Below are 56,598 nucleotides of genomic sequence, written 5' to 3'. Positions count from 1 at the left end.
AAAAAATGCGCTCTCAGCGGTCTCCCTGGGACAACTAGGCTCATAGTAAAGACGTGACGGATCCTTGCAATTGCGATCACAATGCCCGTCCAACAGGATGTTGAGGCCTTCCCACACAGTAGACCATTCCTCTCGCGTACATGGCCGTGAAAGCGGAAAGACGACCCGATATTTGATTACTCCTCCAAGCCTTTGAGGATCGTGCGAATGGGATGAATGTGCGGCCCACGTATAGCAGTCAATGGCTTGGCGCAGTTGATGCAACGTAGGAGCGCGCTTTTTCACGGACAAAAATTGCCCGGTGGCACTATCTTTGACGCCCTCGCTATCTATATCGGCAACAGCCATGGAAATGGTCTCGACGTTGTCATTCGTTCGTGACGTGCCAGGCTTCAGCCTCACAGGTGAGAACGCCTTGCCGGATTTCTGCTGGCGGATAGTTCTGTTTGCCAACATTGTGGAGATCTGAACCCATGTACCAGCGTTTTGCTTACCTACATTGTCTTTTTCACTGGCATAGCGCATCACGGCATACGTTCTAACTTTGGGTTCAGCAACTGAGTTTGTATTCATTGCGCCCCCCCTTCATTGGCGTGTGAACAGGAGCGAATCAACTCCAGCACGTACGAAACAGAGGGTAACCGTAGCCCGCGCTTCGCACGCTCGCCTAAGTACGCGAAATAGGCTCCTTCCAGGGTATGGGATTGCACTTGCCAGAGAATGTCTTTCCCAGCGATGGGAAGACCGCGAACACCCGGAAAGCCCGCTTTGATAATTGCTATTCCTATAGCATTCAAGCCACTCGCCGTACCATCAGTGCGCTCCACCACACTCATGCCATTCGGCTCAATTAGCATTACGAAATCGCGTTCTGCGTTGCGCTGATTGTGTTCTCTTTGCATTTAGGCCACCCCCAGAACTCTGCGCAACTCTGATACAGGCCATGCCAAGCGACCGTTGATGCGGAGTGGTCGAATGGGCCCATCTTGGTGGCAGGCATGACCGCGCAATGTCTGTGGGCGTCGGTTGAGATAGTAGGCAGCGGCAGCTGTGTCCACTGTAGGGCTGGTCACCAATTCCAGAGGAGGGAACTGTTGTTTACTCTTCGTTTCCATCGATTCGCACCTTGAGCTATTGAGGTGCATTGATGGTGCGCCTTCGCTGCTTTTCTTTCTATGCTGTTCGGCCAAGACGGCGCTTGCTCGGCCTGTTCGGCCGTAATTTGCTTATTCCGGCTGAATTGCCGGGTAACTGGCCCGCGCCAAGAACATTGGCTATGGGTCTTCGGTTGTGTGCTAGCTAGGAATCGCTAATCTGAATCCGATTCCTGGCTACTCGAGCGCCCAACGCCCCCCAGATCCAATCGGGTCCAATCGATCTGCCTGCTTTCACACAACCGCAACGGCATGGCCCGATGCAGTCCCTACCAAGCATTGCTGTCATTCCAATCACGCAGGTCTCGCCTACCGTAGCCTTAGACCCAAGGCCGTGTCAGACAGTCCTATGGAATGCTTGTGTGCTGTAGGATAGGACGCCGTTGAAGGCTGGCTATCACTCATAGTCAGCTTGTCTGCGCCGCCTTTGAGCGGGGGGATAGACCGTAGCTATCGCGACAGCTCTTTATTAGCGGGTTGTCATGCTATGAGAGCATGACGTTCCATGCGGGTCCTCGGGGGAAGTCTTGTTCACGGCCCGAACTATCCGCCTCAGGCCACCGATTGCTATCGCCCTTCGGCACTGACCGTACAAAGACGGCTACCGCCAGCGCCGGGCATAAAGCACGAGGTACATAGGGTTGGACTTCCCTTGACATTCAGCCCCTCAGCCTAGTCAGTGTGATCGGCAAGCTACACAGCCCTGCGCCGACTGCAACTACCGGCCAAAGTTGCAATTGGTCCCCCGCAATCATATGGGTGCTTCTCACATTTCTTCTTGAGCCTTGGTCTGAGCAGGCCTGAACCATGACAGTTCTGCACTAGGATATCCGGCAGTGCACATCGTGGGCGGCATGCTTGACCGTGCTCAAGCACGATCAAGTCGACGATGGGTAGCAACCCTCGGCCAAGCGTCGGAGACGCAGTCCTCTCGCCAGCAGCCGAAAGCACCAATAATTTCTGTGAATCGAATTTGCAATGAACAAGCAGCAACTTGCGACCAAGATCTGGGAGTCCGCCAATCAGATGCGCTCCAAGATCGAGGCCAATGAGTACAAAGACTACATTCTTGGTTTCATCTTCTACAAATACCTATCTGACAAACTGGAAAATTTTGCGACTGCGCAGGACTTCACTGAGGATGATCTCCAGGCGCTCAATGAGAGTGATGAGGAAACCGTCGAGTATTTCCAGCGCAATCTGGGCTACTTCATCAGCTACGACAACCTGTTTGCAACCTGGCTAGAGAAGGGATCAGATTTTCAAGTAGCAGATGTACGCGATGCACTCTCGGCCTTCAGTCGCCTGATCCACTCGGATCACAAACTGCTGTTTGACGGCATTTTCAAGACGCTGGAAACGGGACTGAGCAAACTGGGTGACACAGCTGATAAGCAAACCAAGGCGATCAGCAAGCTTTTGCAGCTAATCAAGGATATTCCGATGGACGGGCGCCAGGGTTATGACGTGCTGGGCTTCATCTACGAATACCTGATCAGCATGTTCGCAGCCAATGCGGGCAAGAAAGCGGGCGAGTTCTACACGCCACATGAGGTGTCGGTACTGATGTCCGAGATCATTGCTGATCATGTGAAGGATCGCGACCAAATCGACATCTACGACCCAACGAGCGGTTCAGGCTCGCTGCTGCTGAACATTGGGCAGTCCATCGCAAAACAGCTAGGCAATGCAGGCAACATCAAGTACTTTGCGCAGGAGCTCAAGGAGAACACCTACAACCTAACCCGCATGAACCTGATCATGCGCGACATCCTTCCCGCCAATATCGTCACCCGCAATGGCGATACGCTGGAAGACGACTGGCCGTTCTTTGAAGACAACGACCCCAGCAACACCTACCAGGCACTGTATCTGGATGCCGTGGTGTCCAACCCGCCTTATTCGCAGAAGTGGGACCCAGCGCATAAGGAAAATGACCCGCGCTATTCCCGCTTTGGATTGGCCCCAAAATCCAAGGCCGACTACGCCTTCTTGCTGCACGACCTGTATCACCTCAAGCCCGATGGCATCATGGCTATCGTACTGCCGCATGGCGTGCTGTTTCGCGGCGGGGAAGAAGGCCAGATTCGCAAGCAGCTGATCGAGAACGACCACATTGACGCCATCATTGGCTTGCCTACCAATATCTTCTTTGGCACCGGTATTCCCACCATCATTCTGGTTCTCAAGCAAAAGCGAACCCACAGTGATGTGTTGATCGTCGATGCATCCAAAGGCTTTGCCAAAGAGGGGAAGAGCAACAAGCTGCGCGCCTGTGATATCAAGAAGGCCAGTGACGCGGTAATTGGCCGCCTGAGCATGCCGCGCTACAGCCGCGTAGTGAGCAAGGAAGAGATCCGCGACAACGGCTACAACCTGAACATTCCTCGCTATGTGGATTCATCGGAGCCGGCAGAAAGCTGGGACTTGTATGCCTCCATGTTCGGTGGCATTCCGCGCAGTGAGTTGGAGACTTTGAACGCCTACTGGCACGCATTTGATGGGCTGCGCGAGGTGCTCTTCACCGATGACGGAACGCCCTACTCATCGCCCAAAGTGGAAGACTTTGCGCAAGCCATTGCTGACCATGTGCAAGTGCAAGCGTTCCAGCAGCATTTCAGTGCAGCGTTTGCAGATTTCCATCTATATCTGAAGAACGTCCTGATAGACAGCATGCTCACGTTGCAGGTGCCACGGCAGGAGGCGGTGATCGGTACGGAAATCTTCAAGCGTCTAGCAAGCATACCGTTGATCGATAGGTACCAAGCCTACCAACTACTGGATGAGCAGTGGCAGCAGATTGCGGTGGACTTGGAAATTTTGCAGACCGAAGGGTTCAATGCAGCGCGCGTGGTGGACCCCAATATGATCATCAAGAAAAAGGATGGCAAAGACACAGAGCTCCAGGATGGCTGGCTGGGCCGCATTCTTCCCTTTGAGTTGGTGCAGTCGGTACACCATACACAGGAACTTGAGTCTGTTCGAGTCAAAGGAATCCGTTTGAGTGAAATCAGTGCCTCAATTTCAGAAATCTTGGAAGGCTTGAGCGAAGAAGAGAAAAGCAGCAGTGATGCCGTACACGACTCAGGCGAGAAATTTATCAATGCCGCTTTGATAAAGGAAGCCAATCAATACAAGGCCGAGATGAAGCAATCTGAAAACTTCCCAAAGGAGTCTTTTGAGGCAAGGATCATTCAGGCGGCCAAGTTGGTTGCGGAGGAAAGCACACTCAAAGATGCAATCAAGAAGGAGTCCGTTACCTTGCACATGCAAACCAAGGCAACGATTGAAGGCCTGAGCGATGAGCAAGTGAATGAGCTGTTGGAGCTCAAATGGATTGCACCGCTGCAAAAATCGTTGCACCAACTGCCAGTGCAGCAATTGGATACGCTTGCCAGTGCGTTAGAGGCTTTGGCACAAAAGTACCGTATTACCTATGCGGACAACGCGCAGGAGATTCGTAAGACGCAGTCGGAATTGGTAGGAGTGCTGGGGGAACTGGTGGGGGATGAGTTTGATATGAGGGGAATTTCGGAGTTTAAGGCGCTGCTTGCAAGGGATTTAGATGATGAACCAAACTAAAGGCGCAACCCCAAGCATCCGATTCAGAGGATACGACGAAGAATGGACGGAAAAGAGCCTGTCCGATCTCTGTGCACCCTTGATGTATGGGCTGAATGCAGCGGCGACTAAATATGACGGAAAAAACAAGTATCTGCGGATCACTGACATTGATGATGAATACAGAACTTTCTTTCATCGAAATTTGACTTCGCCAAACACGGATTTAAGTGCCGCGCAGGGCTATAGGCTAGCGCAAGGAGATATCGTTCTTGCACGAACAGGTGCTAGTGTTGGTAAGACGTACCTCTACAAGGAGGAAGACGGTCGCGTTTTTTTTGCGGGCTTCTTAATTCGGGCAAGGGTCTACAACGGCAAAAGTGCGGAATTCATTTTTCAAAACACACTTACCAATCGCTACGAGCAGTTCGTCAAGGTCACATCACAAAGATCCGGGCAACCAGGAATCAATGCACAAGAGTACGGATCCTATACATTCTTCGTCCCCCCTCTCCTCTCCGAGACATCAAGGGTCGGCCGTTATCTAACAGCCTTGGACGATCTCGCTCTACAGCATCAGCGCAAGCATGACAAGCTGGTGACACTCAAGCAAGCGATGTTGAAGAAGATGTTTCCGCAAAAAGGGGCCACCACTCCTGAAATTCGATTTTCAGGGTTTACCGACGATTGGAAAAGTGAGTTAATTGGCAACGTTACACAGCCCATTTCGAATAACACTCTTTCTCGGGCACACTTGAACTACAAATCCGGCTTCGCGAAGAACGTTCACTATGGCGATATCTTGGTGAAATTCGGTGAGGTTCTAGACGCTGGAAACCCTGATCTTCCTTTTATTTCACACGTGCAGTCTGCCGGAAATTTTGCCTCATCTAAATTGCAGGATGGCGATGTCATCATTGCAGACGCGGCAGAGGACGCCACAGTGGGTAAGAGTTCGGAACTTGTGAACGTAGGCGATAGGGTCGTGCTTGCTGGATTACATACGATTGCCCTTCGTCCATCCATTCGTTTTGCCTCGGCATTTTTGGGTTATTTCATGAATTCAAACGTCTTTCATGACCAATTACTTCCTTTGATGCAGGGCACAAAGGTACTTTCCATCTCAAGATCGGCTTTGAAGGAAACGCTTCTTGTCTTCCCGATTGATCTTGCCGAACAACAAAAAATTGGCACCTACTTCCGCAATCTCGACAAGCTCATCACCCAACACTCCACCCAACTAGAAAAGCTCAAACAAATCAGATCTGCCTTCCTAGAAAAAATGTTTGTCTAAAGCCGCCCAATCAAGCAGAGACAAAGTTCAGCGGAGCCGCACAGCAATAGCTGTGCACTACAACCCCCCCCTCCCCCCTTTATGACCACCTTTTCCAACGAAGTCGATTTTGAACATGCCGTCATTCATGAACTGAGCCAGCGGGGCTGGGAAGAGAAGGTCATCAAGAACCCCACGGAGAAGGATCTACTGGTCAATTGGGCGCAAATTCTGTTTGAGAACAATCGTGGGATTGACCGCTTGAATGATGTACCACTGACCGATGGCGAGATGCAGCAGATTTTGGAGCAGATCACCGCGTTGCGCACACCGCTCAAGCTCAATGGGTTCATCAATGGCAAGACGGTGACCATCACGCGTGACAACGAGGCGGATGCGCTGCATTTTGGCAAGGAAGTCAGCCTAAAAATCTATGATCGGCACGAGATTGCCGCAGGCCAGAGCCGCTACCAGATTGCGCAGCAGCCGCGGTTTGAACGTGGCTCCAAGTTGTTCAATGACCGACGTGGTGACCTACTGCTACTCATCAATGGCATGCCGGTGATTCATCTGGAGCTCAAGAAGAGCGGTGTGCCGGTGAGCCAGGGCTACAACCAGGTGCAAAAGTATTCACGTGAAGGGATCTTTCGCGGTCTATTTTCGCTGGTGCAGATTTTTGTGACGATGGAGCCTGCCGAAGCGCTTTACTTTGCCAACCCGGGCCCAGATGGAAAGTTTGATAAGGACTACGCCTTTCGTTGGGCAGACTTCAACAACGAGCCCATCAATGACTGGAAGGCGTTCACATCGGCGCTGCTGTCGATTCCGATGGCGCACCAGCTGATTGGTTTCTATACCGTGGCCGATGAGTCGGATGGTGTGCTGAAGGCCATGCGCAGTTATCAGTATTACGCGGCGCATGCAATCTCTGACAAGGTTGCGAAGACAGATTGGAAAAACCCGAATCGATTGGGCGGGTTCATCTGGCACACGACAGGCGCTGGCAAGACCATGACCAGCTTCAAAACAGCACAGTTGATTGCCAACTCAAAGGATGCGGACAAGGTGATTTTTCTGCTCGACCGCATTGAGCTGGGTACGCAGACGCTACAGGCCTATCGCGACTTTGCGGGCGACGCCAATGCGGTGCAGGCGACGGAAGATACGGCGGTACTGATTAGCAAGCTCAAGAGCAAGGACCCAACCAACACGTTGATTGTGACGTCGATCCAAAAGATGAGCCGCCTTAAGGACGATGAGGCAGGACTCAAGGCGAATGACCTGGAGAAGATGCGGGCCAAGCGCATTGTGTTCATCATTGATGAGTGCCACCGCTCCACGTTTGGCGACATGCTCATTGATATCAAAGATAGTTTCGAGGGCGCGGTGTTCTTTGGCTTTAGTGGCACGCCGATTCACAGGGAGAATATTCGCAAGCAGAACACCACAAGTGATGTGTTTGGCGATGAGTTGCACCGCTACAGCATTGCCGATGGTATTCGGGACAAGAATGTGCTGGGTTTTGACCCGTACCAGGTGAAGACGTACAAGGATGCCCACTTGCGCGAGGCGGTGGCCCTGCAGCAAGCCAAGGCGGCAAACCCAGCGGAAGCATTTGCGAATGCCAAGAAAAAGAAGGTTTTCAACCGCTTCATGAATGAGGTGGATATGGCAGGGCACTTTGACCCGTCGGGGAAGTATCTCAAGGGGATTGAAGACTACCTTCCCGTGACGCAGTACAACCGCGATGAGCATCACAAGGCGGTGATCGATGATATTGCAAGCAACTGGGTGACCCGCAGCCAGAACGGCAAGTTCCATGCGATCTTTGCCACGCATAGTATTCGCGAGGCCATCACCTATTACCGGCTGATGAAGCAGCAGTGCCCGGAGTTGAAAATTACGGCGCTGTTTGATCCGACCGTAGGTAACGATAACGACGACGACAATGACGCGGGGAATATGGCGTTCAAGTCGGACGGGTTGGTGGAGATTCTGACAGACTACAACCGCACCTATGGGCACAGTTTTGACCTTGGCAGCCATGCGCAGTTCAAGAAGGACCTTGCGGCCCGGATGGCTCACAAGAAGCCTTATGCACGTGTTGAGGCGACACCTGAGAAGCAGCTGGACTTGTTGATCGTGGTGGACCAGATGCTGACGGGCTATGACTCCAAGTGGGTGAACACGCTGTACATGGACAAGGTTCTGCGCTACGAGAACATCATTCAGGCATTCTCACGCACGAATCGACTGTTCGGGCCGGACAAGCCGTTTGGCACCATCCGTTACTACCGCTTCCCCAACACGATGAAGCGCAATGTGGATGATGCAGTGAAGCTGTATTCGGGTGACAAACCCATTGGGCTGTTTGCGGATCACCTGGCCAGCAATGTGGAGCGGCTGAACGCCAGTTTTGTGGAGATTCGTGCCATTTTTGCGGGCGCGGGTATTTCCGATTTCATGAAGCTACCCAGCGATGTGCGGGAGCGCGCAGCGTTTGCCAAGCAGTTTCAGGTTCTCAATGGCATTCTGGAGGCTGCCAGAATTCAAGGCTTTACTTGGGCGCAGACCGTGTATCACTCAGAGAGCGATGCGAACATCACTATCACGCTTGCTTTGGCCGAGCCGCAGTACCTCACCTTGGTACAGCGATATAAGGAATTGGCCATCAGTGGCGGTGCCGGCACCGGGGACGAAGTACCGTTTGAAATCGACAGCCATATCTCGGAGATCGACACTGGCAAGATCGATGCGGATTACATGAATTCGCGCTTTCAAAAGTACCTCAAAGAACTGGCAGGGAGCAACGCCGACGCCCTGGCAGCGACACTCGGGGAGCTGCAGCGTTCGTTTGCTTCACTGGCGCAAGAAGAACAACGATATGCTGAGATCTTTTTGCGGGACATCCAACGCGGGGAGGTCATCATTGATTCCAAGCGCAGCTTCCGCGATTACCTGACAGACTACAAAGCCGAGGCCAAAAATGCAGAAGTGGGCGGTATCGTGAAATATCTGGGTGTTGATGCGGGCAAGCTGCTGGCAATGATGAATACCCAAACGACCGAGGCGAACCTGAATGAATATGGCCGCTTTGACGCATTAAAAGCCACAGTCGACAAACAAAAGGCCAAGGCTTATTTCGACGCACTAGAGGGTTCGTCGATTCCCGTATTCAAGGTGAACGTGAAGGCAGAGGGCTTGCTTCGCAAATTCATCCTTGATGGCGGCTTTGCGCTGAACGCAGGATTGAATGGCAAAGGAGAGCTTTGAAATCGTGCTCCGTCTCACTGTTACCGTTCGATTACGCCTTCTTCAATCGGAATGTGCCCGTGATCTCACACAGGCGATGATAAGCCAGTGCTTCGAATGTCGCCAATGCTGCGCCTGCACTCAATGAGTTCGTGTCTATTCCTAGATCAACTCTGTCAGCCCTTTAATGGCTTGTTGAATTGCCTTTAAGTCCGCTTCTTTGTGCTTCCCTTGCGCATCGTCATATTTCAAACCGTCAGACATGATTTCAAGGTCGAGCGGAGGATTGATTTTCCACTTGTCCAGCACATCGCGGGCCTTTGGGCACGGCTCTCCGGCGGCGTACGCTGCCTTCAGCAGGTCATATAAGGGCTTCCTGTAGCCAGGAAAGCGAACAGGGGATTTGAGCATCCAACCCGGGCCCTGAACAGCTTCTTTACTAGGCGACGCCACGGGTGTCGAGGTTGTCAGAGGCAAGTTCATAGCCTCGGTACGAAAATTTCCGTGGACAGGGAGCCCTTGTGAGTCCGCCCATTGAAGCCACTCACGAGGAGATGCATAGGCCATGCCCATTGCGCCGGCAAGCCATTGAAAACGTTCGACGGTTAAGCATGTCGTACTCGTGCCCAGTTGCTCGAACTTTTGTGGATCAAGGCCGCTTATCAGGCGAGCCGCCTGGGAAGACGTGAGAACGGGCATCTTCTGGACCCAGTACTGCCAATCTATCAGCGCATCATTCAGTACTGCTTCTGTAAAGGCCGACTCAAATTCTTCTTCACCGGTCAGGATTCCGTTAGCCATTTACACTCTTTCGGTGACCTTCAATAAAGCATCCCAGCAGACGGGTGAAGGTGTCCCCGCTTTTCGGTTCGCTGGCCTAGCTGGGGCGAAGCGGTCAGGCGTGCGCCAGGCTCACCACCGCGCGGCGGTCTACGGCCTGGGCATCGTAGACGACGCGAATGCCATGGCCTGCCAATAGTTCGGCCTTCAAGGCTTTGAGTATCTTCATGCTTGGGCCTCCAGTCAGTTCAGTACAGTTCTATGGTCTTACGGGGCGTGGTCTGGGTCTTTTCACAAACATTACAGCACCAGCAGGCAACGGCCTTGGACGGCGGCATAACGCGCGGGCGATGCCATCGCGGCCTTGTATCCCCATTTCCCACAGCTTACTCTTCAGTGAACGTATGTGCGGCAGGCCCACGCGTTGCGGCCCAAAGTCTTGCAACATCTACGCAATGTGCAGAAACTGGGCCTGCATGTCAGTAGGCAAGGCCTGCCATTCGAGTTCGGCCTGCGGATGACGTGATATCGCCCAGTTGTTTACACAATCTCTTATTTGCTAGAGCTTCGCCACAATGCGCAGCTTGCTCGGTTCTGTCTGGGTGTCTAACTGCACCCCTGCCAGCGCAAGGATATGTGCCTCAATCTGCGCGATGTACGGGCGCAAGGCATCGATACTGCGCGGGCGATAGCCTTCGGCAACGGCACTTGGACGATGCCCCATGATTTGCGCGATGGCGCCGGCTGGCGCTCCGGCAGCTTCTCCCAATAGTGAAAAGGAACGACGCAGACCATGAAAGGTCAGGTGTTCAATCCCTGCGCTTTGCAGAGCCTTGGCATGGCTTGCGCGGGCGTCGGTAATGCGCCCTGCCTTACCCATGCTGGCAAACACAAACGGACCTTGCCTAGCCAGCGTTGCCAGCAGTTGTGCCAGATAGGGTGATAGCGGGATGGTGCGAGTATCGCTGGCCTTGTCAGCAAGGGTCAGCTTGCGCCACTGAAAATCCACATTCGCCCACGTCAGGGCAGCGATTTCCTCCCGCCGTGCTCCGGTCAGCAGCAGAGCACGCAAATAGGCACTTGCGGTGCGGTTGCCCAGCTCCTCGACGCTTTGCCACCACGCCTTGACCTGCGCGGTCTCCAGGGCATCCGTGCGGCGCTTAGTGCTGGGTGCTAGGTTCTCCATAATGGCGGGAGCCTTGCCTGCATCGCGGTCGGCCAAGCTCCGATACTCAGGGCGGGCGGCGCACCAGCGAAGGAAACCTCGAAACATCATTAAGGCACGGGTGGCTTGGTGCCTGCCGGCCTGAGCTTCGCGCTCAAACCAGACTTGCAATGCATCCTCGGTCACGCCAGCCAAAGGCAATGCCAGCAGCGGGAACAATGGTCCCGGCCTTGTCACCCCCTGCCCCCGCTTCTTGGGTTCACCCCCTGGGGTTGCCATAGCCTCCAAGTCAGCACGGTAGCGCGGCTTCCATGCCTCTTTGCGCTTGGGTTTGCCGCTCTCCAAGTACAGCGGCCAGATCTCCCCCACGGTTACGGCTTGGGCGACAGCGACGGCCTGGGCCCGCTCTTCAGCGATGGCGGCAGCCAATGCCTCACGCTTAGGTGTGCGCGGGTCGGTGCCTTCATCAATCAACCGCTGCAGCTCTCGGGCTTTGGCTTGCGCCTGGGGAATGCTCCAGGCGTCAGGACTGCCAATGGTTATGCGTAGGTCTTTACCTTGATACACGCCTTGGAACACGTAGGCAGGTTTCCCGGCAGGCGTCCTACGCAAGCCAAGGCCGGGAGCTGTGCTATCCCACAAAAAAGCCTGTTTCTTATCGAGCGGGCACTTGAACCCTGACACCCGGCCAGCGGTGAATGCAATCTTTGCCATGTGCTGTCCTTACGGTCTTACATCGGTCAGGATGTAAGGGGAGATGTAAGACGATTTACGAAAAACTGCCGAATTCAATTCAACAGCTCCACGAAAATTTTACCGCACAACCTGTTGATTTATATAGATATCATCTACACCAATCAATACATCAAAATACAACCTTCCTATCATTCGTAATGAGAAGGTCGCGTGTTCGATTCATGTCTCCGGCACCAAAATACTACCAATTCATTGGGTTTCAGGAAAAAGTGGGCGCTAATTGGGCGCTGCGAAAAAGCAGCGTCAAACAGCTTCCACACAAAGCCGCCCTGAAGAGGAACACAAAAAAGCCTGCCATCGCAGGTTTTTTTCTTTGGTGGCCTCTGCTTTCAGCGTTGCCCAAGGCGACGTCACTCTGACGCCCCGATGCTGAACAACAAGCCTCAACATGCAAAGTTGGGCTTCGGCGCGATCCGCTGCCAATCGCACCAAGGAAATGACACAAAGCAGCCGGCACGATGCATCGACTACACGCGGTTATGGCAGACGGCTTCAATGTTGTAGCCATCAAGGTCAAGAACAAACGCCGCGTAATACTTGGAGTGATACCTTGGCCGGTATCCAGGCCCGCCATTACAGACCGCGCCTAAAGTTATAGCGGTGCGGTAGAACCTTTCCACAGATTCAATGCTCAATGCGGTGAATGCAATATGCACTCTCGGAACTGATGGTTCACCTTCTGAAATCCAGAAATCACCACAAGGGTCATCGTGATGGTCAATCGACGGTATTCCATAGCTTGCGGAAGTGCTGGAGGCCGTCTTGCTGATACAGCCTAGTTCAGCAAGAACTGCATCATAAAAGTGGCGACTCCGGCTCAGGTCTGAAACATTTATTCCTATGTGATTGAGCATTTAAGCATCCTCATAAAGCTACTAGCTTATTTGCTTTCTGTAGCCAAGCTATGTCCGCCGTCGGCCGATCCACGACTGTCACTGACCGCCCCTAAGCAGGCATACACACGAACATCAGTTTCGATGGATTTATTGAGACTGCTCGCCCTGCACAAGAATTTTCAGCCATGGCCAACGTGCTTGGTAAGACTCGGCCTTGTGCAGAAAGAGATCACGGTGCGGAGTCAATGGGTTGGGGGCCAGAATGCCGTCATAGATCAGGCCAAGATTATTCGGAGCATAAAGTTCATCTGGGCGAACGCCCACGCAAGTTGCTGGAATAAGAAATCGATCTATTCCGTCGGAAGAACTGCGTAATGCCTTGTATGGATGACCGAAATATGACTGGTACCACAGGTGAACCCGAGCTTGGTTAGTTACTTCAACCTTGATACCTAGATCACGTAAAACATGATCAGCATGCGCTTGTACTTTCTGCTCCTCAGTTTCAGAGGTACTTGATGGATCAAAGTAGAAAAGATCGTAGTCCTTGATGGAATCCTCAGGATTCCTTTGTGCTTGCAAATTCCAAACTGTCTGGAATAGGCAGCCTGCCACAAGCCAACCATCTGCGAGATTCAAATCCTTCCAACGTTCAAGAATCGTGCGGTTGTTAAGGTTTTGGAGGATATCCGCAACAAAGCGCTCAGGGGTAGGCATCTAGACAGGTAATCCATAAGTGAGAAGGAAGCTCTGATCGATTGTGCTCCATCTACCAAAGACCGCTTCTGCCGACTGACGACGGCCTGCACCCGTTGACTGCCTAGCCTGAACCGAACGCTCAAGGCGCAGCCCCGAAGGTCGGCTTTGTGGTACTGCGCTCACAAGTGGACAGGCCCGGCCTCGGCCAGGAGCAGGCGTTCGCGAAGGCTGCTTGGCCGACTGCTTCAAGCTGAGAGCTAACGTAGGGGCTTCAACCTCGAATGTCGGCGGCGATCAACAGCTGAACTTGATGGACTCTGGGCTGCAATCTCCAAGAATCGGCATTCAAGGATTTCCGCAGTCCTTGTCGGAGACCACCGCGACCCGGCCCCTCGGCGACGATTCACCGCGCCTTCAGGCAAAATCCAGATGATTGGGCAAGCTTGGCGTCAGGTCTGCCGGGAAACCCACCTTGAAGATTGGAACAGTATCAATGGCACTGACGAAGAAGGGCGAGTTCTGGTACGGGACGACGTCCGGCGACACCCAAGCCGAGCTGCGCAGCTACAGCGTTGCGAATCGCCATGAGGCCGTCCGGTTTGCCTCGTCCAAATGCAATTGCGGGTGCCGGACTTTTGCGCTGCAGACCGATGAAGAAGCCGGCGTGGCAATCCGCACCTGCACCGACTGCGGGCAAAAGCACCTGATGGGCGACAGCGCGGACTACATTGAAGAGGCCGCCCCCGAGGCGCACGAGTGCGTGTGCGAGAACGAGGTGTTCGAGCTGATGTCCGGCGTCTCCGTGTACGAGGGCACACATGATGTGCGCTGGTACTACATCGCTTGCCACTGCGTGGAATGCAATCTGGTTGGGGTCTTCGCAGACTGGAAGTGTGAAGCGGGTGATGCGGCGGCCTTCCTCGCCAGGGTGTGAGCGCGCCCCCCCACAGAGATCATGCTCGCAGGCTCGAGCGGCCGAGAGTGTCATGAGGTGGTTGGTGGACTTGGCTGTATCAATGACGGCAATCGCCTGAAGCAGCCACTGGCGAGAACACATCCGAGGACGGCTCCTGGCGTGGTAGCAGCCATCGGCCAAGGACTGTTCACGACCCGTTGCCGTCCCTGAGCAGTCAGTTCAAACGGCAGTTGCTGTTCATGTGTGCGTCGTGACCTACCGGTTCAGCTACATGGCGGTCATCCGAGCACACGGAGCGAATTAGGCAGTTCCAGCCGCAGAGGATCGAGCACGACGCACCGGATACTGCCAACTCATCATCAACCCTGTTGGACCGCCGCTGGATCAGGGAGGCTAGGTTTGAGTCTCAGCTCGTTGAAGGACGCTGGCACAGCCTCAGTGGCCGGAAAGATTGTGTGCGCACGTACGGCCTCGACCAGTAAAGTAGCCAAGCGCTCTGCGGATGGATCCAAAAGAGAGTGGGAACGCCCAAGCACCAGGTCCATGGTGGGCAGATGCGGCAAGCCGATTTCCTCTGGCGCGTAGCTGCGCACATGTGACGGCAGGCCGAAGGGCGTGCGCACCGACAGCCCCAGGCCCGCTGAGGTCGCAGCCCAGATCGGTCCAAGACTGGCACTGCTGAAGGCGTGCCGCCAGGCAATCCCGGCTCGCTCCAGCACGGCTGTGACCAGCTCGCGCAGCGGGCAAGGCTCCTCCAGCATCACCAGAGCCAGTGTTTTCGGCTTGCCCTCTTGATCCGGTTGCAAGCAGCCAAGGCTGTCCAGAACCTCGGGCGCGGCAGGCCCTATCCAATGCAGGGGCAGACGCATCACGGTTTCGGCATGGATGCCGGACAGATCCGCGCCGACATCCCAGAGCATTGCCAGGTCCAGCTGTCCCTGAGCAAAGCGTTCACGCAACTCGTCGCTGCGCCCCACGCAGGCCTCGATACGCACCTGAGGATGCGCCCTGGCAAAGCGGCCCAGCACGGCCGGCAACAGTGCTTCGCCAAGATCCTCCTGAAGTCCAAGCCGGACCAGTCCTCGCAGCTGGCTGCCGCTGACCGCCGCCACGGCCTCGTCATTGAGGTCCAGCAGGCGATGCGCATAGGCCAGCAGGGTCTCACCGGCCTCTGTGAGTTCGAGACCACGCCCAGCCTTGCGCAGCAGCGGCGTGCCGCATTGGGCCTCCAGCTTCTTCAACTGGGCACTGATCGCCGAAGTCGAGCGCCCCAGCTTGTCCGCGGCACGCGCGAAGCTGCCGAGCGCGACCCCTGTCGAAAAACTACGCAGCACATCCAGGTCGTAGAGCACACGAGACACACAAGCCCTTTCAATCATCCCAAAAATCAGGATGGTTGCTTCAATATTATTTGATTTTCAAAATGGTTGGACACCAGCACACTGCGCGGCATGAACTCTTCCGAATGTCTCTCGCTGCCTGCGCTGCCCGTCACCCTTCCAAGCCATCGCTGGAAGGTATTGGCCGCAGGCGTTCTCGCCAATGCCGCTTTTTCGACCGCCTTCAGCGGAATCCCGATGACAGCTGTGATGATGCGCTCTTCATACCAGCTCGATACCAGCACACTCGGCCTGATGCTGGGCCTCATGGGCCTGGGCATCGCATTGAGCGAGCTGCCCTGGGGTTTGCTTACCGATCGCTGGGGGGATCGCCCCGTGCTGCTCACCGGTCTTATCGGCACGGCGCTCGCGTTGGCTGCGATGGCCGTCTGGGCAACGCCTGAGGCTGGGCAGATGCCCGGTCTGCAATGGCTGGCAGGCGGCCTAGTGCTGGTTGGCCTGCTGGGTGGCAGCCTCAACGGCGCGAGTGGGCGGGCCGTGATGACCTGGTTTGCGGATGGCGAGCGAGGCCTGGCGATGAGCATACGCCAGACGGCAGTGCCGCTCGGCGGCGCCATCGGTGCGCTGCTGCTGCCTGCGCTGGCCTTGCATGGCGGCTTTGTTGCCGTGTTCGCCGTGCTGGCGAGCTTCTGCCTGCTCTCTGCGCTGCTCGTCGCCGCATGGGTGCACGAGCCGCCGCATGCTGCGCAGCATGCACCGCACCAGCTCGCCACCGGCGCCAGCCCATTGCGCGATGCTCGCGCCTGGCGCTCCGTGGCCGGCATCGGCATGCTATGTGCGCCGCAATTCGCAGTGCTATCGTTCGGCACGGTCTTCCTGCACGAATTCGCCCAGGCCGAGCTTGAACAGGTCTCCGCCGTCATGGCACTCGTCCAGTGCGCAGCCATGGCGATGCGCGTTTGGAGTGGTCGCTGGACGGACCGCCATCAAAACCGCCAGAGCTATTTGAGTGCCTGCAGCTGGCTGAGCATGCTGCTTTTTGCAGCGCTTGCGACAGCATGCTGGATTGCGCCGGGCCCGCTCTTGCTGCTGGTCTTGACAGCCGGTGCCGGTATCTGTGTTTCTGCCTGGCATGGTGTGGCCTATACCGAACTGGCGACCCTGGCCGGAGCCGGTCGCGCTGGCACGGCCTTGGGCATGGCCAACACCAGCGTGTTCATTGTGTGTTTTGCCGTACCGATGATGATTCCGCATCTGCTGTCGCTGCAGGGCTGGGTATTGGTCTGGTCGGCCTGCGCCCTGTGCGCGGTCTGCGCCCGCCCCTTGCTGGCTGCGTCGCAGCAGTCTGCGGCACGTGTCCGTGAGTAACGAAGGCCTTTTCAACATTGGTCTCCACGCCAGACCGCCCCACAGATCGGTCTGCGTGGACATCGGCCCAAAGCGATCCTTCGGAATTTGATGGGCCGCTCAGCGGATGCGAAGAGATGTTCGACGCGTATCCGCCCACTCACGCTACCGGCCATGAGGCGTCGGCCCCCTTGTGTAGCGGACTGCTGCAGGCTGATTGCTGTCGCAATGCGGCAATCCCCGCATGCAGGCGCTTTGGACGCAAGCTATGGAAAAGCTGGAGTGGCTATCACCGACGCAGCCTGGTGGAGACCAAGATGCATTGCGGCAAGCGACCGGGTGAGCGGGTAATGTCACGCACATTCGAGCGACAGGTCAGTGAGTTGCATATCCGGGCCGCCATTCTGAATCGGTTCACTGAACTGGGCTATCCGCAAACGGTGACTGCGGCATAGCCACATCTGGGGTCAGGGGTTGCTTGACCCAACACTGATTTATGCAACAGCGCCTCCGCTCTGGAGAAGGAACTGCGGCTGAGCAGCCGCACCAGCAGTGCACCTTCTGCAGACAGCCCCTCTGCCCTCCCCTGCCTGTACTCCTCCAGGAGCCAATTTTTGCGCTTGAGGGCCTGGTTAGGCTTCGCTCCACCCTGGCGCAGGTCGTTGCGATCAAGGCTGAAAACTCAGGGCTGGCATGCCTGGAGCGGGAAACCTGCTGCTAGAAGCCTGCAGCCAGCCCGTCGCGGCGTGGATCGCTGGCGAATTGGTAGCCCTCGACAGCGGGGTCGCCCATGCGCCAGATGAACTGGCCCGCGCCAAAGTCCTGGTAGGGATCATCAATGACCTCCAGCTGGTGCCCCAGGGCCTGCAGACCAGCCACAGTGGCCGGATCCATACCGGCTTCGACATTGAGCGCCAGGCCCGCGTTGTAGCGCCAGCGTGGTGCGTCGCAGGCGGCCTGGGGCGACTGGCGGTAGTCGATCATGCGTACCAGCGTCTGCATATGGCCCTGGGGCTGCATGTTGCCGCCCATGACACCAAAGCTCATCACCGGCTGGCCATCCTTGGTCAGGAAGGCGGGAATGATGGTGTGAAACGGTCGCTTGCCCGGGCCCACCAGGTTCGCGCGGTTGGGGCCGTCCGGGTCGGCGCTAAACCCATACCCGCGGTTTTGCAGGCTGATGCCGAAGCTGGGCTCGACCACTCCCGACCCAAAGCCCGCGAAGTTGCTCTGGATGAAGCTGACCATCATGCCGCTCTCATCGACCGCGGTCAGGTAGATCGTGCCGCCCTGCACCGGATTACCGGCCTTGAAATCTTGTGCGCGCAGGGGATCTATGAGCTTGGCACGCGACGCCAGGTAAGCGTCGTCAAGCATTTGCGCGGTAGTCACTTCCATACCGGCATCGGCCACATAGCGGTCGACATCGGCGAACGCCAGCTTCATGGCCTCGATCTGCAGATGCTGCGAAGCCACGCCATCAAGGGGCAGGCTGGCCAGATCGAAATTCGACAGGATGCCCAGCGCGATCTGCGCCGCAATGCCCTGGCCGCCAGGCGGAATCTCGTGCAGGGTGTAGCCACGGTAGTCCTTGGCCACCGGTGTGACCCATTCGGCTTTGTGCTGGGCCATGTCCGCCATGCTCAGGCAGCCGCCGTGCTGCTGGACAAAGGAGGTGACCGCCGAAGCGATCTCGCCTTCATAGAACGCCTTGCCCTGGCTCGCGCCGATAGCGCGCAGCGCGCGTGCGGCAGCAGGGAAGCGAAACAACTCGCCCACGGCAGGTGGCCGGCCGGAGGGCAGAAAGCTCAGGGAGAATCCCGGCTGAGCTTGCAGCTCGGGAGCGCCCGCAGCCCACTTCTGTTGCACCACGGGCGGCACCAGGTAGCCGCGTTCGGCGATTTCAGCCGCAGGCTCCATCAGGCTGGCGAACGGCAGTTTGCCAAAACGCTCGTGCAAGGCGACCCAGGCGCTGACGGCGCCGGGCACGGTGATCGAATCCACGCCGCGGCGCGGGGGCTTGGCCTGCTTGCCGTATCTCTTTTCGAAATATTCGGGCGTCCAGCCCTGGGGAGCACGGCCCGAGGCATTGAGGCCGTGCAGCTGCGCGCCGTCCCACAGAATGCAGAACGCGTCCGAGCCCAGTCCGTTGCTGACAGGTTCGACGATGGCCATCACGGCCGCTGCCGCGATGGCTGCGTCGACGGCATTGCCGCCGGCCCACAGCATGCGCAAGCCGGCTTGCGCGCCCAAGGGGTGAGAGGTTGACACGCCATTGCGTGCGAAAACGGGAACCCGCACCGAGCGGTAAGGGTTGCCGGGAGAAAAAGGGAGATTCATGGAAGTTCCTGACACGGGCGCTGACCCTTCGGGATTCAGTCGATGGTGATGCCCAGAACCTTGACGTCACGGGTCCAGCGTGTGAGCTCCCGGTCGATTTGTTCCTTGAACGCCTTGGGGTCGCTGGTTTCGGGGGTCAGCCCCTGGGCCTCGAACTGCGCGCGCACATCGGGACGGGCTATGATCTTGCGCACTTCCTTGGCGAGCTTCTCTACGATCGCAGGATCCGTGCCGCCAGTGGTAAACAGACCGTACCAGGAAGTGAAGGCATAGCCCGGCAGGCCCGCTTCGGCTACGGTGGGCACGTTGGGCAGGCTTTTTACGCGCTCCTTGGTGGTCACTGCCAGAATGCGGGTCTTGCCAGTCTTGGCGGAGGTAATGGCCGGTGGAATACCCGAGAAGATGACATGGACCTGGCCTGCGGCGACATCGGCAATCGCAGGGCCATTGCCGCGGTAAGGCACATGCACCAGGTTCACGCCCGCCTGCTGGGCTAACAGTGCGCCGGCCAGGTGCAGGGTCGAGCCGTTGCCGGAAGAGGCGTAGTTGATGGTTCCCGGTTCCTTGCGCGCCATGTCGATCATTTCCTTGACCGACGTGTAAGGCAGCTTGGCGTTCACCAGCAGCGCGTTCCCCGACTCGGCCACCAGGCTGATCGGCTCCAGGTCCTTGCGCGGGTCGTAGGAAAGCTTTTTGGCCAGCACCGGGGCGATGGTGTTGCTGCCGATGGAGCCCAGCAGCAGGGTGTAGCCATTCTTGGGCGACTTGGCCACGATTTCGTTGGCCAGCAGGCCGCCCGCGCCGCCCTTGTTTTCGACCACCACGGCCTGGCCCAGGCTCTGCTGCAGCTCCTTGGCCAGAATGCGCGCAACGATGTCGTTGCCACCGCCTGCGGCAAATCCCACCAGAATCTTGATCGGCTGTGAAGGCCAGACGTCGGCGGCCAGGGCCGGCGTCGCCAGACCCGTGGCGCCGCAGGTCAGCAAAGTGGCGCAGCAGGTGAAAAGCCGGCGGGACATGTGTGCACGCATAGGAAACTCCAGATTTAATGCAGCTTGCAGGTTTGAATACAAGAATTTTGATGATAGAAAGAACTTTGTGAAAGCTGGACTTTCTTCCGTCTCTTGAAAGAAAACCATTTATGCCAAGCCTGCGGATTCTTCGCACTTTTCTGGCCGTCTGCACCGAAGGCTCGTTCACGGCGGCTGGACATCGCGTGGGCCTGACCCAGGTTGCCGTGGGTCTGCAGATGCGCACCTTGGAAGCCGACCTCAAGCGCAAGCTCTTCACCCGCGCGGGCAAGCAGGTGGCACTCAACGAGCAGGGCCGGGCGCTGATGCCCATAGCCACGCAGCTGGTAGCGCTGTACGAGCAGGCCAAGCACGGCACTCAGGCAGACGCACCACTGGCCGGCACCGTGCAGTTCGGCTCCATCGTCTCGGCACTGAGCGAGCTGGTGCGTGCCACGCTGGAGCTCAAGCGCCACCACCCTGCTGTGGACCTGCATGTGGTATCGGGAAAGTCCAACCGGCTGATTGCCCAGGTGGAAAACCATGAACTCGATGCTGCCGTAGTGGTCCATGACCCGGCCCTCAAGCGCCCTTCCCTGGTCTGGACACCGCTGTACGCCGAGCCCATGGTGCTGCTGACCTCGCGTTCCTCCCGGTTGGCCGACCCTGAAACCATGGTGGAGCGCTATCCGTTCATCCGGTTTGACCGTACCGAACATACGGGCGAACTGGTCGAACGCACGCTGCGCCGGCTACGCGCCAAGCCCCAGGAGTTCATGGAGCTGAATTCGATCGAGACTATCGTGGAACTCGTGAGCGACGGCATGGGCGTGGCCATGCTGCCTCTTCTGGCCAGACATGCCTGGGACAGGAACCCGCAGCTGCGGGTAGTGCCCATCCCCCAGGCAGCCGAAAGCCGCCAGATCGCCCTGGTGCAGCTGCGCACGGCGGCCCGCGCCGAGGTGGTCACTGCTGTGGGACAGCAGTTTATGGCGGCGCGAGGTATGGCAGTGTGAGAGCGCCAGCCTGACCCTCTTGCACTTCTCGTTGGCGGCATGCTGGTCACCGCTTGCTCTATAGCTGTCGTCTGGAGATGCACAGCGGCTGCGAAAGGAGCCTGCCAGGGCTCAACCTCGTTAGCCAGAGATGGTCATCTTCTCCGTCAACCCTTGATCGAAACTGTCGGCGCACTGATAGTGAGCATTTGACACAGATGATCAATGTTGCCGGTACACCCATTTCAACCACACCTGCAAAAACGGGGGTGATCGACTGCTATGTCTTTGAATCGTTGCAGGAGGTGCACTCAATGACGATGGCTGACTGCGTCGCCACAGCCACCATCGCCCACATGAATCGCTAGGCCGCATTCCCCCTGTCGCGTGTCGTGTCAAACGTTTCCCCAACCTCTGTTTCAGGTGGCACAGGAAAGCGAGGAGGCTTCACCAACCTACCGGGGCTCCGCCTTGATCGCCGCATTCAGGGTAGTCCACAGCTCCTTGGTGACGGGCACCATGTCCTGCCTGAAGTACCACCAGAAGTGACCGCCCACGTAATTCGGGGTAGTGATCTTCATCGTGTAATAGCGGGTCAGGTACTCGGCCTTCTTGGTCTTGCGTGAGGTACCCACTTCCCCGAACCCGATCTTGGAATTGGGGAACATCACGTGCAGCTTGTCGAACACCTGCTGCCAGTTGGGCTTGAGCCCATTGCAGTCATCCTCATAGTAGGAAATCCAGACGTAATCCAGACCCTGCTTCATGTAGGCAGGGACATTGGCCTCAGCCCACTTGAACATTTCATTGGAGGGTTGAGACCAGCAGCCCTGGTTGTAGTAGAGCGTTACCGCGGCCGTCTTGTTCTGTGCCTTCACGATGTTGTAGGCGTTGGTCATCTTCGCCACCACATCGGCATTGGCCCCCAGCCACTCGCCGTTGACCTCGTTGGCTACTTCCCAAATATCCACTACATCCGACAACGCATTGAGGTATTGATTAGTCCGTTGAATGTATCCATCCACGCTGTACTGCTTGACGTAGTACGAGTCCAATATCTCACCCATCACATAGGAAACTTTGGAGATTTCCACTGCTGGCTTACGGTAATAGTCCGGGTTCACGAACTCATCGAAGACGATGCGCGTGGTAGGCCGGTAGGCCAGCGACGATAGGCTGCGCGTGATGTCGCCAAGCCTGCTCACATCGTCCACGGTGACGCCGTAGATGGGAGTCGGGATTATGCGGCCCGAGGGCACGCTGGTCTGAGCAGATACTACGGAGCACAGCGAGGCAATGCAGAATGGGATAAACGCTTTCATGCGGTATCCCTCAATGAAGGGTTCAATGATTTTTTCACTTGGATCAATACGAATCGAGGCATGGCAATGGTCGGAGGTGACTGCTTCTAGCTGGCAGCACCGGCTCAGGCCGACCCTCAGTTGACTCTCGATAATCAGCTAAAGGATTGAAGGATTGACTTTAGTCCATGAAGTCAGGCTAAAAGTAGCCAAAGGAAACGAACACGTTCCATGAGCCAGCCCACATATTGAGCTCACGGCTACTCGGCCCTTGTTGACGCGCGCAATGCTTTGCGGCAGCTACCAGTCAATGAGTTGACTGCTGGAGTTGACTTGATGTTTGGGCAACGTGGGTGAGCCCTAAACATAAATTGATACGTGTGTTGCCTGCGGTATGAGTCATTTTCAAAATGAGCGCATCGAGGAAAGTGTCACCTTGCGGTTGCCAGTCGGATGAAGTGAAAGGTGCTTCATGTGACTGCTTGCCCTTCACTTCGCAGTCCACTTTAGGCCGATCTGTGGCGGTCGCAATACGACCTAAGGTGGCTCGTCAAATTGCTACTTTTTTGCTTCGGTCAACATACGAACGGCCAGGCCAGCAAGGACCGTTCCCATCAACCATCGCTGGACCAAGATCCACGTCGGACGACCGGAGAGAAACACTGCTATCGATCCTGCAAGCATGGCGATGGTGGCGTTCACACTCACGCTGATCACAATCTGGGTGAAGCCCAGAACCAAGGACTGAAAGAGCACACTGCCATGTTCAGGGGTGATGAATTGTGGCAGCAGCGACAGATACATGACGGCGATCTTCGGGTTGAGAAGGTTGGTTAGGAACCCCATAAGGAACAGCTTCTTTGGGCCGTCCTGCGGAAGATTCTTGACTTCGAACGGAGAGCGGCCGCCTGGCTTTACGGCTTGCCAAGCCAGATAGATCAGGTACAGAGCCCCGCCAATGCGCAACGCGTCGTAGGCATACGGAACCGCCATGACGATTGCCGTAATGCCCAGTGCCGCGCACATCATGTAGAACAGGAAACCGAGAGCAACTCCGCCTAGGGAAATAAGCCCGGCGGTACGTCCCTGGCATATCGAGCGGGAAATCAAATAGACCATGTTTGGTCCTGGAGTGAGGACCATACCAAGGGAAATAAGGCCGAAGGCAATCCAGTTCTCAAAGCCGGGCATGATGGTTTCTTAAGTGTTGTTGCATTTCAATATATCAGTCTGAAGCCCTGATCTTGATCGTTGCCATCTGCCTGGGTCTGGCTTGGCTTGCCATTCCGGGTACCCAGGCCGATGAGCCCCAGACCATCGCCCAGAACCTGCGCGATGAGTTCGCCTGCCCGAGCAGGCATGCCGAGTGGCTGGATGACAAGACTGTGCAATGCCTGAAAGTGCTGCCGCGACTTCAGCACCCGTCTATCCCCATCCGCCACCAATTCGGTGGCTTTTTTCTGGAGCTATGCCACTTAAGGGCTACCGCACGACCGATAGCCGCCGACATCGCGTAAGTCACAGTCTGTCAGCGCGAGCACTGCGCAATCACAGCCAGGAAGCCAGCATTACTTCGAGATTCGACCGTATTTTCCCAAGCGCCTCTCTGAAGCGCGCCCCTTCCTCGGCCAGCTTCTCGTGGTCAGACTCTTGCTGGCTTCTTAAGGCCGTCAAATGTTGATCTAACTTTGCGCGCTGCTTGGCGGCCTGCTCCAAAAGCATCTCGGCTTCTGCTTGATCTGCGGCGTTTGCACTCATCTTCTGTGCACGCTTCATCAACACATCGATATGAATCAGATCAGCTTCGGACTCGCGTATGTGTCTTTCAGCCATTTGCTCAATCGTTTCCATGGCCAGCTCCTAGTTGGGAACCTGCGCGTTGAGATCCACGGCAGTCCGACCAAAATCTCGCTCCTGAAGGAGCAAAGCAGTCAGACCTACCATGCTGGCGCAATCGACCCAACCTGTAAGGTACCGCATCACCCCAGCCCACAACAAGCAGCGCGTTATCCATGACGGGAGCCGCAACGCTTGAGCCGCAATTTTCAGTGCTCCCAAGCGCCAACTTTTAAATCTGAACGGCACGCCATTGAGCAGTTTTTTCTTTGGGGACCTCCATGAGCCTGACTTTTGTGAACCACAACGGCGATCCTATTTCTGCCACTCGAATGCCAACCATGCGTGCCCAAGGAGCTGAGCTTGAGCGCCTGGCCGCCAAGCAGATGCTGCGTCTATGCACAAGGGCTGGCGCTTCTCAAGTATCGTGCCTGGTCTGCTGGACGAGGCAAAGCAGGCACATGAGAGGCTTCGGAAGGCAGGCGGCAAACTGCCGGAGGTTTGATGAGGCTGCATGGCTTCGCACTGCCAAGCGCACTGCAGTGCGCAGCAAGTCCTACATCCTTCAAGAGGCTGCCCAGCAATGCAAGAAGATGGCCATCAAGACGGGTCGGCTGGACGTCCACTTGCTGGAGATTAAAAAGATGGTGGCGTGAACACTGGATCAACCTCAGCAGTCTTTGCACACGTCATGGCAACTTTTGTGTCACCCAACAAAAGGAGAGTGTCAACTTCAAGACAGTTGCGCTCACCATAATTCCCGATCCTTGATGCAAGTCACGAATTAAGAAGGATCGAATGGAGTTCCTCGGAAATCAAAGTACTCAAATGAGAGCGATGAAAGGACAACTTTTGGCGCAGGAAGCGCTCCTCGTTGCACTGATCAAAACGCTAGATGACAAACAATTGAGCACTTTGCAAACCAACTTCCATCAGCGCGCCGAATCAGTGAAGGCAGATGTATTGAACTCAATGGCCACTGATGCGCTGTATGAGCACCTGCTCGACCAACTTGAAAAGTATTCACAAGCAGTCAGAGCGCGCAGTTAGCCTTTTCGTTGCTGGTATATGCCCGCCACTGAGCGGGCTTTGGCTTTCTGGAGCCGACCTGTACTCAACCGACCCGCTCAATGCGTGGATAGCTTGTACCAGACATACAGGACAACAAGCGCAATCAGCTGCACACCAAAGAAATTTGCGATGTAAGGCATTCGGGTCTCCTGTACTGCGCGGCTGATTCCGCAGAGTCCGTTTTATTGCCTCGGTGTAAAGCGCCCACTCCTGCTGCGTAAACCTTTGGCAAACAACACAAACCATCCATTACCTTAGCCCGCCACTGAGCGGGCTTTTTGCTTTCTGGAGACCTCTACCTACTCCTCAATTTCTACGGCCCGACAAAAATGGCTTTGCATGCTTGCCTGCACTTCGTTTCATCGCCGGTTGTGCACCGATCAAAGGACCCATCAATGAATGACACGCTCAATACCATCACCAGCACCATTGCCAGTGAGTTTTCAGATGTCCCAGACGCTGCCCAAGCGACAAGAATCGTGGTTCGCCTGTTTCTGGCGGCCGTCCTGGGTGGGCTCCTCGGCTGGCAACGTGAGGCCAACGGAAAAGCTGCTGGCTTACGCACCCATATGCTGGTGGCAATGGGATCATCTTTGGTCGTGCTGGTGTCGCTGCAGTCTGGTGTGGATACAGCGAATGCTGCACGAGTAGTGCAAGGGGTCATCACTGGCGTCGGCTTTCTCGGCGCCGGGGCGATCCTTAAATCTGATGGTGAGAATTCAGCTCCTCATGTAAAGGGCCTGACCACGGCAGCCGGACTTTGGCTCACGGCTGCCATCGGCGTATGCGCAGGACTCGGTGAAGAGGCAACAGCAGTCATCAGCACAATCTTTGCGCTTCTTATCCTGAGCGTGATTCCCATGCTGACAAAAAACAGCCAATCCAAACAGACAACGAAACCAGACTAGCCTCCAAAGGAGGCGCAGGTCGAACATCGGCCTCGCCCGCCACCAACACTCACAGCCCGCAATAGCGGGCTTTTCTCATTCTGGAGAAAGCATGCACGAACAGATTGATCGAAGGCTAGGCCGCATCGTTTGCTACCGCCCAGACAACTGCATGCGGCTTCAGCGAAGCGCAAACAGGGCCGCCGTCTCCCATCGTCCCCTGAACGCGTGCCTCAATGACTCCTCCAGAGGAGAGTGCGGCGTCAACGACTTCCTGGGGAATAGACGCCAGCTTCAGCTTGGCGCGACGAGTCCAGGGCGAGCCAGCCTGCCCCGCAAGAGTGCCGGAATTGATGTAAACGAAACGTTCGGAAGATGGGCCCTGCGCGAACTCACCCAGGAAATTGAATGCGCCCGTTGCGAGGGGCGATCCCAAGCGAAGCGAGAACTCGAATCGAAGAGGCTCTTGCTGACCGTCCAATGGATCGAGCAAGTCCGACTTGCCGCGCTGCACTGCGAACCAGACTTCAGGTGGGGTATCGACCACCAGTATTCGTATACGAACGGACTGTGCGGAGTTTGCTTTGCTCATGAGGACAAACTGCTTTCACTGCTGGATTTCAGCGGTCTCCAAAGGCATTTACTGTACATGCGTAAGGACGTAGTTGGAGCAGGCCGTCCGGATACCGCTTGCCGAACTGCAGCACGCCCAGTTGCATAACGGACACCCGTCATTCAATGCGGTACAGGCTGCCAACGCCGCCGCCCTCCGCTGATGTGCTATCTGCGCCATCCAGCATCGGTAGCCCCTGTCCCCATCCAACTGCCAGGATCTGCACGTCACGCACAGGATCGGACGCCTTGGCTCTTTCGTTGCGAATGCGACAGGTTTCAGGATCCATGGCGAACAAGCCGCGTGCGAAGACCCTGCCCTGTTCCGCCAGCCTGGTCGTTTTGGGAGCGCGAATGTTCGTAAACGCCTGGAAGGTCTCTTCCAGGTCTCCGCTCGCACTATCCAGGCATCGGGCCAGATGCCATGCGTCCTCGAGCGCCTGACAGGCGCCTTGCCCCGACGTCGGCAAGGGCGCGTGTGCGGCATCCCCGACCAGCAGCACATTCGATCGACTCCATGTATGCAGCGGCTCCAGGTCATGCACCGCAATCAGCCGGATGGCATTTTCGGGCGTGGCCCGGATGATTGCCGAGACCGGCTCAGGCCATTGCGCGAACAGCTTCTCGACCTCGTTGCGCATATCTGCAGTGGGCGTGGCCTCATAGAGGGGCCGCGCCTGCGCCGCAGCCCAATACACCAGCTCGGGTCGAATTGGCACGCAACCAAAGCGCTCGCCCGCCCCCCAGAAATCCTGAATCGAAATGTCGTCCACCAGCGCATGCGGCGCTTGCGCCACGCCGATCCAGTTCACGAAGCCCTGGTAGACAGGTGTGTTGTCACCCGCGACAAACTTGCGCGCCACCGACTCCATGCGGCCGTCGGCGCCAATGAGCAGATCCGGGCGGATGCTCGCGCCATTTTCGAAATGCGCCACGGCTTTGCCATGGGCATCCAGCTCAATGGCCACTGCCCGGCGCCCGAACTCCACCGGAATCCCCGCCCGTGCCGCATGGTCCAGCAACACCTCCTGCAAATGGCTGCGCAACACCGTGTAGGTTGGGTATCCCATCGCCCGGTCAAGCAAACCGATATCGAGCCCCCCCAATGCATTGCCCGCAGCATCCTGACGACGCATGGTCAGCGGTCGACCGCCGATGGCGTCGATGTCTTGCAGCAGTCCCAGTTCTTCCAGCACAAAGCTGGCATTGGGCCAGAGCGTCACGCCAGCCCCCATGGTTGCCGGCCCCGCACGGCGCTCATAGATCCTAGGGTTGTAACCCTGCTTGCGCAAAGCCAATGCCACGCTCAGGCCCGCAATGCCGCCGCCAAGTATTCCAATTTCCACGCTGAAGATCTCCTTATTCATACAGTGACCGGTGCACGCTCCACCCCTTCACATCGGGCAAAAGAGCATCTTAGATTTCGCCACCACAGAGAACTAGCATGCAAAATTGGGACGTTTTCATACCTCAATCGGGATAATCAATGCGCGATGCACTTGATCTGAATACTGTCCGCGTCTATGCGGCAGTTGTTGATGAGCAAAGCTTTGCTGGCGCATCGCGTCTATTGGCCATGCCTTCGTCCAACGTCAGCCGCCACGTTGCCGCACTGGAAAGCAAGCTCGGCACACGCCTGCTGGAGCGAAGCACCCGCCATCTGCGCATGACGGAAGCCGGTCGGCTGCTCTACGAACGCGCAAAGCCCTTGCTCGACACGCTGCTTGCCACGCAGGATGAGCTTGCTGCGGTACGGCGAGAACTGCGTGGCCCTCTGAAGATATGCATGCCCGGGGAGGCACCAAGACTGCTTGCTCCCATCCTCGCCGAATTCTGTAGCCTCCATCCAGGCATCGAGCTCGAATGCGATACCCGGATGACAGGACTGGAGGTGCTTCGAGAGGACGTTGATCTCTGCATCATCTTCCACCGGGGCCATCAGGAGGACAGCGCTTTCATCACCCGCGAACTGGCCACACTGCCCAGCATCGTGGTTGCCGCCCCCTCCTTGCTGGCCAGGACCGGCATGCCACGCCATGTGCGCGAACTGAAGTCTCTGCCCTGCATCACCACCCTCAGTGCACTGAAGGGCCAGCCCTGGCAGTTTCAGGATGCTGCGGGCGAAATCGTCAAGGTACCGGTCCGCAGCCGCTACCGCGTCAACAGCGGAGAACTGGCCGTGGCTGGCGCACGGCAAGGCATAGGATTCGCGATTGTGGCGGCCTATCCTTGCCAGGAAGACCTTGCTGCGGGCCGATTGCAGGAAGTACCACTGGACCTCCGTCCTGCACCTTTGCAATTGCTGGGGGCATACAGCCATCGCCATTCCGTGACGGGGCGTGTCAGGGCGCTGCTGGAACTGATACAAGTGCGCCTGGCTGTCTTGGCAAACCCTGCCCTTGACCTCAGACCTTGTGGAACGGTCTAGGGTCGCGGCCTCGAAGCGGAGTCCTTCGAAGTGCAGGCAGTCGCTCGTTATGTGTTTCTCAAGTCGGCTTTTGGCGGGCTTGGTGAGCTTGATCCGCTACACGACAACGGTCACTCGACCGGCATCAGCCAATTGCTCAAAGGCTGCTATTGGTGGCGGGCAAAAAGTGATACTGGCGGCCAACAGCAGACGTTCGCAATACAGCGCTCGAGAGCCTGGTTGGCCCGACTATCATGCTGGGCGCAGGAATGATGCAGTGCGGGTCAGCAAGCGCAGTTGCAAGTTCATGCACCAAGCAGATCACCCAAATCGCCTCATCGGCCCGTTCACCATGCAACTTCCCATCCACATCGTTGACGCATTCACATCCGTGCAGTTCAAAGGCAACCAGGCTGCAGTTGTCTTGCTCGAAGATTGGCTCGCGGCACCCACACTTCAGGCCATCGCGACGGAAAACAACCTCTCCGAAACTTCCTTCCTGGTTTGGAGCGCTGAGCGAAATGCCTATGAGATCCGGTGGTTCTCTCCGCTCAAGGAAATCGCATTCTGTGGCCATGCAACGCTAGCCAGCGCCTTTGTTCTCTTTGAAGCTGACCCAGAGCTACGCAACATCACATTCTGGGCCGCGGCAGTCGGCAACGTCACCGCTACACAAGAGAACACGGGACGCATCGTTATGACTTTCCCACGCCGAGATGCGCGCCACTTGAGCGAAGTTCCTGCTGCCCTGCTCAAAGGTCTAAGCCCCTCGCCCGACAATGTCTGGGTGAATCAACAGGCTTATATGGCTGTCTATACGTCCGAAGCCAGCGTCCGGTCGGTCAAACCCAACCTGGAACTGCTCCAATCTTTGGGCCCATTGGACGTGGTGGTTACGGCACCTGCGGATGTTGGTGCGCCCTACGATTTTGTCAGCCGCTATTTCTGGCCGGCAAACGGCGGTGATGAAGATCCGGTTACCGGCTCCATACACGCAGCACTTGCTCCATACTGGTCCGAGAAACTCCATAAGAAGGTCCTGATTGCGCACCAGGCATCACAGCGCACAGGCACCCTGTTTTGCGAGGTGACCGATTCAAACGTCAAAGTGGCCGGTCACTGTGCTCGTTATTTGACAGGCACGATCACTATCTAGGTGCGCCAGTTTGGAGTGGCGACTTGACAACTCGCCTGTAGTCATCGATTGAAGCAGTTGATCTCCCACTTCTGCTCGCGCTCAGAAGCCATCGCTGGGACTGAATTCCAAGCTCAAGCCCACTCAAATATTGGGAGGCATCGCCAGCGACAGCTTTCGTCTGCATTGAACTGTCCCTCAGAATATGCGCGTCTTCGTTTCCTCCATCATCGCAAAGCCAGCTGCAATGCTCTTCTGGCTTTCTCAGGACTACACACGCAGACTCGAATGGGATAGATATCTTTGCGAGGCATACCTCATTGGGGGCCATGAAACTGCGGCGGTTGGCATCATGTCTTATTGCAAGAATCGAAGTGGCTCAGTCATGGAATCGAAGTACATAGCGTTTTCTCCCCCTACGCACGCCGCGGTCCAAATGACCAAGGGGCCATGGATCCTCAGCAATTTCGGTGGAACGTGGCTCTTTAAACCGCTGCAGGACGGAAAGACGGAAGTTCGCTTTATCTACAACTTCAAGGCCCGTCCTGCTCTTCTAGGATGGATCGTTGAACCATTGATCGCTGTGTTCTACCGAAGAGATATGCAGCGTCGCTTGGATGCGTTCACGAAGTGGGCTCAAGCTTTATGAGTAGCCCCCATTTGACGTCCTCCACGTATCCCCACTTTTGAGAGTTTCTGGCAAATTGCAGGCCAGTGTGTTTGGGGCTGACGCATCTCTTCTAGGTGGAAATCAACAGCATGGAGATTCAGAGATCCACATGGGCAGCGAGCAAGCGAGTCTTCAGAGATTCAGCGGCAGGACTAAGCACACGCCCTCGCTTCTTTATCAAGCCTAAAGTGCGCCACAACTGAGGCTCGGTCAGCGGCACACCACGGATCTTCGAATGACTCTCTGGCAGTGCAAGCTGAGGAATGGCTGCCATGCCCAACCCGGCCTCTACAAGAGCGAGTGCGCCGGTGACGTGGTTGCATTCGTACCAGGCCATTGGCTGATCCGGCAAGCCCGCCATGACTTGGTCCAAAAGCAGGCGGTTACTGCTCTGATGCGATACCGATACGAGGCGCTCTCCGGCGAGTTCGGTCCATGCAATCTCTGCGCGACATGCCCATGCATGACTGTGCAGCATCGCCAACACATATCGCTCACGCGTCCAGGTCTCGAATTGGATTCCGGGCTCCTGGCTTCCAGTAAAGCTCACGCCGAAATCTGCTCGACCTCGTACTACGGCATCCAGGACATGGCTTGCATTCTCATCAATGACATGGACTTCCGGGTACTCGGCAGCAAAGGCACGCAGTGCATTAGGCAGGAGATGGTTTGCAACCGATGGGATGCAAGCCACTGTCACCGATCCCCGACGAGGTAGGGTCTGATCGTTAACCCGCTGCACTGCAGTCTCAAGCCCCTCTAGCGCAGCGCGCGCTTCAGTGAGGAACTCTTGGCCAATTGCGGTCAACTGAACGTGTCTGGTTGTGCGCTCAAGCAGCTTGGTTCCCAAAGCGTCTTCCAGGCGCTCAACTCTTCGACTCAACGCCGGCGCTGATAGGCAAAGGCGCTCTGCGGCGATACGAAAGCTTGAATTTTCAGCAGTGGCTACAAAGGCCTGCAACTCGGAGATATCGAATTTGATGCGCTGCATGCAATAGTCTACCTATATCTTGCAATTCACAGAATAGTCTCTGAAATTTACGATGGCTGCTTGCACAGAGTTGATTACGACTCGACCAGGAGACAACATGCAAAGACGCCCTCTCGTCCTGGCTGCCGCATTGGCAGCCTGCCTGCCGCTTGCCGGCGCCTACGCCCAGGAATTCCCGCCCAAACGGCCCGTCACCATGGTGGTCGGCTTTGCCGCCGGTGGCTCGGCGGACATCGCGGCCCGCATCATTGCCAAGAAACTCGGCGAAAACATCGGCCAAAGCGTGGTCGTAGATAACAAACCTGGCGCAGGCGGCAACCTGGCACATGCCCAGGTCGCTCATGGGGCCACAGATGGCTCCGTCTTGTTGTTTGGCTCCATCGGCCCCTTGAGCATCTCACCTCACTTCATGAAAGTGAGCTACGACCCTCTCAAAGATCTCGCCCCCATCACCATGGGCGTGACCTTTCCCAATGTTCTTGTCGTGCCTGCAAGCAAAGGCATCAAAACCTTGGGAGAGTTTGTCGCCGCGGCCAAACGCGAACCGGGCAAGTTGGACTTTGCCTCCACGGGCCCCGGCTCTGCAGCTCACCTGGCGGGAGAATTGCTGAACGACATTGCCAAGATCGATACGGTTCACATTCCCTACAAGGGCGGAGCACCGGCTTTGCAGGACGTATTGGGAGGACGCGTGAGCTCTTTCTATGCCGCGCCGCCTACGGCACTGCCGCATATCGAGTCCGGCAAGCTCATTCCGCTGGCGACCACCGGTCTGACACGCCCGGCCTACCTGCCCAATGTACCCACCGTTGCAGAGTCCTATCCCGGCTTCAATGCCACCAATTGGTATGCGTTCGTTGCGCCTGGAAAAGCACCCAAGCCATTGCTGGACAGATGGAACATTGAACTCGTAAAGGTACTGAATGCGCCTGACGTGCGGGCGAACCTGCTCAAGCACGGTCAAACTGCAGCCCCTACCTCACGTGAAGAACTAGCCAAATTCATTTCGACAGAGAATGAAAAGTGGAGTCGCATCATCCGTGAACGAAAAATCACGGCAGATTGACTGAGCTGCCAGCCGACCGGGATTGCCAAGGCCCATCGCAAACAATGAGTCTGCGGAGTCGGCCACTGAACTCAGAGGCTGCCGCTCAGTTCCGTCGCAAGGCGGCTTGCAGGACTGGATAGCTTTGATGCTGGTGCCACTGGCCCTTGATCCAGAACCAGTTGCCCACCTCTCCACGCCATATCCAATGACCACGAGCCCAATAATGGGTCGGGCTCGGTGCCTGCGGTCTGTTTTCGACAATGCTCTGCGGCATGGGAGGGATTGCGCTCGCCACCCAGTGGCCTTTATGCCAAACCCAGTGGTCTCGCTCTCAGCGCCAGCACCCGTTCACCCGGTGCCACCCAGGCGACGGCGGTGCGCCTCGCTCTTCAATGATGACTCAGGCATCACACGCTCTTGGACATGAAACAGCGCTGGCCGTGGATGTCGCTCAGGAGCCACAACGCATCCGTCAAACCGAATGCCGACAGCCGCACCTGCAAGCGCACCGAGCCAACAAAAAAGCCTCGGCACGATGACCGAGGCTTGGGAATTAGCGCCAGGGGTCAAGCCATTTTTCAGTGCTTCAACCTGAGCCCAGCGACACGCATCTTGCGCTCGAGATATGACAGCCAGATGGCAAAAGCCCCGACCGTTTCCGATCAGGGCTTTGAGTGGTTGCGAGGGCCGGATTTGAACCAACGACCTTCGGGTTATGAGCCCGACGAGCTACCAGACTGCTCCACCTCGCGATATTCCGCGTCGGGGGCCGACCACCATTCCTAGGCGCCAGCTTCTTTCCCCGACCAAGGTATTCTAGCACATATGTATAAATTTACAGCATGAATCTTTATTCAGTGGCCTACACCTTGACCAGAGAATGAATACAGCCCGCTGTCGTACCAAGCGGGCTGTGTTCATTGCAACCTGAGTTGCTTACTTTTTGGCCGCGTCGTGAATCGCCTCCTTCAAGTCACCAGCTTTCTTCTGGGCAGTGCCTTGAACCTGTTTTGCGATGCCCTTGGCTTCCTGTTCAGGGCTGTCAACGAGTTCACCAAACTTCTGCTGAACCTTACCTGCTGCGTCCTTCAACGTGCCCTTGACTTGATCAGTATTCATGATGTTCTCCTTATGAACAAGGCCACGAACTGCGGCCTTGGTTCAAAGGTAAACGCTGTTAAGGTTGACTGCCGTGGGACTAGTTTGGGCATCTATGTGGTAGATACCCTTACACGTTATCAATTGCTCACAACGGCAATTCCAAACAAAAAGTTCCTGCGGGTATATGCGGACCAGAGCACATCTGAATCGATGCCAGCAAGAGCATCGCGACCAGGCAGCCAGACGTTGCGAAAAAGATCGCGCACGAAATGGCGAGATGAACAGGCCGGATGACTAGGGGCGAACACAGCCCCCAACAAGCAAGCGCGAGAGTCGCTGGAAAGACGGTACGAAATCAAAACTGACCGATGATTTGAGGAGTCAGCCACGCACATATGACCGATATATCCGCGAAAGCAGCGCCAGCTCCTGGACGAAATCAGGGTTCAAACCAGAGCCTGGCGCGCAGAGCATTGGTTTGAGTAGAGTGGGCCAATGACACGTATCAACACCACCGAAATATGGGAGCGGCACGGCTACAAGATCGAACGCATTGAACGGGCCATGGGTGCGCCCCAGCGCAATGTTTATGAGCCTGACGGCGTGCTGCTAATTGAAGATGCTGAGTACACCCAGGAAACAGAAGCGCTGCGCGACCTCGGTTTCATTGATTAACCCATGCCCGCCCTGAGCGGGCTTTTTATAGCCACCTTCAAGGTGGTTTGATTGTGTCCGCAGATTCTGAAACGTGAGCACTTTGTCTGCCTGCGGCAGGCTTATACCCTACCCCGCCGTGCCAAACGAGCCATTCTGAATATCCTGGACTTCAAACGAGAGCCTTGCATACACAGCTGCAGTTTGTTTCAATCTCGGCTTTACAGCTGCGAAGGAGGCGGCTCGATTTGAATTTATTGAAGAAGCACAGAATCAGTTTGTCAGCGGTGACTGCCGCCTTTGTATTAGGAGCATGCGGTCAAAAAGTGGAAGTTCCACCTGCACATGTTGGCAAGATCATGACCAAAGATGGCTATCAGGAAAGCCTGATCCCCACGTCCAAATTTCGCTTGGGCCAGTGCTGGGCATACTGTGATCGCCTAGTCTTGCTGGATGTATCAGACAAGGCCTATCAGGAGAGCATGAACATCTTCATACCTGAAGATAAGCTGAACCTGGAAGTGACCATTCGCGCGACCTTGAGCATTAATCCCAAGAAAACGGCTGAGCTGTTCAATGCTGTCGCGCCCACAGAGGTGACGGGAGATATCTCCACTATTGCAAACGAGCAGGTGTATCGCACATATGCCAGCCAAATCATTCAAGCCGAGGTACGCGAATACCTGAGCAAGCTCTCTATCAGTGAAATCGCTTCGAGTAATGAAAAGATCAACTCTGACTTGCGGACACAGCTTGGCAAGGCCATCGAATCGTTGACCCCATTCTCTGTTCGCTTTGTGGGTATCACCAATCTGAAGTACCCCAAAATCATCACGGATGCGCAGGAGTCAGCTGCAGAGCGCCGCGAAGCGATCCAAAAAGAAGAAGCCCAGTTGGCGATCTCCAAAGCGCAGTTAGAGCGCGAATTGCAAGAAGCCCGTCTGCAGCGAGCGATTGACAAGGAAAAGGCGGAAACCGAAGCCATGTCTCAGACAGTGCTGGCTCAATCCGTAGACAGTCGGGTTCTTCAGTTGCGCAAGCTGGAAAATGACCGTGCCTGGATCGAAAAGTGGAATGGTCAATTACCCACCACAACGTTGGGTGATGCGGTTCCCATGGTGAGTATTGGCAAATGACGCTGCTCTTCAACCTTCTGCCTTTCGCGATCGCGGCAGCAGGTCTTGGCTTGAGCTGGTGGCTGAAGAAGGTTTGGATTCTGCCGGCAACGGTTGCGGTCCTGTTTGTGTATTTCCAGGCACAGCCCTCATACCTGCCCAAAGGCGCTGCCACTCGCTCAGAGCTTCCTGCATTCCCTGAGTCCGAAGCAAAAATTGAGGACCGCCTCAGCAAGCCTGTTTCTGGCGACGAGCGGGACCAGCGCATGCGAGATGCTGTACAGAAAGGCTTGGATTTCAAGCAGCAGCAGCGCTGACCCAGTCACTCGCTCGGCAAAAGCGCCTCAAATGAGGCGCTTTTTTTTATCAACCAAAGATGGCACTCACCTTGAAGATGAAAAACGTGAACAATTAACCAGCATGCGGCAACTGTGGCGCGCCTGCGCAAAGCTGAGTGGAGCCATCCTGCCTGACGACTGGAACAGGTAGGGCCGCTTAGGAGTAGGCCAAGGCGACAGTCGATTGAGAGCGCGGAGCAGATTCCGCGTCGTGAGCGACAGTGGCCATGCCAGACAGTACATCACCACTTTTAGGTAAGCCGAACTCGTCTTGTTTGCCCCGGAGGCCTCAAGCAGAATTCGACGCAATCCAACAGTTTTGCCGAGCCTGGGCCTTCCCTCCCTCAACCAATTTCCCCAGGCATGACCCGCAAGGTCGTCGGCGCTCTATTCAAGCCCGCAGCAGCCGCTCGCGGGCTTTTTCCTTGTCCAAATGAAATTCCACGCACGCCACTGGCAATCACCAACAATTCATGGCTCTTGCAACACAGCCTAGGTCAAGAAAAGGCAAGAAGGAGAAACGGGAGTTCAAGGACGCGGCCAAACCGGACCGCGCCGACTGGATCGGCACGGTGCCGAGAAGGCCCATCCATCTTTGCCGGGCTCTGCTGAAGCCGTCGGCGGGCTTCTGCTTCGAGCCAGGCCCTGAACCAGAACTGAAAACCAGGAACAAGGCGCCTTGCTGCACTCCTTGGCCTTCAGCCAGCCCAGGTCAGCCCGTGAGTCAGAATCTCTCCCAGTCGTCCAATGAACCGCTCAACGCTACGGGTTCCTTGGGCGCCCGTGCAGGTGCCGCGGCGGGCGCCAGCATCGTAGCCTTGGTGACAACGCGTGGCATGGCGGATGTATGAGCTGAAGTAGCAGGTGTCTTCGCCTGTTGCTGCGTCACCGTCACGGACGCGCTTGGGCGCACGGGAGCCGCAGTGTCAGTGACTGCCCCACCCAGACGAAAGACCCTGACCAACTCGACCAGACGTGCGGCCTGGCTGCTGAGACTGTCGGCAGCGGCAGAGGATTCCTCTACCAGGGCCGCATTCTGCTGCGTGACCTGGTCCAACTGGTTCACTGCAACATTGACCTGAGAGATGCCCTGTACCTGCTCTTGTGTGGCCGCACCCACCTCGTCCAGGAGTTCGGCAACGCGCCGAGCCTGCTCGACGACTTCCCGCATGGTTGTGCCAGCCTGATCCACCTGATGGGCGCCGGCGTCAACCTTGGACACGCTTTCACCGATCAGATCCTTGATTTCCTTGGCAGCCTGTGCCGAGCGATGGGCCAGGGTGCGAACCTCACTGGCGACCACGGCAAAACCACGCCCTTGCTCACCGGCACGGGCCGCTTCCACTGCGGCATTGAGAGCCAGAATATTGGTCTGAAAGGCAATGGAGTCGATGACACCGATGATGTCGCTAATGCGGCGCGAACTGGCAGTGATGTCTTCCATGGTGCGCACGACCTGACGCACCACCTCACCACCACGGCCTGCCGTCGAGCTGGCGGCATTTGCGAGCTGAGCGGCCGTGCGCACGGTGTCGGCATTCTGGCGCACCGTGGAATTCATTTCTTCCATGGACGCCGCAGTCTCCTCAAGGTTGGACGCTTGCTCTTCGGTACGCTGGCTCAGGTCTGTGTTGCCTGTCGCAATCTGGTTTGCACCTGTTGCAATGGATTCGCTGCTGGCCCGCACCTCGCCCACGATTTGAGCCAAACGGCCGCGCATCTGGTCCATGGCAGCCAGCACACTGGTTTCGTCGCCCGCGCGGCGCTCCACATTCACGGCCAAATTGCCCTGAGCCACTTGTTGCGCGATCTGCACGGCATAAGCCGGCTCGCCGCCAAGCTGCCCCTTGACACGACGCGTGATAGCCCAGGCCACCGTCACCCCCAATACAGCCGAAAGCAGGGACATAACAAGCAAGGCGGCACTGGCAGCCATCACATCCTTGGCTGAGGACTCGGCTGTTTCGGAGGTCATTCGCCGCTGGTAGGCGATCATTTCATCCAGGGCTTCGAGATACTGGCGCTGCAGCTGACGCTGCTCGCCCAGGATCAGGTCGCGTGCGCCCTCCTGATCATTGTCCAGGCCCATCTGTGCCGACTTGTCCAGGGCCGCAATGTAGGCGGGACGCAGTTGCTCCACTTTTTGCATGTGGACACGCAACTCCGCCGATTTCAGGTTGGTACGCAGTCGCTCAATCACTCCCGCAGCATGCTTGCGCACATTGGTGTAGCGGGCGTGTTCTTCGGCCACCTGAGCTGGGTCTGTCAGCAGGGCCAAGTTGCGCACCTGGCGCTCGATAAGGCCGATATCGTCTCGCAACTCCTGCAACAGCAGCATATTGGCCACACGCTCCTGCGAAAGCACCTGGACTTCCTCGCCGACCTGTACCAACTGAAGCCGGGCATAAGCAGCGACCAGGAAGCCAATCAAGATCACAGTTGCAAATCCAAAGGCAAGCATGCTGCTCAGTTTCATATCTTTCAAAAAGCCCATAGCTATCCTTTATTGACAAGAAAAAACAATCTGCGTTATTTAAAATAACGTGTCTTTATGTATCTTTTGTAACTAAATAGAGATAGTACATCTTGTCTCATAGGTGATACAGAAACCGTCCATGGTGACGGTGGGCTCTTTCCCGTTTCAGGCAATGTCAGGCGCAGGATGTGGCTTGCAACTCATCAACTCACGCCCAGGCGGCAGCCGGCCCTTGAGCACAAAGAGCTGTTGAACCCTTCGAACAGGGGGAGTCAGTTGAAGAAGGCGCAGCGCTCCAGCAGACCGAGGCAGGCCCAGCCGTCGCCTCGCTGCCGATACCGGCTGCCCCGTACGCAGAGCCATGTGATGACTGGATAAGCAAGCACCATGTCACCACACATCGAACTGGGAGCAGCTACACAGCCCCGCCAGAATCAAGATCGCTTTCTCGATAAGCGGCCGCAAGCCACTAGGCAGTACCTTAGAACCCGGCCCTGTGCGGGGTTCATCATTTCAGTAGCCCATAGAGGTTGGAACCCGCTCGAGACTCAAGACGCCCCGGGTGTCCACCATCCAGAGCGACCAGAAAGCAAGACGCGCCGATTGGCGAAGCCACAGCCGGCCCGGCACCAAGGAATGAGGAATGAGGAATGCCAGCGGCTCTGGCTTGAGCTAACCGGCGTGCATGGACAGCGCCTTCATTCCACCAATGAGAGAGATGCATCGCGCGAGATGCCTGGGTGCAGCACCGGAGCACAGGGCCACACCTAAGCTGACATACGAACGGTCTGGCCATGCCTGTGCTGGCCTGAAACTGCCCCCGCGCCTTGCTCCTCACCGACAGGACAAATGCGCTATCGGCTTTGGTTCATACGCTGCACCAGGGAGGTGATGTAGACCGTGAATATGGGAAAGATCGTCATTCCACATGTCGCCAGCAGCGCAGTGCAGACTTTGCCCAGAGTTGTCTCGGGGACGATGTTGGAGCCCACGGTGGTGACCGTCATGGAAGCCCACCACAGCGCGTCGTAGTAGGTCTTTACCAGGGGGTTCACTCCGTTCTCAAAAACAAAAAAGATCAGCGTCTGGAAGTAAACCACGGAGAAAAAACTCACCAGGTACGCTACAAAGAGCCCCGTGATCCTGTTGGCAACCACCATTTTGACCAGTACCACCAGGGCGGCCCCGCCACGCATGATGGGCAGGAACTTCAGCACATACAGAACTTCAGCCGAGAACGACAGTGAGAACAGTTGAATCAGGCTCAGATAAGGAATCGACAGCAGCACCAGCAAAAAGTGGCGCAAGAGAAAACGCATCTTTTTAGGCGCCAACAGCATCAGCAAAAAGAAGTCGAGCAGAAAGTACAGACAGACCCACAGCTGGATGCGTTCATACACTGTTCCCGCCACAAAGACCTGACCGGAAAAGGCCTCCAGTGAAATGCTGACGATCAGCAGCAAGGCTGCGCACATGCTCAGAATGTTCAACACATGAGCAAACGTGAAGCGCCAGCCGCTCTCAGGAGAAACAGGGAGTGCTGTCGACTCTGAAACTGAAGATGTCACCACATCAGACCTTGATAACGGAAAGCTCGATCATCGGTGCAAGCGAACGTCGGCCAGCCAAGGCCCGTTTCACAGCACCAGGATCTCCCACTGCTTTGAGATCTCTGGAGACGGATTGCGCCTGGCACACCCAAGCTCGCATATCTTTCACGCCCGACTCAAACAAGAGGATGGCCTGCAAATGTCCAGACTCACGAGGCTGCTCCATTGCGTGCCTTGCGTGGAATGCGCCATGACCGCTCAGAGATGGTAATGCGTTACGCACTGCGGATTCCTTCAGTGTTGCCACAGTTGCGGCCAGGGATACCAATCTTGCTGAACAGACGCCATGATGCACATGAAAAGCAGGATTGGCCGAGGCGGTGACTGAGGCGTGCTTTATCCAGAAATAAAGCCTTCCTGGCACCCTGAAGGTGGGCTCATGGCAAGCTGCCGGTGCAAGCGCTGAGGCCTATGCAACGGTAATCACCACCGTTTTTTCTACGCCATCCTCCGTCACCTCAACCGAAGATCGATAGGACGTGCCCTGTTGTTTGGCATTGAGAATGGCCTGAAGGTCTATGCCCCGACCTGCAAGCTCTTTGCTGGCGGAAGCAGGCAGAAGCTGAGCCAGAATATTCACGGCGAATAAAGGGACTCTAAAGCTGTTTTCCAAGGTTCCGGCCACGTATTTTTCCACAGTGATTTTTGACACAAGACGCTTCCTGAAGAGTGTGAGTGAACCAGCGTAATATTTTTAGCGGGAAGTCGTCGCCCCTGTTGAATGCTTGCTGACTTAAGTCAACGCAACCATGCATCTCTTCGAAATCAGCGCATTGAACTGTTCGGCGATATTTGTGCCGGCCCAGCTTCATGGTTCTTCCCACCTTGATCGAGAGTGTTCAGATACTGGCTTCTCATCTGGCGGTGAGACGAGGCATGCCATGCAAAAGTCAGTTTCAGTCTCAGGCCTTGCGCCTGGCTAATCTCATTAAAAAGTGAGCTTTTCACGTACTCTCTATATACATTTCACTATGAAAAGTATCTGAAGTCTTTTCTGGTCGAGCGCTACACGCTCACTTTTTGATATCCATGGCCTTGCGGCAAGTGTAGATTTCCTGTCTGCGTTACCAAAACGCTGTTGACGCTTGGCGGCTCCAGCGTGACCAATGCGGCGAAGATGGGTTTTGCGTGCGCCGAACAGCAAGGCTGAATCCTGCGATGCTCTTTCAAGTTCACCCGAAGACAGCCACTCTGACGAGTCTCCGACGCCTTGAAAAATGAGTCGTCGCACCCCCCTCTTTTCGGCAGAAATTTGCGCAGATGCATCCCCTCCCGATCATTCATGGTGCGGTGCAATAGCCCCGCTTAGGCGGCATGGTTAGACTGCGTGTCCAGTCACTTCACGGTTCTCGATTTCAAACCACATGTCTCACACACCCTCAAGCTCCAATCTTGCTGCACCAGTGGTGAAGCTTCGCATGCGTGTGATGGCAGATGACATCATTGCCATTGGCCCCGGAAAGATCGAGCTCCTGGAAGCCATCAACGACACAAAATCCATTGCTGCGGCGGCCAAATCCCTGGGCATGTCCTATCGGCGGGCCTGGCTGCTGGTCGATGGCATCAATCAGGCGCTGAAGACCCCTGCGGTGGTCACATCAACCGGTGGCTCTCATGGCGGCGGTACCGCGCTCACCGAAACAGGCCATCAGGTCGTCGCCTTGTATCGGCGCATCGAGCAGCATGCTCTCAAGGCCTGCGAGGCCGATCTGGACCAACTGGTCGCCATGGTCCGCAGCAGCTAGGCTGGCTGGCTGGCAACACCGTCGCCGGCATGCCGCGTTATCGTGCAGAGCCCAAATGGGCCGCATGCAAAGCAGCGCTCATTGCATTGGGCTCGATCACTTCAGCATGAACTTCACCGCACAGTGCCGCCCATGCAGCGCGGCAACAGGGCGCTGAACGCATCGAACCATGTTCGGCGGCCCAAGTAGCAAACCACGTCACAGGTCTTCATCCGGCATAGGGAGCAAAGCTCAACTCTTCGTAATATATACTGAGATATAACGAAAGCCGACCTGGCAGATTGCTTCTACCGGGCGTGCAGCGACTTGTTCTGCACTCCGTTGCTCCTGCCTTCCAAACCCTTGCGCTTACGTGAATTGAGATCCATATGGGCAGCGAAAAACTCAGCCTCGAAGAGCGACTGCAGGTGCTGGAAATACTGCTGGAGGAGTCCATATGGGGACTTCACCTCGACCGACCGGAGCAACGCAAGGCCATTGCATCGGCGCTCTACACGCGCCTGGAAGTGGCCGGCCGGCATCAGGCCTACCCTGCCGGCGTGGCCGCTGCCTTGTATGAGCATGCCGATGCGCTGTCCGAGCTGGACAATACGCCTGACCCGCTCAAGCCGCTGTTACGTCCTTTGATCCGATATTCAGGGGCTGATGACTGAATGCTGCCTTCTGAAAGATATGCGCCAGCCGGCATAGCCCTGCGAAGACAGACATCAGTTAGAAAAGATGCGCGCTCCATGCGCCAGGACATGGCGAACCCGCTGGCACCAATCACCGTTCATGGGCTGGTTCGACCACCCCATTCCTGTTCGTATTCCACAACGATCATGTCGAGTAGAGGGCTTTAGTGCAGCAAGATCACATTTCCTACCTGCTGGCCCTCCATCGGCAGCAGGACTGGGCGGCAGCAGCAGCCGCGTGTCAACTCTCTCCAGCCCAGCTGAAGAAAGCAGTGGCAGGCGTCGAACGCGAATACGGCTGTGCCCTGATCAAGACAGGGGCAGTTTTTCGCGGGTTCACGGTTGAAGGCGAGAAGGTTGTTGCCTGGGCACAAAACCTGTCCGAAGCGCTTTCCACGCTCAAGCATGTATTTGCCGCTTCAAATAGCAGGAAGGCGATTGCCCCTCTCCTGGAGCGACGCTCCGTCTCCCCGAAGCGGCTTGAGGCACCGGGACCAGATCGCCAAGAGATCGATCTGATGATCAAAGCTGCACTGAGCGCACCAGATCACGGCGGCTTGCATCCTTGGCGCGTGCTTGTGTTTCCCGCTGATTCCCGCGCGAAGCTGGCTGATTTGTTTGAACGGGAGAAGCTCAGGCGCGACCCTCTGGCTTCCGCTGAGGATGTCAAGCGTGCCCGCGAGCACGCCACGCGCAGCCCGGCCTTGCTGGCTTTCGTCATATCGCCCAAGCCGCGCATGCGAGTGCCGGAGCGTGAGCAATGCCTGGCAGCCGGCTGCGCACTGGGCAACCTCCTGAATGCAGCACATCAGCTCGGCTATGGCGCCATCATGCTCAGCGGCGAGCGCTGCTTCGACTCCTTGCTTTGCACGGAACTGGGAGTCGATTCCACGGAGTATCTGGCAGGATTCATCAGCCTGGGCAGTGTGGCGGTGGCCCCGCCGCCGCGAAAGCCTGCCATGCTCGATGCGGTAAGAGCCGTCTGGGGCCCGGGCGTGCCAGAGCCGGTCCAGCGCAACGACTGCCGCGATTCAGTACCCAGCACAGCAGCTGCCGGGCCGCAAAAGCCCCACTGAGCGTTGTGCAACTTCCCCGGAAGTACATGCCGCAGACAGGTTTCCAAGCGAAGTAAACGCGGCCATGCGAGTAACGCTGGCAGGAGGAATGAAAGCAGGCCTCAATCTGCTTTCGCCATTGGCCGCTCGAACTTCCGGAGCAAGAAGAACGCCAGCGCGGCCAGTCCGGCCAGCACCAGGGACAGCGCATTGGCACAGTCTGCTTCTGACCCCAGCACATGGTTGTAGACAGCCAGCGACAGGGTTTCGGTGCGCCCGCTGATATTGCCTCCCAGCATCAGCGAAATGCCGACCTCCCCCATCGACCGCCCGGCGGCCAGCACCAGGCCAGCCAGGATGCCAAGCCTGGCCAGCGGTAGCTCGACCTTGATGATCACTTGCCAAGGTCGTGCCCCCAGCGTCGCAGCCACCTCACGCAATGAGTCATCCATTTCGGCGAAGGCAGCTTGAGCAGGTTTGACCATCAGCGGCAGACCAGCGACCACCGCAGCGATGACCAGGCCTGTTTCACTGAAGACCCAATGCGGTCTCCAATCCGGCGGCAACCAGGCGAGCAGCCAGCCTTCTCTCCCAAGCAATAGCAGCAGTACATAGCCAATGACGATCGGCGGGAATACGAGGGGCAAGGTCACCAGTGCATCGAGCAAGGCCTTGCCGCGAAAGCGGCAGCGGGCCAGGACCCAGGCCAGCGGGACGCCAAGCGTCAGTTGCAGCAGCACGCTCCAGCCCATCACTTTCAGAGTGAGCGGAAAGGACGTCCAGGCACAGGTCTCGGGGAGCAAATCAGTCCGCCAAAAGCTCAGAGGCCATTGGCGGTCATGATGCGCCGGGCAGTGTCGCCTTGCATAAAGGCCTGAAACCGGCTCTGCGACTCGGTAAGTGCACGATCCCTGACGGTGCCGAGCGATATCTCTATGGGGTCGTAGCAACTCTGGGGCAGTTCGAGCATGGGGCCTGCGCGACCGGCAAGCGCCAACGCCTCGGTCTTGTTCACAAACCCTGCATCGACCTCGCCGGAGCTCAAGTAGCTCCCCACTTGAGGCACACCTTCAACCTCGAGCAGCTTGGACGACAGCGCATCGGCGAGGTGAAGTCGCTTCACGCAAGCATCGGCTGCGCCGCCAAATACGGTCCGGGTGCGATGAGGAAGTGCAACCCGGCCAAAGGCCGCGTCTTTCAGATCCTCAGGGCTGTTCAATGACTTGCCCTTGCGGGCCACCAGAACCAGCCGGCCTGTCCCGAGACGGTCGAAGCGGCTGAAAAGTCCGGTGGGCTCCAGCAGGCTCTTGTCACCAATCAGAAAGGCGACTTCCCGGTTCTGCCTGGCCTGGGTCTCGATCTGCTTGATATGTCCGAAGGCAGCCTGCGCTTCAACTCCCGTTTCCTTGCGAAACGCCTCGATCAGTTCGAGCACCGGCTTGCGATAGCCTCCCATCGCGGCAACCAGTACGGTCTCGGCGGCCCTTGCGGGCGTGCTGGCAAGCAGCGTGGCCACGCAGGCCAGCCCCAGCAGGTTGCGAGCGAAGACGCGTCGCGAAAAATGAGGCCCTCGATTTCGATCCAGATCAAGGGGGCCGGCGTTATCGGTAATAGCAATCGACATTCAGAACTTCAGCAGAAGATGGCATCTGTGTTGCAGCGCGCACGTTATATTCGATGGAATATAACACTAGGAAACAAGAGATCGCCGCCTATGACAGACACCATCACCCTACGCCCCATTGGCATCATCCATAGCCCTTTTCAAAGCACGCAGGGCATGCCGATACAGACCGTGGCGGCGGCCGATGCGGAAGGCGAGCTGGAGATCTTCGAAGAATTCACCGCAGGATTGCGTGATATCGAAGGCTTTGAATTTCTCATCCTGCTCACCCATCTGCATCAGGCCGTGGAGAAGCTGGAAGTCGTGCCGTTTATGGATACCGTGAGCCACGGGGTGTTTGCCACGCGCGCTCCGGCCAGGCCCAACCGGATTGGTCTGTCCATCGTGAAGCTGGTGCACCTGAATGAGCGCATATTGCGCTTTCGCGGCAACGACATGCTGGACGGCACCCCCGTGATAGACATCAAGCCTTACGTACCCCAGCTCGATGTGCGCCAGACGGAACACATAGGCTGGTTTGGTCATGGCCTGCAACGTCTACCTGCCACGGTCTCGGATGACCGCATGTCCTGATCCGGTTGGGAGCCTGCAATCCGGCGCTGACTCCCGTCGTGACGCTTGATCTGCCGCGTCGATGGTCAAGCGATTCCCCGAAGCCGGCGACATTCGGATTCACTTCTGCAATTCGCTGCGCCTGGCTGCGCGAAACGGACGAGAACAGCAAGGGCGCGCTGAGGTGGGGCCCTGGCGCCTCGGGTCACTCGCAGAGCAATGGGCTCGACCGCGAGAAAACATGAACAGCCCAACAATCATCAGGATATAAACCCCTGGCGGAGGTGCATTGGCGAATGCGCTGCATCAAGTGCCTGAATCCACGGCAAGTCAGACATTCGCCGCAGGGACTTCTCTCCCCATCCTCATACGCCCCGCATTCATCAACAACATACCCAGAATGGAAGCCGCACCGCCTTCCAGCAACGATCTTGTGACGGGCTCCTGCAGCCAGAGGCTGGACCACAGCATGCCAAACAATGGCACCAGGGCCATATATGCGGCAGCCACTCCGGCACCCAGCTGTTGCACGCCTTTCAGAAACCAGGCATATGCCAGTGCCGTGGCCCCCAGCGCCAATGCCACCAGGCTGTACCAGGCCGCAGCAGGCGCCTTCCACAAGCCGGCCCATGCAGAGCCCCCTTCAAGCACGAAACTCGCCACCAACAACAGCACCGCGCCCATGCAGGCAGTCACCGTTGTCGCGGTGAGCGCATCCACGCTGGTCAGCACGACGCGTCCAATCAAGGTGTACGCCACCCAGCAAGCAGCGCAGCCCAGCAGCAGCCACTCTCCGACACCAGAAGAAGACATCAGAGCGGCTGGAGCGCCATCACTGAGCGCATACAAAGTACCCATGACGGCCAAACCCAGGCCCAGGCACATGACGGTGTTCACGCGTTCACGAAACAGCAGCACTGCGAAAAGCATGGTCAACACCGGATTAAGCGCCACCACCGTAGCCGCCTTGCCTGCGGGCACTGTCTTGAGCGCCAGCAAAAAGAACACCGAGTAGCCCAGCACCCCTACGGCGGAAGCACAGGCCAGGCCCGTCCATTGGCTCCCCCCAAGGGTGCGAAATGCACTCATGCGGCCGCTGCGATACAGCCACAACACCAACAAAAGGCTGGCCAGCAAGAAGCGCAGGCTGGCTGCCGCCAGCGGGGGCATGGCCTGGGCGACGATGCGCCCCCATGGCCAGGAAGCACCCCACAGGGCAGCCATGGCAATCAGTCTCACATGGGTTGAGGTTCGTGAAGTGTTCATGCCAGCTACTATCTGCTAATCGGAACTCATCGTCGAATGAGCAAAAACTCATGACATTCACGCAACTCGAAGTCTTTGCCGCACTCGCCCGGATGGGCAGTTTTTCGCGCGCGGCGGCCGTACTCGGTATCTCTCAAAGTGGCGTCAGCCATGCCATCAAACAGCTGGAAACAGAGCTGGGCGTCACGCTTGTCAAGCGCGAAGGCGCTGCCGCAACATTGACCGAGGTGGGCGCCCGGCTACTCATCCGTGCCAACGACATCCTTCAGCAAAAAGAGGCATTGCAGCAGGAAGCCGATGCAGAACACGGCATTGCCCGGGGCCGCTTGCACATTGCGTCCTTTGGCGCCACTTCGTCGCTGCAGCTGCTGCCAAAGCTACTGTCACGCTTTCAGCAGGAGCACCCCTTGGTCGAGGTGCACATTGAGGAAGCCACCGACAGCGTGGTCGTTCAATGGTTGCTGGAGCGGCGCGTGGAACTGGGCTTTGTCACCTTGCCCGATGAGCGCTTCGACACCCTGACCCTGGCCAAAGACGAACTGGTGGCAGTGATACCTGCTACGCATTTCCTGGCGTCCCGATCCGCCATCGGCGCCATGGACCTGCATGGACAGCCCTTTATCCGAACCAGCGCCGGCTCAGGCCCCCACATCGATGCATTTCTGGCCAGCCACGGGGCCGAACCCAGAACGCTATTCAGGTTTGAGCAGCTCGCCTCCATGATGGGCTTTGTCGCACAAGGCAGTGCCGTCACCATTGCCGCGCGTCTGGCTCTGCCTGCCCCGCCTGCGGGTGTGGTCTATCGTCCGCTGAAGCCTCGTTGCCAACGTGAAATAGCATTGGCCGCATTGCGCTTTGACAAACTCTCGCCGGCCGCCCTCGCCTTCGTCGAACTGGCCCGCAAAAGCCGAAGCAGCCTGAAGCTCGAATAGTCGTAGTGGCTGAGCCCGCTGCGGTCTTTGAGCAAGCATGAATCAGCAACGACTTTGCTGCTCCTCAAATCGCTGCGGGGCTCATATCGGCGCCAGCCATGGCTTCGATCTGCTCACGCAATCGACAGCCCTGGAATGCCATGGTCGCGGCATGCCCATCAGGCATACTTTTTGGCGCCGGAGACACAGACCACCGCAAGCAAAGTCACGACAAGCATCGACCAGCTCACGGACTCATTCAGCAGCAAAGCCGCAAGGCCCAGGCCCATAAAAGGCTGCAGCAGCTGCAGCTGGCCGACTGCCGCTATGCCGCCCTGAGCCAGGCCGCGATACCAGAATACAAAACCGATGAGCTGACTGAAGAGTGCCACATAGGCAAAGCTGAGCCAGGCGCGCATGCCGACATTCGCCAAGGCCGGCGGAGTCGTCCACAGCGCAATAGGCAGCATCACGGGCAAGGACAGGATGAGTGCCCAGCTGATGACCTGCCAGCCCCCCAGCTTGCGCGACAGACGAGCGCCCTCCGCATAGCCCATGCCGCAAACGACGACGGCGGCGAGCATCAGCAAATCACCGGTGAGGGATGCCTGCGCCCCTCCCATTGCCGCATAACCTGCAACCACCGCAGCGCCCGCTGCCGAGAAGACCCAGAACAGCGGCCGAGGACGCTCGCCACCGCGGAGCACGGCAAAGGCTGCGGTACACAGCGGCAACAAGCCGACAAATACGATGGAATGCGCCGAAGTCACGTGCTGCAGTGCCAGCGCTGTAAACAATGGAAATCCGACAACCACGCCCGCCGCGGTAATTGCCAGTGATGGCAGATCGGCCAACGATGGTCGGCGCTCCCGTTGCAAAAGCAGCAGCAGCCAGGCCAAAAGCGCTGCAACTGCAGCGCGCGCGCATGTCAGAAATGTGGGATTCAAATCTGCGACGGCCACGCGAGTGGCAGGCAACGATCCGGCAAAGATGGCGACGCCAATCATCCCGTTGACCCATCCGCCAGTACTTTTCTCCATTCAAGGCTCCTCAATTGAGCCTTGAGTACATCATGACGTCTGTGCATCACACCATGCACAAAACAGCACAGTTTAAAGAAACTGTGTTCAATAAAAACCAGTACAGAACGTAAGCCTAGTCCTGAATCCGGCCCAAATCCGGACGCTTCAATGCTCGAGCCAGGACAGAAAAAACACGCTCGTCGGAGCACTGTGAAACGTTGAAGCGCAGAAAGTCTCCGGCCGACTGGGACTGGCTGAAGGAATTGCCCGGTGCGAGCACCACGCCCTCGTGAAGACAGGTGCGCGCAAGCGCTGCGGCATCGATGCCTTGCGGCAGCCGGCACCAAAGAAACATGCCTGCTTGCGGTATCAAGGCGGGCCTGACCCCCATCTTCTGCAAACGGCCGGCCACCTTTTCCATCTCCTGCGACAGCCGCTGACGCACTGTTTCCATGTGCTTTCTGTAACCGCCATCCGTCAGTGTCTTCAGAATAAGTGCCTCCGCCAAACGGCCTCCACCGAAGCTCGTGGCAATTTTGAGGTCGACCAGCGCATCAATCCACTCGGGCCTGGCAGCCAGGAATCCGCAACGTACGGATGCCGACACCGTCTTTGAAAAGCTGCCGATGTGGATGACGCGTGCAAGCCCGTCAAACGCAGCCAGTCTGGGCGCATGGGCGCTCTCGAAATCCGCAAAGATGTCGTCCTCCACGATTACCAGCTCGGAGCTGTCAGCGAGCTTGAGGAGTCTGTGTGCAACGAGTGGAGACAGGGCTGCTCCCGTCGGGTTGTGAATGCCCGAATTGGTGATGTATAGCCTCGGCGAATGCTCTTGAAGAGCCTTTTCGAACAAGGACAGATCCGGCCCCTGGGCCATGTAAGGCACTCCAATCGCCTGGACCTGATGGGCTTTGAGCAGGGCATGAAAATTGAAATAGCAGGGATCATCAACCAGAACCCTGTCCCCGGGCTTCAGCAGAAAACGGAAAATCAAGTCGATTGCCTGCGTTCCTGACTCCGTCAGCATCACCTGCTCGGGTGACGCATCGATACCCGTGGCAGCCATGCGACGAACCAGAAGCTGGCGCAAGGCCGGGTTCCCGAGAGGTGTCGAATACTCCGTCAGTTCCGACAGCGAACCCCGCGCCTGTGCCCGCAGTGCTCGCCTCAGCCCGTCCTCAAACATCCATGTGGGCGGCAGCCAACCGCAACCGGGCCGCAGCGATGCCGGGTCGCTCTCCAACGACTGACGTGACACCCACAAGGGGTCGACAACACGGTCAAGCCTCGGCCCCAGCTTCATCAAGGCAAGCGGCGCCACGGGCCCGTTGACATAGAAACCGGCACCGGGGCGCGATACGACAGCGCCTTCTGCCGCCAGTCGCTCATACGCTTCCACCACGGTGGAAACCGACATTTTCAGCAGTCGGGCCTGCTGCCGGATCGAGGGCAGCCGCGTTCCAGGCAAGATGCTTCGAGAGGCAATGCCAGCCCGAATATGCGACATGACCTGGTTGATGAGAGTACCGCTGCGCGCCATTCGAATGTCCACCGTGTTGGCAAGCACTCCACTACAGTATGGAGCAATTGTGATTGATTGTGCCCCATGACCTGCCCGAAGAGCCTCCGGGCTCTGGCGGGGATAACGCCCCCACTTTGCCGAAAGCGATGCGGCTGCCCGGCAGGAACCGACTCAAGGCAGGCTCTGCACCTGTTCGTCACCCATAGATTGGCAGGGCGGGACGCCAGTCATTTGCCATGCTCTGCTTGCCGGAAGAGCACTGGACGATTGATTCGCGAGCCGCGAGCAAAGACCTGCCTGATGCACAAGGCGCAGGCCATGCACCGAATGCAAACAAAGCGCTCGACATTGGAAGTATCAAGCGTTGTCAACGCCATCCAAGCGCTCTTTGCCGCCACCGGAAATCCATCTGCGAACGGCTGCCTTGAAGCAGTTGGCAGCGGTCAACTCACCCGCTGCGCTCCTCGGGTACCGACACCGCAGGCAGGCCATGGCCTGTGGACAGCGAAGTCAGGCTGCGCAGTCACGGCAGCGGCCATACAGCGTGATTTCATGGCTGTCGACCAGAAATCCCGATGGCGCCAGACTCGCCAGATTGCCGGGGCAGGCATGCACATCGAACACCCGCTGGCAGACCGTGCATTGGAAATGATGATGGTGGCCGTGCCCTGCCACCTCATACATGGGGGTGCGCTCGGGCAGGTGCACCTCATGAAGGAATCCCTCTTCGGCCATCGCCTTGAGTGCCCGGTACACGGTCGCAATGCCAAGCCCGGGCAAGGTTGCCTGCGCCAACTCCAATACCTCCTGTGGCGCAAGCGGCCTGCCGGCCTCTGCCATGGCCTGCTCAATGGCCGCGCGCTGCTTGGTGGATCGTTGCTTGGAGGTGTTCATCGTGGCGAGGCTGGGTCAATAGCGACAGGAGGCAGTATTGTGCCGTGGCTCGATCCTAGAGGTACTTGAGCCAGGTAATGTCGCGCCGGCGCTGCTTGAGTGCGGCAAACCAGCTTGCTGCGGGATACAGAGCCACGGCCAGCAGCGCTGCGATCACCCATAGCCAAAGCAGGCTGCTCAGTCCGAACAACTGTCCCTGGTTGGCCCCCCAGAACGCCACTGCCGCCAGGTACATGAACTTGAGCACGTACAGGTGCAGCACATAAAAGAACATGGGGGCGGCCCCCAAGGTGGCCAGAATTTGCAACCCGGTGCGGCCTGCGGCGTTCTCGAAGGCGCACAGCAGCAGCAAGCCGATACCGAGCGTCAACATCAGGAACAACAGCGAAGGCGGATACTTGGTGACGTTGAGCCAGGACATCAGTGTCTGCAGCGCATTCGCACCGGCCAGCCAGGGCGCATCTCCATAGACATTGAGCGTGCGCAGCAGCGCAAAGCCCAACAGGGAGGCGATGCCTGCCATCAGCAGACAGCGGCGGCGCTGCGCCGAATCACAGGCTTTACCAAACCACGGACCGATGCCGTAACCCAGAGCAATCACGCCGATCCAGGGCAGCAGAGGATAGGACGTGCGCAGCTGCACTCCGGCCAACTCCAGCCAGCCACGGTCATGCAGGATCGCCCAGGGTATATGCATCACGTGGCCCGCAGGAAAATGCAGACCATTGAGCAGGTTGTGCCCCGCAATCAGCACCAGCCCCAGCAGCAGCAAGGCCTTGCGTGGCAGCCATACCAGCACCGACAGGGCCAGCATGGACAGACCGATCGCCCAGATCACCTGCAGAAAGATCTTGGCGGGAGGAAATTGGAAGGTCCAGGCAAAGTTGACGACCGTCACCTCCAGCAGCACCAAGAACAGGCCGCGCCGCCACAAAAAGCCGGACGCGGTGCGCGCCTGAGCAGCACCGGCATGCCGGCTGGCATACAGATAGGCCCCCAGGCCCGTCAAAAACACGAATACCGGCGCACACAAATGGGCCAGCATGCGCGGGAAAAACAGGCCGGGCGGAGTGTCCGCCACCACCATGGGGTCGGGAATCTGCAAATGCAGATAAAAGGTTTCACGGACATGGTCGAGCAACATGAACAGCATGACGAGACCACGCAGCGCATCGATCGATTGCAGACGGCCAGCATTTGCTGGTGGAGAAGACAGAGAGGACAAGTTGCTTGCTTTATTGATATCGAATTATCAATATCATAACAATTCATACCCGGTGTCTGGCGCAGACATGCTCGATTTCACGCCCGCTTCCAATGCGCAGGTCGAGGACCCGGTCGACAGCCCGAGCCTTGGACAGCTCTCTCAAGCTTCACATGAGACGCTGCATATGAACGGTCTGCCATAGCGGATCTTCTTCACGCTCGATCACCGCAAAGCCCTGCCTTTGCCAAAACTCAAGAGCTCCCGGCAGGAATGGATGGGTGTGCAGATAAAGCACCTGCACCTGCTGGGCCAGAGCATGGCGCATCAGCACATCCAGCATCGCCTGCCCCACGCCTGAGCGCCGGAATTGCGGCGCGACAAACAGGCGCACGACCTCGACCACCTTCTGCGGTCCGAAATCCAGTTGCGCAAATCTGCCGTCATAGTCCCGGCAGGCAATCGTGGCCTGCACTCTTTGGTCAGCATCGAGAGCCGCCAGCATGCAGCCGCTACCCGATAGGTAGGTCTCTTCGAAATGGCGAAGATCCTCGGGAATTTCCAGTGAAGCGATGCGCCCGCCGAACATGGAAACACGTGCGCTTTGCAAAAAGCTGTGAACCTGATGCAATTCACGAACGCGCTGGATGGAAATGTCTTGCAAGCGGGGCATGGAGAGGCAACCCGAGCTCATTCGTCGTCTTGGCTTGGGACTGATTGCTACAAAATCAGCTACATTACCGCAACTTTGGTTTCGCAAGAACATGCGTGCGCAGCGACGAATGCATGAGGGAATCCAGTGGTCAGGCACCTTCGGGGCCGGCCCGTGAAATGGAACTGCCCCCGCAACTGTAGGCAATGAGCCAGCCATCACACAGCCACTGAACATCTGTTTGGGAAGGCGATGAGCCAGCGATGATTTGCCAGTCAGGAGACCTGCCAGAGCACCAACCATTCATTGCCGGCGGGGTGCCCGGGAAGTGAGCATTTCATCGCTCCGCTAACGTGCTGCCACTCAGGGCAAAGTTCAGGCGCGTGTCCTGCTATGTCTTCCAAGGTGCTTTTCGCCGCTTCTGGAAAGATATTCCGATGCTGCTTCGAAGCCTTGCCAGCACTGCCCTGCTCGCTACCGCATTTTCCGCTCATGCAACCGACTTTCCTGTGAAGCTGCAAAACTGCGGCTACACCCTCACTCTCGACAAGGCGCCCACCTCGGTGGTCACCATAGGTCAGGCCGGCACCGAAATGCTTTATGCCCTCGGCCTGGGCGACAAGGTTGTCGGAACAGCGCTCTGGTTCAACCCGGTACAGCCCCGCTTCAAGGCCGTCAACGACAAGGTGCCACGCCTGTCCGACAACATTCCCAGCTTCGAGTCGGTCCTCGGCAAGCGCCCCGCCTTGGTGGTTTCGCAATTTGAATGGATGGTGGGCAAGGATGGCGTGGTGGGCACGCGCGAGCAATTCCATGATCTGCGCATCGCCACCTATGCCATGCCAGCCGACTGCGAAGGCAAGAACAATCTCGTGGGATCGGACGGCACGCGTACTGCCAGCTACGACGTGAAAGCCCTGTACAAAAGCATTCGCCAGCTGGCCCAGGCCTTTGATGTCGAGGACCGCGGCGAAAGCCTGGTCAAAGAGCTGAGCAATCGCCAGACCCAGGCCGTGGCCAAGGTCAAATCCTCCGGGCTCCAGAACCTGTCTGCCGCACTGTGGTTCTCCAGCGCAGACCTGGCCGCCGACCCCTATATGGCCGGCAAGAACGGCGTGGCCGGCTACATGATGCAAGCTCTGGGCTTGCGCAACGTCATCACATCCGCAGAGGAGTGGCCGACCGTGGGCTGGGAGACGATTGCCAGGACCAATCCCTCGATTTTGATCGTTGCCCGCATGGACCGTCGCCGCTTTCCTGCAGACGACTATCAGAAAAAGCTGGACTTCCTCAAGAAGGATCCCGTCACCCAGCACATGGATGCCGTCAAGAACGGCCGCATCGTGATCGTGGACGCCGACGCCCTGCAAGGCTCCATCCGCCAGGTGGACGGCATGGAGCAGATTGCCAATGCGGTGCTGAAGATCGAAGGCCTCGCCAAATAAGCCAGGCATCAACGAAGTCCGCATGCCGGCGCACCTTGCCCGGCCGCTGAGCCATGAATACCTACACGCAGAGCCTTTCCAGACCGCTTCTACCGGCAGGCCGGCTGCTGCGCGCCGCCCTGCTTGGGGCCGCAACAGCGGCCTTGCTGCTGCTGGCCATCGTGTCCGGCATAGCGATTGGCGAGACCGATATCTCCGCGCGCATCGTGTACCAGGTGCTCGCAAATCAAATGCTGGGCACCAGCTACGTCATAGACCCCATCAATGCGGGCATTGTCTGGAATTACCGCCTGAGCAGAGCCCTGGTCGCAGCCAGCTGCGGGGCCGGGCTGGCCGTCTGCGGCGTTGTTCTGCAGTCCCTGCTGCGCAATGCCTTGGCCGAGCCCTACCTGCTGGGCATTTCAGCAGGTGCTTCCACGGGAGCCGTGCTGGTTTCGGTCGCCGGCCTGGGGGCGGGCTTGGTCTCGATGAGCACCGGGGCTTTCCTCGGAGCGGTTTGCGCATTTGCCCTGGTGGCCTTGCTGGCCCATGCCGCTGGCAATGGCGGCCTGCGTAATGGCGGGCAAATCGTGCTGGCCGGCATTGCGGGCTCGCAACTGTTCAATGCGCTGACATCGTTAATCATCACCAAGTCCGGCAGTGCCGAGCAGGCGCGCGGCATCATGTTCTGGCTGCTCGGCAATCTGAGTGGCGTGCGCTGGCCCGATACGGTTTTGACGGCAGCGGTGGCTATGGCAGGAGTGCTGGTGTGTCTGATGCATGCCCGCTCTCTGGATGCATTCACCTTCGGCAGCGAATCGGCCGCGGCACTGGGAGTGCCCGTGCGTCGCGTGCAGCTGACCCTGCTGCTGGCAGCTGCCTTGATGACAGCCGTCATGGTTTCCGTGGTCGGAGCGATTGGCTTCGTGGGCTTGGTGATTCCTCATGCGGCCCGTCTGCTGGTTGGCGTGCGCCATGGGCGCCTGATCCCGGCCAGCGCCTTGATCGGAGCCATCTTCCTGATTGCCGCCGATGTGGTTTCACGCACCCTGATCAAGGGACAGGTTCTGCCCATTGGCGTCATCACCGCCCTGGTCGGCGCGCCGGTGTTTGCCGGCATTTTGCTTAGAGGCAGAAGAGGTCATGCATGACGCCTGACACCCTCGCCAAGCCGGACATGGTCGCGCTTGAAGCATGTGATATCAGCTGGAAGACGCGTGGCACAGCCATTGTCCAGCAGGTCTGCCTGCAAGTGCAGCCGGGTGAAATGCTGGGACTCATAGGGCCTAACGGCTCGGGCAAATCCAGCCTGCTGCGACTGCTATCCGGTGTGCTCAAGCCCAGCTCGGGCGAGGTGCTGCTGGGGGGACAGGCACT

53 protein-coding genes, 1 tRNA gene, 1 pseudogene and 1 riboswitch (2 of these 56 cut by a window edge) are annotated in these 56,598 nt (G+C 57.4%); of the genes and pseudogenes, 27 read left to right on the top strand and 28 right to left on the bottom strand.

Annotated features, from left to right (window positions below; genetic code table 11):
• Both ACLBXN_RS18350 and ACLBXN_RS18345 read right to left on the bottom strand, forming a co-directional pair.
• On the bottom strand, nt 1-573 hold the start of the coding sequence (locus ACLBXN_RS18350; protein WP_447613078.1) for a phage/plasmid primase, P4 family. The gene continues 1,809 nt to the left of window position 1, outside the view; 573 of the gene's 2,382 nt are visible here — the first part of the coding sequence; it begins with the start codon at nt 571-573; its stop codon lies off the left edge, out of view.
• Entirely contained in the window at nt 570-902 is a 333-nt protein-coding gene (locus ACLBXN_RS18345) for a hypothetical protein (RefSeq protein ID WP_447613077.1), read from the bottom strand. Before ACLBXN_RS18345 ends, ACLBXN_RS18350 begins: the two co-directional genes overlap by 4 nt.
• Before the next feature lie 1,230 nt (nt 903-2,132).
• On the opposite strand from ACLBXN_RS18345, the gene ACLBXN_RS18340 reads away from it, so the two are divergent.
• From ACLBXN_RS18340 to ACLBXN_RS18330, 3 genes are all read left to right on the top strand, one after another.
• A complete protein-coding gene (locus ACLBXN_RS18340; protein WP_447613076.1) occupies nt 2,133-4,736 on the top strand; it encodes a type I restriction-modification system subunit M in 2,604 nt (867 codons plus the stop codon).
• The gene (locus tag ACLBXN_RS18335; protein ID WP_447613075.1) at nt 4,720-6,009 is read left to right on the top strand and encodes a restriction endonuclease subunit S; all 1,290 of its coding nucleotides are present in this window, start codon (nt 4,720-4,722) and stop codon (nt 6,007-6,009) included. The genes ACLBXN_RS18340 and ACLBXN_RS18335 overlap by 17 nt, the downstream gene beginning before the upstream one ends.
• An 81-nt stretch (nt 6,010-6,090) precedes the next feature.
• Complete coding sequence (locus tag ACLBXN_RS18330; protein WP_447613074.1) at nt 6,091-9,261, top strand: type I restriction endonuclease subunit R; 3,171 nt, start codon at nt 6,091-6,093, stop codon at nt 9,259-9,261.
• A gap of 141 nt (nt 9,262-9,402) precedes the next feature.
• On the opposite strand, the gene ACLBXN_RS18325 is transcribed toward ACLBXN_RS18330, so the two are convergent.
• From ACLBXN_RS18325 to ACLBXN_RS18310, 4 genes are all read right to left on the bottom strand, one after another.
• Nucleotides 9,403-10,041 (bottom strand): hypothetical protein, encoded by a 639-nt coding sequence (locus ACLBXN_RS18325; protein WP_447613073.1) that lies wholly within the window; start codon nt 10,039-10,041, stop codon nt 9,403-9,405.
• 538 nt (nt 10,042-10,579) lie between these two features.
• Nucleotides 10,580-11,899: a tyrosine-type recombinase/integrase gene (locus tag ACLBXN_RS18320; protein WP_447613072.1), complete on the bottom strand. Its 1,320-nt coding sequence runs from the start codon at nt 11,897-11,899 to the stop codon at nt 10,580-10,582.
• A gap of 509 nt (nt 11,900-12,408) precedes the next feature.
• Nucleotides 12,409-12,795, bottom strand: coding sequence for a VOC family protein (locus tag ACLBXN_RS18315; RefSeq protein WP_447613071.1), 387 nt, complete (start codon nt 12,793-12,795; stop codon nt 12,409-12,411).
• 129 nt (nt 12,796-12,924) lie between these two features.
• Nucleotides 12,925-13,494 (bottom strand): nucleotidyltransferase family protein, encoded by a 570-nt coding sequence (locus ACLBXN_RS18310; protein WP_447613070.1) that lies wholly within the window; start codon nt 13,492-13,494, stop codon nt 12,925-12,927.
• Between the two features lie 475 nt (nt 13,495-13,969).
• Here ACLBXN_RS18310 and ACLBXN_RS18305 point away from each other — a divergent pair, with 475 nt between their 5' ends.
• Nucleotides 13,970-14,410, top strand: a complete 441-nt coding sequence (locus ACLBXN_RS18305; RefSeq protein WP_447613069.1) for a hypothetical protein — start codon at nt 13,970-13,972, stop codon at nt 14,408-14,410.
• Nucleotides 14,411-14,751: 341 nt separating this feature from the next.
• Here ACLBXN_RS18305 and ACLBXN_RS18300 read toward each other — a convergent pair whose 3' ends face one another.
• A complete protein-coding gene (locus ACLBXN_RS18300) occupies nt 14,752-15,753 on the bottom strand; it encodes a LysR substrate-binding domain-containing protein (protein ID WP_447613068.1) in 1,002 nt (333 codons plus the stop codon).
• A gap of 90 nt (nt 15,754-15,843) precedes the next feature.
• On the opposite strand from ACLBXN_RS18300, the gene ACLBXN_RS18295 reads away from it, so the two are divergent.
• Entirely contained in the window at nt 15,844-17,100 is a 1,257-nt protein-coding gene (locus ACLBXN_RS18295; RefSeq protein ID WP_447613067.1) for an MFS transporter, read from the top strand.
• A 203-nt stretch (nt 17,101-17,303) separates the two neighbouring features.
• Nucleotides 17,304-17,534, top strand: a pseudogene (locus ACLBXN_RS18290) (IS5/IS1182 family transposase); the annotation flags it as partial.
• A 262-nt stretch (nt 17,535-17,796) separates the two neighbouring features.
• Here the strand turns inward: ACLBXN_RS18290 and ACLBXN_RS18285 are convergent.
• Both ACLBXN_RS18285 and ACLBXN_RS18280 read right to left on the bottom strand, forming a co-directional pair.
• A complete protein-coding gene (locus tag ACLBXN_RS18285; protein ID WP_447613066.1) occupies nt 17,797-19,419 on the bottom strand; it encodes a gamma-glutamyltransferase family protein in 1,623 nt (540 codons plus the stop codon).
• Nucleotides 19,420-19,454: 35 nt separating this feature from the next.
• Nucleotides 19,455-20,438 carry a Bug family tripartite tricarboxylate transporter substrate binding protein gene (locus tag ACLBXN_RS18280; RefSeq protein ID WP_249334699.1) on the bottom strand — a complete coding sequence of 328 codons (984 nt, stop codon included), beginning with the start codon at nt 20,436-20,438 and terminating at the stop codon, nt 19,455-19,457.
• A gap of 122 nt (nt 20,439-20,560) precedes the next feature.
• Here ACLBXN_RS18280 and ACLBXN_RS18275 point away from each other — a divergent pair, with 122 nt between their 5' ends.
• The gene (locus tag ACLBXN_RS18275) at nt 20,561-21,445 is read left to right on the top strand and encodes a LysR family transcriptional regulator (protein WP_343677464.1); all 885 of its coding nucleotides are present in this window, start codon (nt 20,561-20,563) and stop codon (nt 21,443-21,445) included.
• Between the two features lie 197 nt (nt 21,446-21,642).
• A complete protein-coding gene (locus ACLBXN_RS18270) occupies nt 21,643-21,792 on the top strand; it encodes a hypothetical protein (protein WP_407713528.1) in 150 nt (49 codons plus the stop codon).
• A gap of 87 nt (nt 21,793-21,879) precedes the next feature.
• Here the strand turns inward: ACLBXN_RS18270 and ACLBXN_RS18265 are convergent, their stop codons facing one another.
• Nucleotides 21,880-22,746, bottom strand: a complete 867-nt coding sequence (locus ACLBXN_RS18265) for a hypothetical protein (protein ID WP_343677463.1) — start codon at nt 22,744-22,746, stop codon at nt 21,880-21,882.
• A 537-nt stretch (nt 22,747-23,283) separates the two neighbouring features.
• On the bottom strand, nt 23,284-23,916 hold the full coding sequence (locus ACLBXN_RS18260; protein WP_447613065.1) for a LysE family translocator: 633 nt from the start codon (nt 23,914-23,916) through the stop codon (nt 23,284-23,286).
• 53 nt (nt 23,917-23,969) lie between these two features.
• On the opposite strand from ACLBXN_RS18260, the gene ACLBXN_RS18255 reads away from it, so the two are divergent.
• The gene (locus tag ACLBXN_RS18255) at nt 23,970-24,242 is read left to right on the top strand and encodes a hypothetical protein (protein WP_447613064.1); all 273 of its coding nucleotides are present in this window, start codon (nt 23,970-23,972) and stop codon (nt 24,240-24,242) included.
• A gap of 31 nt (nt 24,243-24,273) precedes the next feature.
• Here the strand turns inward: ACLBXN_RS18255 and ACLBXN_RS18250 are convergent, their stop codons facing one another.
• Nucleotides 24,274-24,576: a hypothetical protein gene (locus tag ACLBXN_RS18250; protein WP_343677461.1), complete on the bottom strand. Its 303-nt coding sequence runs from the start codon at nt 24,574-24,576 to the stop codon at nt 24,274-24,276.
• A gap of 266 nt (nt 24,577-24,842) precedes the next feature.
• Between ACLBXN_RS18250 and ACLBXN_RS18245 the strand changes: the two genes are divergently transcribed.
• From ACLBXN_RS18245 to ACLBXN_RS18235, 3 genes are all read left to right on the top strand, one after another.
• Nucleotides 24,843-25,217, top strand: a complete 375-nt coding sequence (locus ACLBXN_RS18245) for a hypothetical protein (protein ID WP_447613063.1) — start codon at nt 24,843-24,845, stop codon at nt 25,215-25,217.
• 142 nt (nt 25,218-25,359) lie between these two features.
• Nucleotides 25,360-25,611 carry a hypothetical protein gene (locus tag ACLBXN_RS18240; protein WP_447613062.1) on the top strand — a complete coding sequence of 84 codons (252 nt, stop codon included), beginning with the start codon at nt 25,360-25,362 and terminating at the stop codon, nt 25,609-25,611.
• Between the two features lie 416 nt (nt 25,612-26,027).
• The gene (locus ACLBXN_RS18235) at nt 26,028-26,540 is read left to right on the top strand and encodes an MgtC/SapB family protein (protein ID WP_211459257.1); all 513 of its coding nucleotides are present in this window, start codon (nt 26,028-26,030) and stop codon (nt 26,538-26,540) included.
• Between the two features lie 115 nt (nt 26,541-26,655).
• Here the strand turns inward: ACLBXN_RS18235 and ACLBXN_RS18230 are convergent, their stop codons facing one another.
• Entirely contained in the window at nt 26,656-27,111 is a 456-nt protein-coding gene (locus ACLBXN_RS18230) for a DUF5990 family protein (protein ID WP_447613061.1), read from the bottom strand.
• 139 nt (nt 27,112-27,250) lie between these two features.
• The gene (locus ACLBXN_RS18225) at nt 27,251-28,477 is read right to left on the bottom strand and encodes an FAD-dependent monooxygenase (RefSeq protein ID WP_447613133.1); all 1,227 of its coding nucleotides are present in this window, start codon (nt 28,475-28,477) and stop codon (nt 27,251-27,253) included.
• A 140-nt stretch (nt 28,478-28,617) separates the two neighbouring features.
• Between ACLBXN_RS18225 and ACLBXN_RS18220 the strand changes: the two genes are divergently transcribed.
• The 3 genes from ACLBXN_RS18220 to ACLBXN_RS18210 all read left to right on the top strand — a co-directional run bounded on the left by ACLBXN_RS18220 (nt 28,618) and on the right by ACLBXN_RS18210 (nt 31,322).
• Complete coding sequence (locus tag ACLBXN_RS18220; RefSeq protein WP_447613060.1) at nt 28,618-29,559, top strand: LysR family transcriptional regulator; 942 nt, start codon at nt 28,618-28,620, stop codon at nt 29,557-29,559.
• Nucleotides 29,560-29,641: 82 nt separating this feature from the next.
• Nucleotides 29,642-30,694 carry a PhzF family phenazine biosynthesis protein gene (locus ACLBXN_RS18215; protein ID WP_447613059.1) on the top strand — a complete coding sequence of 351 codons (1,053 nt, stop codon included), beginning with the start codon at nt 29,642-29,644 and terminating at the stop codon, nt 30,692-30,694.
• A gap of 184 nt (nt 30,695-30,878) precedes the next feature.
• On the top strand, nt 30,879-31,322 hold the full coding sequence (locus tag ACLBXN_RS18210; RefSeq protein WP_447613058.1) for an SRPBCC family protein: 444 nt from the start codon (nt 30,879-30,881) through the stop codon (nt 31,320-31,322).
• Between the two features lie 118 nt (nt 31,323-31,440).
• Here ACLBXN_RS18210 and ACLBXN_RS18205 read toward each other — a convergent pair whose 3' ends face one another.
• Nucleotides 31,441-32,334: a LysR family transcriptional regulator gene (locus tag ACLBXN_RS18205; RefSeq protein ID WP_447613057.1), complete on the bottom strand. Its 894-nt coding sequence runs from the start codon at nt 32,332-32,334 to the stop codon at nt 31,441-31,443.
• Nucleotides 32,335-32,431: 97 nt separating this feature from the next.
• Between ACLBXN_RS18205 and ACLBXN_RS18200 the strand changes: the two genes are divergently transcribed.
• Complete coding sequence (locus tag ACLBXN_RS18200; RefSeq protein WP_447613056.1) at nt 32,432-33,400, top strand: Bug family tripartite tricarboxylate transporter substrate binding protein; 969 nt, start codon at nt 32,432-32,434, stop codon at nt 33,398-33,400.
• Between the two features lie 657 nt (nt 33,401-34,057).
• On the opposite strand, the gene ACLBXN_RS18195 is transcribed toward ACLBXN_RS18200, so the two are convergent.
• A tRNA-Met gene (locus ACLBXN_RS18195) sits at nt 34,058-34,134 on the bottom strand.
• 184 nt (nt 34,135-34,318) lie between these two features.
• Complete coding sequence (locus tag ACLBXN_RS18190; RefSeq protein ID WP_003053637.1) at nt 34,319-34,501, bottom strand: CsbD family protein; 183 nt, start codon at nt 34,499-34,501, stop codon at nt 34,319-34,321.
• 477 nt (nt 34,502-34,978) lie between these two features.
• Between ACLBXN_RS18190 and ACLBXN_RS18185 the strand changes: the two genes are divergently transcribed.
• The 3 genes from ACLBXN_RS18185 (at nt 34,979) to ACLBXN_RS18175 (ending at nt 36,569) form a co-directional block, all read left to right on the top strand.
• Complete coding sequence (locus ACLBXN_RS18185) at nt 34,979-35,158, top strand: hypothetical protein (protein WP_447613055.1); 180 nt, start codon at nt 34,979-34,981, stop codon at nt 35,156-35,158.
• A 227-nt stretch (nt 35,159-35,385) separates the two neighbouring features.
• Nucleotides 35,386-36,273, top strand: a complete 888-nt coding sequence (locus ACLBXN_RS18180) for an SPFH domain-containing protein (RefSeq protein WP_447613054.1) — start codon at nt 35,386-35,388, stop codon at nt 36,271-36,273.
• On the top strand, nt 36,270-36,569 hold the full coding sequence (locus ACLBXN_RS18175) for a hypothetical protein (RefSeq protein WP_447613053.1): 300 nt from the start codon (nt 36,270-36,272) through the stop codon (nt 36,567-36,569). The genes ACLBXN_RS18180 and ACLBXN_RS18175 overlap by 4 nt, the downstream gene beginning before the upstream one ends.
• Before the next feature lie 745 nt (nt 36,570-37,314).
• On the opposite strand, the gene ACLBXN_RS18170 is transcribed toward ACLBXN_RS18175, so the two are convergent.
• The 3 genes from ACLBXN_RS18170 to ACLBXN_RS18160 all read right to left on the bottom strand — a co-directional run bounded on the left by ACLBXN_RS18170 (nt 37,315) and on the right by ACLBXN_RS18160 (nt 41,328).
• Nucleotides 37,315-39,084 carry a methyl-accepting chemotaxis protein gene (locus ACLBXN_RS18170; protein ID WP_447613052.1) on the bottom strand — a complete coding sequence of 590 codons (1,770 nt, stop codon included), beginning with the start codon at nt 39,082-39,084 and terminating at the stop codon, nt 37,315-37,317.
• Nucleotides 39,085-39,920: 836 nt separating this feature from the next.
• Complete coding sequence (locus ACLBXN_RS18165; protein ID WP_447613051.1) at nt 39,921-40,637, bottom strand: ion channel; 717 nt, start codon at nt 40,635-40,637, stop codon at nt 39,921-39,923.
• A 448-nt stretch (nt 40,638-41,085) separates the two neighbouring features.
• Nucleotides 41,086-41,328: a hypothetical protein gene (locus tag ACLBXN_RS18160; RefSeq protein WP_447613050.1), complete on the bottom strand. Its 243-nt coding sequence runs from the start codon at nt 41,326-41,328 to the stop codon at nt 41,086-41,088.
• Between the two features lie 766 nt (nt 41,329-42,094).
• Between ACLBXN_RS18160 and ACLBXN_RS18155 the strand changes: the two genes are divergently transcribed.
• The 3 genes from ACLBXN_RS18155 (at nt 42,095) to ACLBXN_RS18145 (ending at nt 44,171) form a co-directional block, all read left to right on the top strand.
• Nucleotides 42,095-42,421, top strand: coding sequence for a winged helix-turn-helix domain-containing protein (locus ACLBXN_RS18155; protein ID WP_407713546.1), 327 nt, complete (start codon nt 42,095-42,097; stop codon nt 42,419-42,421).
• Between the two features lie 368 nt (nt 42,422-42,789).
• On the top strand, nt 42,790-43,074 hold the full coding sequence (locus ACLBXN_RS18150; RefSeq protein ID WP_148730015.1) for a hypothetical protein: 285 nt from the start codon (nt 42,790-42,792) through the stop codon (nt 43,072-43,074).
• Between the two features lie 188 nt (nt 43,075-43,262).
• Nucleotides 43,263-44,171, top strand: a complete 909-nt coding sequence (locus ACLBXN_RS18145) for a nitroreductase family protein (protein ID WP_447613049.1) — start codon at nt 43,263-43,265, stop codon at nt 44,169-44,171.
• A gap of 101 nt (nt 44,172-44,272) precedes the next feature.
• Here the strand turns inward: ACLBXN_RS18145 and modB are convergent, their stop codons facing one another.
• A complete protein-coding gene (modB, locus tag ACLBXN_RS18140) occupies nt 44,273-44,953 on the bottom strand; it encodes a molybdate ABC transporter permease subunit (RefSeq protein ID WP_447613048.1) in 681 nt (226 codons plus the stop codon).
• A gap of 17 nt (nt 44,954-44,970) precedes the next feature.
• Nucleotides 44,971-45,774, bottom strand: a complete 804-nt coding sequence (gene modA / locus ACLBXN_RS18135; protein ID WP_447613047.1) for a molybdate ABC transporter substrate-binding protein — start codon at nt 45,772-45,774, stop codon at nt 44,971-44,973.
• A gap of 90 nt (nt 45,775-45,864) precedes the next feature.
• Here modA and tsaA point away from each other — a divergent pair, with 90 nt between their 5' ends.
• Nucleotides 45,865-46,347 (top strand): tRNA (N6-threonylcarbamoyladenosine(37)-N6)-methyltransferase TrmO, encoded by a 483-nt coding sequence (gene tsaA / locus ACLBXN_RS18130; RefSeq protein WP_211459277.1) that lies wholly within the window; start codon nt 45,865-45,867, stop codon nt 46,345-46,347.
• 309 nt (nt 46,348-46,656) lie between these two features.
• On the opposite strand, the gene ACLBXN_RS18125 is transcribed toward tsaA, so the two are convergent.
• A complete protein-coding gene (locus tag ACLBXN_RS18125; RefSeq protein WP_447613046.1) occupies nt 46,657-47,592 on the bottom strand; it encodes a DMT family transporter in 936 nt (311 codons plus the stop codon).
• Nucleotides 47,593-47,642: 50 nt separating this feature from the next.
• Between ACLBXN_RS18125 and ACLBXN_RS18120 the strand changes: the two genes are divergently transcribed.
• A complete protein-coding gene (locus ACLBXN_RS18120) occupies nt 47,643-48,524 on the top strand; it encodes a LysR family transcriptional regulator (RefSeq protein WP_447613045.1) in 882 nt (293 codons plus the stop codon).
• 158 nt (nt 48,525-48,682) lie between these two features.
• Here the strand turns inward: ACLBXN_RS18120 and ACLBXN_RS18115 are convergent, their stop codons facing one another.
• The 5 genes from ACLBXN_RS18115 to ACLBXN_RS18095 all read right to left on the bottom strand — a co-directional run bounded on the left by ACLBXN_RS18115 (nt 48,683) and on the right by ACLBXN_RS18095 (nt 53,911).
• Nucleotides 48,683-49,543 carry a DMT family transporter gene (locus ACLBXN_RS18115; protein WP_447613044.1) on the bottom strand — a complete coding sequence of 287 codons (861 nt, stop codon included), beginning with the start codon at nt 49,541-49,543 and terminating at the stop codon, nt 48,683-48,685.
• A 115-nt stretch (nt 49,544-49,658) separates the two neighbouring features.
• Nucleotides 49,659-51,065 (bottom strand): aminotransferase-like domain-containing protein, encoded by a 1,407-nt coding sequence (locus ACLBXN_RS18110; protein ID WP_447613132.1) that lies wholly within the window; start codon nt 51,063-51,065, stop codon nt 49,659-49,661.
• 492 nt (nt 51,066-51,557) lie between these two features.
• Nucleotides 51,558-51,941 carry a Fur family transcriptional regulator gene (locus ACLBXN_RS18105; protein ID WP_447613043.1) on the bottom strand — a complete coding sequence of 128 codons (384 nt, stop codon included), beginning with the start codon at nt 51,939-51,941 and terminating at the stop codon, nt 51,558-51,560.
• Between the two features lie 55 nt (nt 51,942-51,996).
• Nucleotides 51,997-53,166: a DUF1624 domain-containing protein gene (locus ACLBXN_RS18100; RefSeq protein WP_447613042.1), complete on the bottom strand. Its 1,170-nt coding sequence runs from the start codon at nt 53,164-53,166 to the stop codon at nt 51,997-51,999.
• A 148-nt stretch (nt 53,167-53,314) separates the two neighbouring features.
• Nucleotides 53,315-53,911: a GNAT family N-acetyltransferase gene (locus ACLBXN_RS18095; RefSeq protein ID WP_447613041.1), complete on the bottom strand. Its 597-nt coding sequence runs from the start codon at nt 53,909-53,911 to the stop codon at nt 53,315-53,317.
• A riboswitch (cobalamin riboswitch) is annotated at nt 53,878-54,103 on the top strand. (Overlaps the previous gene by 34 nt.)
• Before the next feature lie 203 nt (nt 54,104-54,306).
• Between ACLBXN_RS18095 and ACLBXN_RS18090 the strand changes: the two genes are divergently transcribed.
• The 3 genes in view from ACLBXN_RS18090 to ACLBXN_RS18080 are tightly spaced (at most 53 nt apart) and all read left to right on the top strand, a layout consistent with a single transcriptional unit that may run on beyond the window.
• The gene (locus ACLBXN_RS18090; RefSeq protein ID WP_447613040.1) at nt 54,307-55,242 is read left to right on the top strand and encodes an ABC transporter substrate-binding protein; all 936 of its coding nucleotides are present in this window, start codon (nt 54,307-54,309) and stop codon (nt 55,240-55,242) included.
• A 53-nt stretch (nt 55,243-55,295) separates the two neighbouring features.
• Nucleotides 55,296-56,372, top strand: coding sequence for a FecCD family ABC transporter permease (locus ACLBXN_RS18085; protein WP_447613039.1), 1,077 nt, complete (start codon nt 55,296-55,298; stop codon nt 56,370-56,372).
• On the top strand, nt 56,369-56,598 hold the beginning of the coding sequence (locus ACLBXN_RS18080; RefSeq protein WP_447613038.1) for an ABC transporter ATP-binding protein. Its footprint extends 574 nt past the window's final position; only the first 230 of its 804 coding nucleotides appear in the window; the start codon lies at nt 56,369-56,371; the stop codon falls past the right edge of the window. Before ACLBXN_RS18085 ends, ACLBXN_RS18080 begins: the two co-directional genes overlap by 4 nt.

It is taken from the genome of Comamonas sp. C24C (genome assembly GCF_053345995.1).
The sequence above is the reverse complement of the archived record's forward strand: the minus strand, read 5'-3'. Positions and strand labels throughout refer to the sequence as shown.

What these genes read in the sequence shown, in the direction of transcription:
- ACLBXN_RS18345 (WP_447613077.1), bottom strand. Translation starts at nt 902, where the DNA reads ATGCAAAGAGAACACAATCAGCGCAACGCAGAACGCGATTTCGTAATG.
- ACLBXN_RS18340 (WP_447613076.1), top strand. Translation starts at nt 2,133, where the DNA reads ATGAACAAGCAGCAACTTGCGACCAAGATCTGGGAGTCCGCCAATCAG.
- ACLBXN_RS18335 (WP_447613075.1), top strand. Translation starts at nt 4,720, where the DNA reads ATGATGAACCAAACTAAAGGCGCAACCCCAAGCATCCGATTCAGAGGA.
- ACLBXN_RS18330 (WP_447613074.1), top strand. Translation starts at nt 6,091, where the DNA reads ATGACCACCTTTTCCAACGAAGTCGATTTTGAACATGCCGTCATTCAT.
- ACLBXN_RS18325 (WP_447613073.1), bottom strand. Translation starts at nt 10,041, where the DNA reads ATGGCTAACGGAATCCTGACCGGTGAAGAAGAATTTGAGTCGGCCTTT.
- ACLBXN_RS18320 (WP_447613072.1), bottom strand. Translation starts at nt 11,899, where the DNA reads ATGGCAAAGATTGCATTCACCGCTGGCCGGGTGTCAGGGTTCAAGTGC.
- ACLBXN_RS18315 (WP_447613071.1), bottom strand. Translation starts at nt 12,795, where the DNA reads ATGCTCAATCACATAGGAATAAATGTTTCAGACCTGAGCCGGAGTCGC.
- ACLBXN_RS18310 (WP_447613070.1), bottom strand. Translation starts at nt 13,494, where the DNA reads ATGCCTACCCCTGAGCGCTTTGTTGCGGATATCCTCCAAAACCTTAAC.
- ACLBXN_RS18305 (WP_447613069.1), top strand. Translation starts at nt 13,970, where the DNA reads ATGGCACTGACGAAGAAGGGCGAGTTCTGGTACGGGACGACGTCCGGC.
- ACLBXN_RS18295 (WP_447613067.1), top strand. Translation starts at nt 15,844, where the DNA reads ATGAACTCTTCCGAATGTCTCTCGCTGCCTGCGCTGCCCGTCACCCTT.
- ACLBXN_RS18285 (WP_447613066.1), bottom strand. Translation starts at nt 19,419, where the DNA reads ATGAATCTCCCTTTTTCTCCCGGCAACCCTTACCGCTCGGTGCGGGTT.
- ACLBXN_RS18280 (WP_249334699.1), bottom strand. Translation starts at nt 20,438, where the DNA reads ATGTCCCGCCGGCTTTTCACCTGCTGCGCCACTTTGCTGACCTGCGGC.
- ACLBXN_RS18275 (WP_343677464.1), top strand. Translation starts at nt 20,561, where the DNA reads ATGCCAAGCCTGCGGATTCTTCGCACTTTTCTGGCCGTCTGCACCGAA.
- ACLBXN_RS18270 (WP_407713528.1), top strand. Translation starts at nt 21,643, where the DNA reads ATGATCAATGTTGCCGGTACACCCATTTCAACCACACCTGCAAAAACG.
- ACLBXN_RS18265 (WP_343677463.1), bottom strand. Translation starts at nt 22,746, where the DNA reads ATGAAAGCGTTTATCCCATTCTGCATTGCCTCGCTGTGCTCCGTAGTA.
- ACLBXN_RS18260 (WP_447613065.1), bottom strand. Translation starts at nt 23,916, where the DNA reads ATGCCCGGCTTTGAGAACTGGATTGCCTTCGGCCTTATTTCCCTTGGT.
- ACLBXN_RS18250 (WP_343677461.1), bottom strand. Translation starts at nt 24,576, where the DNA reads ATGGAAACGATTGAGCAAATGGCTGAAAGACACATACGCGAGTCCGAA.
- ACLBXN_RS18245 (WP_447613063.1), top strand. Translation starts at nt 24,843, where the DNA reads ATGAGCCTGACTTTTGTGAACCACAACGGCGATCCTATTTCTGCCACT.
- ACLBXN_RS18240 (WP_447613062.1), top strand. Translation starts at nt 25,360, where the DNA reads ATGGAGTTCCTCGGAAATCAAAGTACTCAAATGAGAGCGATGAAAGGA.
- ACLBXN_RS18235 (WP_211459257.1), top strand. Translation starts at nt 26,028, where the DNA reads ATGAATGACACGCTCAATACCATCACCAGCACCATTGCCAGTGAGTTT.
- ACLBXN_RS18230 (WP_447613061.1), bottom strand. Translation starts at nt 27,111, where the DNA reads ATGAGCAAAGCAAACTCCGCACAGTCCGTTCGTATACGAATACTGGTG.
- ACLBXN_RS18220 (WP_447613060.1), top strand. Translation starts at nt 28,618, where the DNA reads ATGCGCGATGCACTTGATCTGAATACTGTCCGCGTCTATGCGGCAGTT.
- ACLBXN_RS18210 (WP_447613058.1), top strand. Translation starts at nt 30,879, where the DNA reads ATGCGCGTCTTCGTTTCCTCCATCATCGCAAAGCCAGCTGCAATGCTC.
- ACLBXN_RS18205 (WP_447613057.1), bottom strand. Translation starts at nt 32,334, where the DNA reads ATGCAGCGCATCAAATTCGATATCTCCGAGTTGCAGGCCTTTGTAGCC.
- ACLBXN_RS18200 (WP_447613056.1), top strand. Translation starts at nt 32,432, where the DNA reads ATGCAAAGACGCCCTCTCGTCCTGGCTGCCGCATTGGCAGCCTGCCTG.
- ACLBXN_RS18190 (WP_003053637.1), bottom strand. Translation starts at nt 34,501, where the DNA reads ATGAATACTGATCAAGTCAAGGGCACGTTGAAGGACGCAGCAGGTAAG.
- ACLBXN_RS18185 (WP_447613055.1), top strand. Translation starts at nt 34,979, where the DNA reads ATGACACGTATCAACACCACCGAAATATGGGAGCGGCACGGCTACAAG.
- ACLBXN_RS18175 (WP_447613053.1), top strand. Translation starts at nt 36,270, where the DNA reads ATGACGCTGCTCTTCAACCTTCTGCCTTTCGCGATCGCGGCAGCAGGT.
- ACLBXN_RS18170 (WP_447613052.1), bottom strand. Translation starts at nt 39,084, where the DNA reads ATGGGCTTTTTGAAAGATATGAAACTGAGCAGCATGCTTGCCTTTGGA.
- ACLBXN_RS18155 (WP_407713546.1), top strand. Translation starts at nt 42,095, where the DNA reads ATGCGTGTGATGGCAGATGACATCATTGCCATTGGCCCCGGAAAGATC.
- ACLBXN_RS18150 (WP_148730015.1), top strand. Translation starts at nt 42,790, where the DNA reads ATGGGCAGCGAAAAACTCAGCCTCGAAGAGCGACTGCAGGTGCTGGAA.
- modA (WP_447613047.1), bottom strand. Translation starts at nt 45,774, where the DNA reads ATGTCGATTGCTATTACCGATAACGCCGGCCCCCTTGATCTGGATCGA.
- tsaA (WP_211459277.1), top strand. Translation starts at nt 45,865, where the DNA reads ATGACAGACACCATCACCCTACGCCCCATTGGCATCATCCATAGCCCT.
- ACLBXN_RS18125 (WP_447613046.1), bottom strand. Translation starts at nt 47,592, where the DNA reads ATGAACACTTCACGAACCTCAACCCATGTGAGACTGATTGCCATGGCT.
- ACLBXN_RS18120 (WP_447613045.1), top strand. Translation starts at nt 47,643, where the DNA reads ATGACATTCACGCAACTCGAAGTCTTTGCCGCACTCGCCCGGATGGGC.
- ACLBXN_RS18115 (WP_447613044.1), bottom strand. Translation starts at nt 49,543, where the DNA reads ATGGAGAAAAGTACTGGCGGATGGGTCAACGGGATGATTGGCGTCGCC.
- ACLBXN_RS18110 (WP_447613132.1), bottom strand. Translation starts at nt 51,065, where the DNA reads ATGGCGCGCAGCGGTACTCTCATCAACCAGGTCATGTCGCATATTCGG.
- ACLBXN_RS18105 (WP_447613043.1), bottom strand. Translation starts at nt 51,941, where the DNA reads ATGAACACCTCCAAGCAACGATCCACCAAGCAGCGCGCGGCCATTGAG.
- ACLBXN_RS18095 (WP_447613041.1), bottom strand. Translation starts at nt 53,911, where the DNA reads ATGTTCTTGCGAAACCAAAGTTGCGGTAATGTAGCTGATTTTGTAGCA.
- ACLBXN_RS18085 (WP_447613039.1), top strand. Translation starts at nt 55,296, where the DNA reads ATGAATACCTACACGCAGAGCCTTTCCAGACCGCTTCTACCGGCAGGC.